Below are 56,959 nucleotides of genomic sequence, written 5' to 3' on the forward strand. Positions count from 1 at the left end.
AGCATCGGTGACCTGGTCACGGGTAGCACGGGGTCGTCCGGCTCTGATGCCGGCACGGGCAGTGAGGCCGGGTTGGAGCTGGGGCTGCAGTTCATCTTGGGCAGTGCGGCGCTTCCGTTCGCGAGTCTGGCGGGCAGTGTCGATGGTGGGAGTCTGCCGGGGGCCGGGAGCAGCGGTTCCGAGTCCAGCGGCAGCAGCGAGTCGACGGGCAGCTTGGGGGACATCCCGGGCAGCCTCACGGAACTGTTCACCGGGTCCAGCGACAGCCTCGGAGACGGAAGCCTCGACACCATCACGTCGAGCCTCGGGCAGCTGACCACCGGGTCCGGCGACAGCCTCGAGGGCAGCCTCGACCCGGGAAGCCTGGATGCCGGTAGCGCCGCGGAGATCGTCGGCCAGATCACCGCCGGTTCGAGCGACAGCCTCGAAGGCAGCCTGGACCCGGGAAGCCTCGACACCGGAAGCGCGACCGAGAGCCTGGGGCAGATCACTGCGGGCTCCAGCGGCAGTCTTGAAGGCAGCCTGGACCCGGGAAGCCTCGACCCGTCGAGCGTGAGTGGCAGCGTCAGCGAGAGCCTCGGGCAGGTGACGGCGGGTTCGTCGGCGAGCGTGGAGCAGGTGACCGGCAGTCTGCAGCCACCCGAGGCGCAAGGGGGCAGCATGTTCGAGGTCACCGGAAGCCTCGGCAACACCGTCGGTGGCGGTACGGGCGGCGGAGTCGGCCCGTTCGGCAGCATCGGCGGTGCCGGCCTCCAGCTTCCCGGCAGCTGACCGGCGGAAGACGCCAGATCAGCGACACCCCGCGGCAGCGATGCGCCGCGGGGTGTCGCTGCGTGCGCATCAGACCCTTAAATGAATCCAGGGCCGACACCGGCCGGCCCGTGATCGAACAGACGGTAACCTGCGGCTGTGACAACGAGTCGACACTCTGCGCCCGACCCACTCGCCTCGCTGGCCGAGCTCCCCGGCGTCGCAGACGCCGCGGACCGTGCGCGTGCGGCCCTTGAAGAGGCACACCGGCACAAGGCCAACCGTCGCGGCTGGCCGACATCCGCCACGGAGGCCTCGCTCCGCGCCGCCCGCAACTCGGCGGCCATCGACGGTGCATCCACCGCGTTGCCCGAAGACGGGGACATCACCGATCCGCTCCTTGCAGGTGCCCTTCGGGTGTCCGCCATGCTCGACGGGGACGCGCTCACCAACTCTCTGGGCACGTGGGAGCGGGCGCCCTTGCAAGTGATCGCCCGCCTCCACACTGTTGCGGCAGCCGGCGTCGTCGACGATTCCGACGAACTGGGACGTCCACGTGACGCGCCGGGGATCAGTGAACGCCTCGACGCGCTGGCCGAGCTCGCCACCGGCGGCACGAGTGTCGCCGCGCCGTTGCTGGCGGCCGTCGTCCACGGTGAACTGCTCACGCTTCGGCCCTTCGGAACCGCGGACGGCATCGTCGCACGCGCGGCGTCGCGGCTCACGTGCACGGCGACCGGACTTGACCCGCACAACTTGGGCGTGCCGGAGACCTACTGGCTCAAGCGGCGCAACGCATATCGGCAAGCCGCCGACGGGTACGCCGCGGGGACTGCGGAGGGCGTTGCAGGATGGATCATCACCTGCTGCGCGGCATTGGAAACGGGCGGGCACGAAGCAGTGAAAATCGCCGAAGCGCATTCAGGATAAATGACTGCCCGGTGCGGACATGAAGCGAGCGACGGCATCACCCAACTATTGAGTGCCGTCGCCCGCTAACACAGACTGCCAGTTGCCATGCGTGCATCAATGGGTTGTGTGGGTGGCCTCGGCGCATTGGTACCAGTTGCGTGGGGACCCCTACCCAAAGAGGCCAGCGTCCCAGCAAATCCGGAACAATTACGCAGGCCCACAACGCTTCTGCCTCCTGCGGCGTGCTCTGCGTGGTGAGTCTGGTTGTCCATGTTGGGAAACATCAGCCGGGAGGGCGATCCTTCTCTTCTGGGTCGACCTTGGCCTGCTGTGCTTCCGTGACTTCTTTCTACCCCCTATGTGCCGCCGTTGCAAGAGGTTCCAGAGAAGATCGTTGTGGTGGCAAAATGCACTCTCATCAGTGATAATGCATTCCTCGATCGTGTGTTGAGCTGATTGATCAAATACGTTTTCCGTCGTCGGCCGTCAGCGTTTTCGCCGCAGGAGCCTCAGGGCGACGGCCCCCGCTGTCACAGCACCCAGGCCGGCGGCGGCTCCGGCCACAACAGACGCCGACCCTTGCCGTCTGCGTCCTCTCCGGATCGCGACGGCATCGACGAACGTCAGGACCGGCCACCCCCGCTCGGCAGCGGCCTTCCGCAGCTTCCGATCCGGATTGACGGCGGTGGGGTTGCCGACGCATTCGAGCATCGGCAGGTCGGTGCTCGAATCGGAGTACGCGTGGGAACGGGACAGGTCGTATCCGTGCTGTTCGGCGAGCCGGTGGATCGCCTCCACCTTGCCAGTGCCGAAGCAATAGAAGTCGACTTCGCCGGTGTACTTCCCCTCGCTGACCTTCATGCGGGTGGCCACGCTGTGGTCGGCGCCCAGCGCGGCGGCGATCGGCGCTACGACCTCCTCGCCGGAAGCGGATACGACGACCACGTCATGGCCCGACGCCGTGTGGTAGGCGATGAGCTCGGCCGCCTCGGCGAACACGAGCGGGGTGACGATGTCGTCGAGGGTCTCGTCGACGATGGAACGGATCTGCTCGACGTCCCACCCCGCGCACATCGCCGTGATGTGCCGGCGCATGCGGTCGATCTGGTCGGCGTCGGCGCCGGAGAGCAGGAACAGGAACTGCGCGTAACTGCTCTTGAGCACGGCGCGGCGATTCAGCAGACCCTCATCGAAGAACGGGCGGCTGAACGCGAGCGTGCTCGATTTGGCGATCAGGGTCTTGTCCAGATCGAAGAAGGCGGCGACCCGCCGCGGCGGTGATGCTGCCGCTGAAGGTACAGGTTGGACGGACACACTTTCAGGATAGGGCCGATGACACGGTGAAGTCGCTCATGGAATTTCTAGCCGTCGTCGCGTCACACGGGTGTAGCATGAAATCACTCGGCCAAGCCGAGTGCATTCAGCCCAACCCCCCGGGGCTGGACGCAACGGCCCCCACCCACTCCCCCCTGGTGGGGGCCGTTCCATGTCGCGTCCCGGTTCTGCGGCGCGATCCCGTCGGAGCCCTCGTAGCCTCCGGCGTTGTCCACAGGCCCGGACTTTCCACAGGTTTTTGCATATCGCCAGGTCGCGGGATCCTCATCGGAGCCGGCAATGGGCGCGATGCGGCAACGTCGTCCTCGACGCGGAAGCAGACGGCAGGGGGCGTGATGGTGGCAGTAGCAGCGACGCACGCGGTCGGGGTGTGGGTGGCGAGCGCAGAGCTGCGAGTGGAGGTGGAGCGGGCCGTCGCGGCCTCGGGCGTGGGGCTGTCCCGGCCCGGTCCGCAGGACGGCGGCCGGGCGGCTTCGGACGAGGAGACAGGCGTGCCGCCTACAGAATGCGAGTGGGGGCGCTGCCCGATCGTGGTCCTCGACAGCGATGCGGCCGCGGCGTGTGAGAGTGCCGGGTTTCCACGTCGCCGGGCGGTGTTGGTCGTGGCAGACTCGGGCGCCGTCGATGCGCGCCTTTGGCAGCGCGCGGTGCGGATCGGGGCGGAGGACGTCCTCGAACTGCCGGCCGACGGGCACGCCTTGTTGACGGCGCTCAACCTGCACGCAGGAGACGGGCGGCCCGGCGACGGCGGCGTCATCACCGTCGTATCAGGGCACGGCGGCGCCGGCGCATCGGTCCTCGCCTCCGCGCTCGCGCTCACCGTCGAAACACCGACACTGCTGGTAGACCTCGATCCGTCCGGGCCGGGCCTGGATCTTCTGCTGGGGCTCGAACGGGACGAGGGGCTGCGCTGGCCGGAGCTGCGGGTGCAGGATGGCCGCGTCGACCCGGAAGCGTTGCACCGTGCGCTGCCTCGACGCGAATCGACGACAGTACTGTCGTCATCGCCACCGGCGGCCTCCGCGGACGTTCCGTGGGAAGCGCCGCGGGCCGGTGCCGTGCGGTCTGTGCTCCGCTCCGGGCACGACGGCGGGATGACGGTGGTCTGCGATGCTTCGCACCAGCGGTCCGAAGCCACCGAGGCGGCGATCGAGACGGCCGATCTGACAGTCCTCATCGTTGCGGCGGACGTTCCGGCCTGCGCATCGGCGGTACGGTGCTCCGCGTGGGTCCGCCGGCACACCGACGACATCGCGCTGGTGGTACGGGGTCCATCGCCCGGCGGTCTGCGCGGCGGCGACGTGGAGGCGGCGTTGGGGCTGCCGCTGCTGGCGTCCATGCGCCCGGAGCCACGGCTCGCCAAGGCGCTCGAACGCGGGGGGCTGACGTTCTCGCGCAGGTCGCCGTTGGCGGACACTGCGCGCGCGGTCCACCGCCTCCATGCGCGGCGCCCGCAGGCGGGTGCGGCATGACGGGCGAACCGTCGGCTGCCGCAGTGGTGGACGGGCCGTTGCTTGCGCGCGTGCGCGAACGTCTCGCCGGGTCGGCCGGAGTGCCGGCGCCGGCGGCGGTGGCGGCAGCTGTCCGCGCGGAGGCGCACGGAGTCATCGGTGACGCGGACATGCTGCGGGCGCTGCGCGAACTGGAGACCGAACTGGTGGGCGGCGGACCGCTCGCCCCGCTGCTCGCCGCCCCGGACGTGTCCGATGTGTTGGTCAACGCCCCAGGCGAAGTGTGGGTGGACAGGGGAGGCGGGCTGCAACGGACAGGAGTGCGGTTCGCGGACGAGGCCGCGGTGCGCAGGCTCGCCCAGCGGCTCGCGCTGGCGGCGGGCCGGCGGCTCGACGACGCGCAACCCTGGGTCGACGCACACTTGGACGCGGTCGACGGAGGTGCCCACACGGTTCGCGTGCACGCCGTGCTGTCGCCGGTGGCGCGCCACGGCACCGCTCTGTCGCTGCGGGTGCTGCGGCCTGCCGCGCAGAGCCTCGACGCGCTCGCGGCGGGCGGCTCGATAGCGCCCGAAGCCCTGCACCTGCTGCGGCGGATCGTCGGAGCGCGACTGTCCTTCCTCGTCGCGGGCGGTACCGGGTGCGGAAAGACGACGATGACGTCGGCGCTGCTCGGCGAGGTGGATCCGGCCCAGCGGATCGTGTGCGTCGAGGACGCTCCGGAGCTCGCGCCGTGTCACCCGCACGTGGTGAACCTGGTCGCGCGCCCGGCCAATGCAGAGGGTGCCGGAGCCATCACCCTGCGCGACCTGGTGCGCCAGGCGCTGCGGATGCGGCCAGACAGGATCGTCGTCGGCGAGGTGCGTGGAGCGGAGGTGCTCGACATGCTGGCCGCGCTGAACACGGGGCACGAGGGCGGTGCATGCACCGTGCACGCCAACTCCCCGCGTGAAGTGCCGGCGCGGATCGAGGCACTCGCGGCCACCGCTGGAGACGGTGCCCATGCCGGCAGCCACGGCCTGCACCGTCAGCTGTACGCGGCGGTCCAGGTGGTGCTGCATGTCCGGCGCGCGGCGGACGGCCGCCGCGAGCTGGCTGAGATCGCTGTGCTCCGGTACGACACCGGCGGCTGTGAGGTGGTGCCCGCGTGGAGCGCGGTGGGGCTGGGAGAGGGCATCGACCGGTTGCAGGAACTGCTGGGCGGGAAGGCCACATCATGAATGCCGAGCTGCACGGGGGTGCGTGAGGTGGGCGCAGGTGCTGCGGTGACGGCGCTGTTGGGCCTCGCCTTGTGGATTGTGCCGGGGACGCCGTCGCTGCTGCGGGTGCGAGAGTGGGACCGGAACGCCCGGCCCGCCGCGGGCGGCCGGCGCATCGTCGTCGCTTGTGCCGTGGGCGCCGCCGTCGTCTCGGCCGCACTATGGGGTGCGGCTTCCGCGGTGTGCGTCGTGGTGGGAACAGTCACCATCATGCATCTGCGGTCGCGTCGGGCGGCCGCGGCACGGGGCCGTGCTGCGGCCGCTGAACTGGCCTCGGCACTCGAGATCGTCGTCGCCGAGCTTCGCGTGGGCGCGCATCCCGGCCGGGCATGTGCGGTGGCCGCGCTGCATGCGCGGAAGGGTGCGGTGTCCGGGTGCCTCGCCAGAGCATCCGCGCAGGCGCAGCTCGGCGGATCGATCTCGCGCGTGCTGGCCGACCGCGCCGGGGCGACGACCGCCGCACGGCGGACCGGCCCGTCCTGGCCGGCGGGTGGTCGGAGCGCGGAGGCCTGCGGTCCGGAGTCCGACTGGCGGCGGATCGCCGCGGTGTGGGCGGTGGCGGAACGCCGCGGCATCGCGCTGGGCGGCCTCCTCGATGCGGCGCGCGCGGATCTGGCCGTGCGGGTGTCCTTTCGGCGACGCGCCGAATCCGGGCTGGCGGGCGCCCGGTCCACCGCGACGATCCTGGCGGCGTTGCCGGTGGTGGGGATCGGTTTCGGCCACCTGATGGGCGCGGCCCCGTTGACGGTGCTCACCGGGGGCGGCGCCGGGGGGCTTCTACTCGTCGCGGGTGTGCTGCTCGATTGCGCCGGGCTGGTGTGGGCGGAGTGGATCATGTCGGGGCCCGCCCAGTGAGCCCGTGGGTGCCGCTGTTGTTGTTGGGCGTGCTCGCCGCGCTCCCTGGCAATGCGGGCCGTCTGCGGGCGGTCGTGCCCCGTCCGGATCCGGCGGCCGGCGTCGCGGAGCGCGGAGTACTACGGGCGCTCGCGGCCGTGTGCGTGGCGAGGCTGCGGCGTGAGGATCTACTCGCGCTCGCCGGCGGTGTGGCGGTCGCGGCGGTGTCGGGCGGGGCCCTCGGCGTATGCGTCGGCGTGGTGCTCACCGCGACAGGAATGTGGGGCATACGGCGATGGGCGGGGCGCGCGGTCCCCGACGACCCGCTAGCGGTGGCGGCGGCTCTCGACCTGCTGGCCGCATGCTTGCAGGCTGGACTAGCGGTGCCGGACGCCGCCGTCGCCGCTGCACAGGTGTGCGACCTGGACCCGCCGCACGGCGCCGACGGGGATCGCCGCGCCGTCGCGCCCGCCCGCCCGGCCGGGGAGGCGCCGCGGTTGGGGGCCGCGCTGCGCCGGGTTGCTGACCTGCTCGCGCTGGGCGGCGACCCCAGCGGCGCGTGGGAGGTGCTCGCCGCGGAACCGGGCTTGGAACCGATGGCCAGGCTGGCGCGGCGGAGCGCGGACTCGGGCTCCTCCCTCGCAAGCGAGGCCGGGCGTCTGGCGGAGGCGTTCCGTGCGCGCGCCGCCGACGCCGCGGTGGCATCGGCGGAGAAGGCGGGCGTCGCGATCGCGGGGCCGTTGGGCGTCTGCTTCCTGCCGGCGTTCGTGTGTCTCGGCATCGCGCCGGTGATCGTCGGGCTCGCCGGCGGCATCCTCGGCGGGGGGCCGGGTGCGGGGTGAGCGTCCGGGCGACAGCGCTCGACGCGGCTGCGCGCGGACCGCGGCGCGGCTACGACTTCCGCCGGATGCGCTGCGCCGGCGGGAAACAGGGAGCAGACAACCACGGGAGGGGAGATCGATGGCAGTGACGACCGGAGTGGTGATCGACGAAATGCCCGAGGAGGGGGTTCCGCAGGGGGACCAGGTTCACGACGAGGAGGCTCAGTGCGGCTGCGTCGGCCCCGTCAGCGGCGACGAGCGCTCGGTGCGCGGGCTGGTACGCACCGCGGTGGTCAAGGCGCGCGATGTGAGCGACGAGGTGCGGCTGCGACTGATGCTCGCGGCGGCCGGGGATGACGGGATGAGTACCGTCGAATATGCGATCGGCACGATCGCCGCCGCCGCCTTCGGCGCGGTGCTCTACCAGGTGGTGACCGGCGACGACATCGTTTCCGCGCTGACCGGGATCATCGACGACGCGCTCGCCACCAGCGTGTGAGAGGCGTCGTCCGGCGGGGAGGCGCATCGACGGCGGCGCGCCTCCCCGCCCGTAGGCGGGGCCCCGATCGGCGCAGCCGGACCGGGTCCCTCGGCCCGGGCGGCGAGAGCGGAATGGCCACCGTGGAGGCCGCGATCGCGCTGGCCGCGCTCGTGCTGGTCGTCGCGGCCTGCGTGGCTGCGGTGATGACGGTGGTCACGCAGGTGCACTGCGTGGACGCGGCCCGCGAAGTGGCGCGGCTCGCCGCGCGGGAAGACGGGCGCGCGGTAGACGTGGGGCACAGGATGCTCCCCGATGCGCGGATCGACGTGACGACGTCCGAGGGGATGGTCGTCGCCGTCGTGTCCGTGGACGCGCCGGTGCTGCCGATATCGCTGTCCGCAACGTCGGCGGCCGCGGTCGAACCAGGGAGCGCCGCCGGGTGACCGGTGGGCATCGTGCGCCGGCCCCGCGGCCGGCCAGTGTGCCCGGGGATGCCGGGTCGGCCACGGTGTTCGCGGCGCTCGGCATGCTGGCCCTGCTCACGTTCGCTGTGCTGTGCGTACAGGTGGGAGGAGCCGTGGTGGCGCGGCACCGGGCGCAGGCGGCGGCCGACCTGGCCGCGCTCGCCGCGGCGGGGGCCCTGGTGGACGGCAGCGGCGCATGCGCGTCCGCCCACACGGTGGCCGAGCGCAACGGTGCCCGGGTCTCCGCGTGCACGGTAGAGGGCCGGACTGTGCTGGTGCACGCGACGGCGCCGCTGCCGCTACGCGGACTGCCGGGCCCGGGGGAGGCCGAGGCGGTGGCGCGCGGCGGCTGGAGCGTCGACCGGCCACCCGGCAAGGGTGCGCGGTGACCCGTCTGCGTCTGCGTCCGTGTTCGTGCCGGCTCCGGCGCCCACCCCTCCCGACCTATCGCTGTCCGCGGCCCAGTTCACTCAGCACGGCCCGCAGCAGCGCGACGGCCCCGGCCTTGGACAGCGGCTCGTTGCCGTTGCCGCACTTGGGCGACTGGATGCACGACGGGCAGCCGGAGGCGCACTCGCAGGCCGCGACCGCGTCGTGCGTGGCGCGCAGCCAGCGGGTCAGCTCGGCGTGCCCTCTGTCTGCGAACCCGGCACCGCCCGGGTGCCCGTCGTAGACGAACACCGTCGGCAATCCGGTGTCGGCGTGCAGCGCCGTCGACACCCCGCCGATGTCCCACCGGTCGCAGGTGGCCACGAGCGGCAGCAACCCGATCGCGGCGTGCTCGGCGGCGTGCAGAGCGCCGGGGAAGTCGGCATCCGCCAAGCCGGCGTCGGTCAGCAGCTCCGGCGTCACGGTGTACATGACCGCGCGGGTGGGGAGCACACCCGGCGGCATGTCGAGGTCCACCTGATCGAGCACCTCCCCGCTGCGCAGGGTGCGCAGGAACCCCACCACCTGGTGGGTCACCTCCACGGAAACCGAGGCCACCGTCACTGCACCGAAGGATTCCCGTGCGTGCACCTCGGTGATCTCGATGGAGGTGTCCTCGCGTGCATGGGTGGTCCAGTCCGGCTCCTCTGCATGCACCAGGGCGACTCCGTCGTCCAGGTCCAGCTCGTCGACGACGAAGGACTCGCCCTGGTGGATGTGCACGGCCCCGGGATGAATCGTCGCAGGCGCGCGCCCGGAGTCCACCGTGCCGAGCAGCCTGCCGGTCTCCGCGTCGACGATCGCGACCTCGCGCCCGCCGGATCCGCGGATGTCGACCTCGCCGTGGGGCCGGACGTCCGCGGTGGGGTACCAGCCGTCGCGGCGGCGGCGCAGCAGGCCGTCGTCGACCAGGGCCGCGACCACCCCGTCCGCCCCCAGCTCGGCGACCTCCGCCGCGGTCAGCGGCGATTCCACCGCCGCGCACAGCAACTGCGGGCCCAGCACGTACGGGTTCGCCGGGTCGGTGACGGTGGCCTCGACCGGCCGCTCGAGCAGCGCCCTGGGGTGGTGCACCAAGTAGGTGTCCAGCGGATCTCCCCGGGCCACCAGCACCACAAGGGAGCCTTGCCCGCGGCGGCCCGCCCTGCCCGCCTGCTGCCAGAACGACGCGACGGTCCCCGGGTACCCGGCCACGACGACCGCGTCGAGTCCCGCGATGTCGACTCCGAGTTCCAGCGCGTTCGTCGTCGCCACGCCGAGAAGCGCGCCGTCGGCCAGCGCGGCTTCCAGCGCACGCCTGTCGTCGGCGAGGTAACCGGCGCGGTAGGCGGCGATGCTGTCGGCGAGCTCGGGGACCGCCTCGCCGGCGAGGCCGGCGGCGGTCAGAGCGGTGATCTCGGCGCCGCGCCGCGACCGGACGAAGGTGAGCGTGCGCGCGCCCTCCACCACGAGGTCGGCCATGATGCGCGCCGCCTCCGCGCCCGCCGACCGACGGACCGGCGCCCCGTTCTCGCCGGTGACCTCCGGCAGCAGCGGCGGCTCCCACAGCGCGACGGTCCGCGGACCGCGCGGAGAGGCGTCGTCGGTGACCTCGACGACGTCGGCGCCCACCAGCCGCGACGCCGCCGCGCCCGATTGCGAGGTGGTGGCGCTGGCGAGCACGAACACCGGCGCCGCCCCGAACCGTGCGCACAGGCGCCGGAGCCTCCGCACGATGAGCGCGACATTCGATCCGAACACGCCGCGGTAGGAGTGGCACTCGTCGATGACGACGAAGCGGAGACGGCGGAAGAACCGGCTCCACTTGGCGTGCCCGCCGAGCAGGCCGAGGTGCAGCATGTCCGGGTTGGTGAACACCCACCGCGAATGCACGCGCACCCACTCGCGGACCTCGCGGGGGGTGTCGCCGTCGTACGAGGCGGGGTTGACGGACGCAACAGGGGAATCGTGAGATGCGGGTGAAGCGGCGGGTACAGCACCGGTGCCCGTCGACTCGATCTCCCTGCACAAGGCGCTCACCGCCCGCAACTGGTCGGCGCCGAGAGCCTTGGTGGGGGAGAGGTACAGCGCGGTCGCCCGCGGGTCGGTATACAGCGCGCTGAGGACGGGCAGGTGATACCCCAGCGACTTTCCCGACGCCGTTCCCGTGGACACCACCACGTGCCTGCCCGCGTACGCGTGCTCGGCCACCGCGGCCTGATGCAGCCACGGCCGCGGAATGCCGGTGGACTGCAGCGCTGCGACGACGTCGAGGTGCGCCCACTGCGGCCACGAGGCATGACGGGCCTCGCGCCCGGGGAGGTCGACCGCGTGCGTGAGCACCTCCGGCGCCGCGGCACCCGCGAGCACATGGTCGAGTAGTTCGCGCCCGAAGCTCGTCGCCGTCACCGGCCTGCTCTCCTCGTCACCGTTCCGCTCTCCTCGTCACCGCCGATCACTTCGACGCAGTGCGTCCCGGCACTGTGGGCGCGTGTTCCTGCAAGTCCGGTCGCCGCAGAATATTCCGGTTCGTTGACTATGCGATCAGCGCCTCTGTACTGCTCATTTTGAGTTATCAGTCACATTGGCAACATCAACCACATCAGTCACGCGTTCCGCGTCGTCGGGACGTCGCTTCCATGGAGGTCCCCACGAGTATCACCCGCACTCGCGGCGCCGTCGCAGGCGGCTTCGCGCTCGCCGCCGCGGCGGCGCTGGCGCTGCCCACGGTGGCTTCGGCGCCGCCGCAGAACAACAGCCCGCTCGGCAGCATCCTGGACGCGGGGTCGTCGCAGTCGGCGATGCCGGACCTGGGCTCGCTGCAGTCGTCGCTGGGCAGCGTCGTCGTGACGGCTCATGAACCTGTTCACCGGGATGTCCTGACCGGGACCGGCACGGCACCTCGGCGCGCGACGCTACTATTCGCGGGTGCAGCAGCTGTCCCTCTTCGCGGCCGAGTCCGAGGAGCCCGCCCCGACGGATCTCGCCGGGCTGCTCGCCGCGGGCGGGCACGCGGTGGCGACCGGCGCGGGCGCCCGCGTCTCCATCATCGTCGGCGCCCCGTGGCGTGCCCGCGCCGTCCTGCAGATGATGCAGCAGGCGCTGCGGGCAGGACGCCCGCCGGCCGCCGAGACCCCCGAAACAGCCGAGATCCTCGAAACGGACGAGCGGCGCCCGCTTGTGCGCACGGATCCCGCACCGGAACTGGTGCCGGTCGCCAGGGCGTGGCAGCGCGGCGCGATCAAACGCGTCCCCGACGGCTGGGTTCCCTCGGCGAGGGCGCTGCGGGCGTGGTCCCTCGCCGCAGGACGGGCAGTGGAAGGGCATTATCTCCTGGGCCTCGATCCGCACGCCGAGCAGACGCACCAGCCGCTGGCTGCGGCGCTTGCGCGCGCCGGGATCGCCGTCACGGTGATCGGCCCGCGCGGCGGCGGGCCCGCCATGCGCGTGACGGGCCGGCGCCGACTCTCGCGGCTCCGCGAGAACATCGGCGAGCCGCCGGCGGACGGACCGGCCGACGCGTGGCCGCCGGGGTGATCGGAACCGACGGTGAGACACGCCCGGGCCGGGTGTGCAAGTCTGGTGGCGGTGACGGACAGGCGCATCGGCGGTCGGCCTTGCACACGGCCGACGGTCGCTGAGTATGGTCGTGTTCCGGTAGCGGCGGCTTCGGTGCGCCGACTCGGGCGGCGCGACTCGGAAAGGGTTTGGTCAGCAGGTGGCAAGCACGAAGCAGGGCTCCGGTGCGAAGAGCGGATCGGGAGACGCGGTCACGCGCCGGCTCGTGATCGTCGAGTCCCCGGCCAAGGCCCGGACCATCGCCAACTACTTGGGTGCCGGTTACGTTGTCGAATCGTCACGCGGCCACATCCGCGATCTTCCGCGCGGCGCCGCCGACGTCCCCGCCAAGTACAAGGGGGAGAAGTGGGCGCGCCTCGGCGTCAACGTCGACCAGGACTTCGAGCCGCTCTACGTGGTGAGCCCGGACAAGAAGTCCACCGTCACCGAGCTGAAGTCTCTGCTCAAGGGCGTCGACGAGCTCTACCTCGCCACGGACGGCGACCGCGAGGGCGAGGCGATCGCGTGGCACCTGCTCGAGGCGCTCAAGCCCAAGGTGCCCGTCAAGCGCATGGTGTTCCACGAGATCACCAAGCCCGCCATCCTCGCGGCGGCCGAGAACCCTCGCGACCTGGACCAGGATCTGGTCGACGCGCAGGAGACGCGGCGGATCCTCGACCGTCTGTACGGCTACGAGGTCTCCCCGGTGCTGTGGAAGAAGGTGATGCCCAAGCTCTCCGCCGGCCGCGTGCAGTCGGTGGCCACGCGCATCATCGTCCAGCGTGAACGCGAGCGGATGGCGTTCACCGCCGCCGACTATTGGGACATCGCCGCCACGCTCGATGCGGGCGCCGATGCCGCGCCACGGTCTTTCGGCGCCAAGCTGCAGTCGATCGACGGCAAGCGGGTGGCCACGGGACGCGACTTCGGCCAGGACGGACGGCTCAAGGCGGCCAAATCCGGCGCCGTCGAGGTCACCCTGGTCGACGAGGCCCGCGCCCACGCGCTCACCGAGTCGCTGCGGGGCGCCGACCTGACCGTCTCCTCGGCGGAGGAGAAGCCCTACACCCGTCGCCCCTACGCACCGTTCATGACCTCCACCCTGCAGCAGGAGGCCGGGCGCAAGCTGCGGTTCTCGGCCGAGCGCACCATGCGCGTGGCGCAGAAGCTGTACGAGAACGGCCACATCACCTACATGCGTACCGACTCGACCACGCTCAGCGAGTCGGCGATCCGCGCCGCGCGGGAGCAGGCAGGCGAGCTGTACGGGCCGGAGTACGTGCACTCCAGCCCGCGGCAGTACACCCGCAAGGTCAAGAACGCGCAGGAGGCGCACGAGGCCATCCGCCCCGCGGGCGACCAGTTCAAGACGCCGGGAGAGCTGCACGGCCGGCTCGACGGCGACGAGTTCCGGCTCTACGAACTCATCTGGCAGCGCACGGTGGCGTCGCAGATGTCCGACGCCCGCGGCGTCACGCTGAGCCTGAAGATCGCCGGCACCGCGCGCACCGGCGAGCAGTGCGTGTTCTCCGCATCCGGGCGTACCATCACCTTCCCCGGTTTCCTCAAGGCGTACGTGGAGACAGTGGACGCTCTCGAGGGCGGCGAGGCCGACGACGCCGAGCGTCGGCTGCCGTACCTGTCGGAGGGTCAGGGGGTGACCGCCACCGAGCTCCGGCCGGACGGGCACTCCACCACGCCGCCGTCCCGATACACCGAGGCCAGCCTGGTCAAGGCGCTCGAGGACCTCGGCATCGGCCGTCCGTCCACCTACGCGTCGATCATCAAGACCATCCAGGACCGCGGGTACGTCTACAAACGGGGCAGCGCGTTGGTGCCCGCGTGGGTCGCGTTCGCGGTCATCGGGCTGCTCGAAGCGCACTTCGGGCGGCTGGTGGACTTCGACTTCACCGCGTCCATGGAGAACGAGCTGGACGAGATCGCCGCCGGAACGCAAAGCCGGATCGACTGGCTCACAGATTTCTACTTCGGCAACGCATCGGACCCGGCGGGCACGCTGTCCGGCTCGGGCGGGCTCAAGCAGCTGGTGGGCGGCAACCTCGAGGACATCGACGCGCGTGAGGTCAACTCGATCCGCGTGTTCGACGACTCGGAGGGGCGGCCGGTGTTCGTGCGCGTCGGGCGGTATGGGCCGTACCTGGAGCGCACCGTCGCCGGCGACGACGGCGAGCCGACGTCGCAGCGTGCCAACCTCACCGACTCGATCTCGCCGGACGAGCTCACCGTCGAGGTGGCCGAGAAGCTCTTCGCCACACCGCAGGAGGGGCGCGAACTCGGGGTGGATCCCGCCACCGGCCACCGCATCCTGGCCAAGGAGGGCAGGTTCGGTCCGTATGTGACGGAGGTGCTGCCCGAGCCGAAGCCGGATGCCGACGCGGCGGACGCCGGGGCTGCGGAGCCGGAGGGCACGGAGCCGGCCTCGAAGACGCCCGCCAAGACCGCGGCGAAGAAGGCGCCTGCGAAGAAGACGGCGAAGAAGACGGCGAAGAAGGCGGCAGGGCCCAAGCCTCGCACCGCATCGCTGTTCAAATCGATGGAGTTGTCGTCGATCACTCTCGACGACGCCCTCACGCTGCTGTCGCTGCCGCGCGTGGTGGGCGTCGATCCAGAATCCGGGGAGGAGATCACCAGCCAGAACGGCCGGTACGGCCCCTACATGAAGAAGGGCACCGATTCCCGGTCGTTGGCGACGGAGGACCAGATCTTCTCGATCACCCTCGACGAGGCCCTCAAGATCTACGCCGAGCCCAAGCGTCGGGGCCGGCAGGCCGCAAAGCCGCCCCTGCGCGAGCTGGGCGACGACCCGTCCACCGGCAAGGCGATGGTGATCAAGGACGGGCGGTTCGGCCCGTACGTCACGGACGGCGAAGTGAACGCGAGCCTGCGCAAGGGTGATGAGGTCGCGGAGGTCACCGTGGACCGGGCTTCCGAGCTGCTCGCGGACAGGCGCGCGAAGGCGCCGGCGAAGAAGACCGCCAAGAAGACAGCCGCCAAGAAGTCTCCTGCGAAGAAGACGGCGGCGAAGAAGACGGCGGCGAAGAAGTCTCCTGCGAAGAAGACGGCCGCCAAGAAGACCACAGCGAAGAAGACGGCGGACTGACCCCCGGGATCACGTGCGCGGGCCGGTGGCCACGGGCGGCAGCTGCTGCCAGTGGGCGAGGACGGCCGGGTCCTGCATCTCCATCCATGCGATCACGTCGGAGTACGTCGCGCAGATCGTTTCGGGGTCGTCGCAGACTTCGCGCATGAAATCGGCGGTGGCCGGGTTGAAGGCGTTGCCGTTCCAGTCGTTGAAGTGGTTGGCGATCACGAGCGGTGCGCGGTTTCCGCCCTTCGCCTGCTCGTACATGTACATGTAGGTGTCTTTGACGATCCGCCGCACTTCGGGGGCGGTATCCGGCTCGTCGCGTGCGCGGTTGAACGTGTACCAGAAGTTGTAGTCGAGGGCGGTCTGGGTCTTTCCGAGCGGCGGCGAGTAGACGTTGGGGATGGGGAACTCCCAGATGCCGTCCACTTTGTACGGCCAGGAGATGCCGGTGGTGGGCGAGGGCATGGACGAGTCCCACGTCATCCCGTGCGCCGTCCACGCGGGGATCAGCTGGTCGAGCCGGCCTTCCAGGCATTGGGTGCGGCCGCCGCGGACCTCCTCGGGGCCGAAGAGCAGCTCCTCGGGGGCGTTCTCGAGCCCATTGTTCCGCTTCCAGCCTTCCATGAGCGTGAAGAACTCATCCAGCTCGACATTCCAGTCGGCCGTGGTCCAGCGGTCGCCGTTGTATCCGCCGCCCGCGCAGAAATGGCCGACGTAGTGGGTGCCCATCTCGTGGCCGCCCAACCACGTTCTGTTGAGGTAGCGGATCTGCTCGCGGACCTCGCCGCGGGTGCCGCCGAAGGCCACGGCCGCCTGACCGGGCGCGTGTCCGGGGCCCTGGTAGTGGTAGGCGTTCTCGTCGGTGAGGAAGTACAGGCCGGTCATCAGGGCGGTGAAGCGGGCGCTTGTCGCGCGGGCGGCGTCGAGGAACATGTCCCAGTTTGGCGTGACCCCGACGCCGTCGAAGGAGAACAGCACGAACTGCGGCGGCTTCGCTCCGGGGTCGAGCCGCGTCATCGGGACATTGGTAGGGGGCGGGGCAAGAGGCGCAGTAGGGGGTGCCGGTGTCTCGGTGGGTTCCGTGGCGACCTGTCCCGGGTGCTGAAAGCCTTCGCCATCCGCGGCGTTGCTGTTTCCGGTGCTCTGCCACTGGAGGAGGCCGATCATCGCGGTCACCACGACGAAAACGGTGGCGACGGCCGCGTATTCGGTCAGACCGGGCCGCCTGCGCACGAGGGCGCGGCGAAAGCGGGCGCGTACTGCACGGCCGATCCGGCGGGGGCGGTGGTGGCGTCCCGTCATAGATGAAGCGACGCGGTGGCAGGCGGGCATGCCGGGATGGGCCGCGGGAGTTCCACCCCGCTCCGGCCGGTGGATTCGGTGCGAGTGATGGTGGGCCGCACAGTGCTTCGGAATCCACGGACAGGACGGACATGGAGTGTGTCGACGGTCACGAATCGGACTATAACAACGGCGGAGTCCCGTGGCGCACAGGCGATCCGCCGCGTGTTCTCCGCGGGCGCGCTGCGTGAGCCGGGAACCGCGCGGGGCGTGCGGTCGTCACTGCGCGGGGCGCATCAGCCGCGTGGTCGCGGTGCGCCCGCGGAGGAGCACCGCGTCGCCCGCACTCCACCGTGCCCGCTCGTCGGCCGATGCGGCATCCCATACTGTGGACGACGCCAACGTCCGCGTCGGCTCGTTCTTCGCGAGCTCCGTGAGCCGCGCGGCCTCGTTCACCGGCGTTCCGATCACGGTGTACTCCATGCGGTCCGCCCCGCCGACGTGGCCGGCCACCGCCGTGCCCGCGGACACGCCGATGCCCATTCCGGTCCGGCCCACGATGTCCGTGAGGATGGGGCGCAGTTCGCGGGCCGCGGCGAGCGCGGCCGTGCACGAGTCACCGTGGTCGATGGGCGCGCCGAACACCGCGAGCGTCGCGTCGCCCTGGAACTTGTTGACGAACGCGCCGTGCGCGTCGACGACCCTGATGACGGCGTCGAAAAAAGCGTTGAGCATCCGGACGACCTCCCTGGGGCCGGACCGGTCGGTGATCGTGGTCGACCCGACGAGGTCCACGAACAGCACGGCCACCTCGTGTTCCTCGCCGCCCAGGTCGGTGCCGCGCTCGATGGCCTGTCGCGCCACGTCCTCGCCGACGAACCTGCCGAACAACTCGCGCAGCCGGCGCCGCTCTGCGAGGCCCGCGACCATGCCGTTGAAGCCCATCTGCAGTTCGCCCAGTTCGGTCGTGTCGTATACGGTGACCTGCGCGGTGAGGTCGCCGCGCCGCACCTGCTGCATACCGTGCTGCAGCGCGCGGATCGGATCGCCGACGGCACCGGCGGCCAGCCATGTCGTGAACGCGCCCAGGACCAGGCCCGCGACGCTCAACGTGATGACGGCGGGACGGATGTCGGCGGGCCGTCCGACGTCGTCCGCCAGGCCGACGTCGGCGGCGACCATGAGTACCCCCAGGACGGGCAGTCCGGTGCCCAGCAGCCAGGCGGTGAGGATGCGCTGTCGCACGCCGGGCGTGAAGACCTGCGCGAGGATCGTGCCGTCGAGAAGCGCGGTGGTGGCCGGCCGCAGGAAGCGTTCCGCCTCGAAGTAGGTGAGCGCGGCGCCGGCGACCCCGCCGAGGAGGACGGCGAGCGTGACGACACTGCCCATGCCGGCGGAGATGTTCGCTCCCTGCCAGACGACCGGCACCCCGCACACCACCCACAGCGCGCCCACCAGCATCGCCTGTGCAATGGGGATGCGGATGACCCTGCGGCGCACACCGGGTTGCGCGGGGCGGCCGGTTGAGCCTGCACCGGGGGCGGCGCGTTGCCATCGGATCACCGGCCATGCGATCCACAGCGTGCCGGCGATCAGCAGGACCACGGACACCGTGATCACCCCGAGGAACTGGGGAAGGTGGCCGGCGGCGAAATCGTTCACGGCAGGCGACAGGGCGTACCGCATGAGCAGGTACAGGAAGACGGCACCAGCGAGGTTCGATGCCGTGGTGCCGACGATGAGCGCGGGCAGCACCGCGCGCGTGCGCGTCGACGGGGCGAGGACCATGGGGTCAACCTAACGTTCCGGCCGGCCGGACGCGGGGTGCTCGCGCAGCGCCTGATCACGCAGGCGAGTCCAAGGGCTCGTAGGCGGTGCGGGGGCGGCTGAGGCGCGTCTCGGCCCGCCGGCCCCGGAGCAGGACCGATTCCCCCGGCACCCAGCGTCGCATCTCGTCGGACGCGGCGGCGGCGACGGTGGTGGCGGACGCCAGCACCGCGCACTGCTCGTACTTGGCGAGCTCGGTGAGCCGGGCCGCCTCGTTGACCGGGTCGCCGATCACGGTGAACTCGAACCGCGCGGCCGCGCCCACGTGCCCGGCGATGGCGATGCCCGCAGAGACGCCGATGCCGAACTCCCCTTCGCCGACGACGATGTCGAGGCGTTCGCGGAGCTCGCGGGCGGCCGCGAGAGCGCCGCCCGCCGGATCGGGGTGCTCCAGCGGCGCGCCGAACACCGCGAGCGCCGCGTCGCCCTGGAACTTGTTGACGAATCCGCCGTGGTGCCCGACCGCGTCGACGATCTCGCGGAAGAACTCGTTGAGGAGCACCACGACCACCTCTGCGCCGACCGTCGCCGCGAGCCGTGTGGACCCGACCAGGTCGACGAACAGCACCGCGACGTAGCGTTCCGCCCCGCCCAGCTCGGTGCCGCGCTCGAGTGCCCGGCGTGCGACGTCCTCGCCGACGTACCGGCCGAAGAGGTCGCGCAGACGCTGACGTTCTTCGAGGCCGCGCACGAGGTCGTTGAACCCGGCCTGCAGCAGCCCGATGTCGCTGCCGTCGTACACCTCCACCGTGGCGGTCAGGTCCCCGGCCTGGACCCGGTGTTGTGCCGCGCGCAGCTGCGCGATGGGATCCCCGATGGCGCTGCCGACCAGGAAGAACGCGAGGACTCCGACGACGAGGGTGATCAGCGAGACGATGAGGACCACGTCGAGCACCCGGCCCGCGTCGGACGGCAACACGCCGAGCTTGAGGCCACCCACGGTGAGGGTGATGCCGACGACGGGAATGCCGGTGCTCACCGCCCACGCCAGCATGATGCGGTGGGACACGCCGGGGGCGTTGGTCTGCGTCATCACGCCGTAGCTGAGGGCCTCCGCGGCGAGGGGGCGCAAGATGCGCTCGGCCTGCAGATATCCGAGGGCGCTCGTGGTGACTGCACCAAGCCCGCCGGCGACGGCGATGGACAGCACGCCGCCGCCGAGCGTCGTGACGTTGATGAGCGTCAGCAGCAGCACCCCGCCGGCCCACATGCACATGTGCAGGATCGCGTGGTAGAGGGGAACCCGCATGGCCCGCCGGCGCACCTTGAGGGTGTCCTCGATGCTGTCTCGCTGCCACCGCAGGACTGGGAGCACGAGCATGATGCCGCCGATGCCGCCGACGACGAGCGCGATGGCGAGGTAGCCGAAGAACAGCGCGGCCGAGGCGGGCGTGAACGCGGATGGGGTGGTGATGGGGCTGTCCGGGATGAGAATCTTCATGCACAGGAACACCAGCAGCGCACCGACGACGTTGGCGCTGAGCATCGTCATGGCATACACCGGCCACGGCGTCCTCACCAGCCAGCGGGCCAGTCGCCATAAGCGTCGCACGCCTGTCACCGTAGTCGCAGCGTGTCGGCGAGGGAGACTAATGTCGGGCCCCATGGCGGTGAGTGCGGGGAGCGTGTTCGATCGACTGGTGGGGCAGCATCGGGCTGTGGCGACGCTGGCGTCCGCGGCGGACGCCGCGAGGAGCGCCGCATCGGGGATGACGCATTCGTGGCTGTTCACGGGTCCCCCCGGGTCGGGGAGATCCATCGCCGCGCTCGCGTTCGCGGCCGCGCTGCAGTGCACGTCGGAGGGGGTGCCCGGCTGCGGCGAATGCGCGGCGTGCCGCACCGCGCTCGCGGGCACCCATGGCGATGTGCGTCGCGTGGTGCCGGAGGGGCTGAGCATCCCCGTCAAGGAGATGCGCGCCATCGTGCAAGTGGCCAACCGACGCCCCAGCGTGGGGCGCTGGCTCATCGTGGTGGTCGAGGATGCGGACCGGCTCACCGAGGGCGCATCGAACGCCCTGCTCAAGGTGGTGGAGGAGCCGCCGGAGCGCACCGTTTTCCTACTGTGCGCGCCGTCCACCGACCAGGAGGACGTGTCAGTGACGATCCGTTCCCGTTGCCGGCACGTGGGGCTGGTGCAGCCGCCCACGGGGGCGGTGGCGCAGGTGCTCCGTGAGCGTGACGGATTGGACGAGGCGCAGGCGCTGTGGGCGGCGTCGGTGAGCGGCGGGCACGTCGGCAGGGCCCGCCGGCTGGCGCGCGACGAAGCGGCCCGGACCCGGCGGCAGCAGGCTCTGCGGCTGCCCGCGGCGGTGCTGCGTCCCGCAGGCGGCTACCTGTTGGGCAAGCAGCTGGTAGACGCGGCCGAAGCGGAGGCCAAAGACGCCAACGCGGAGCGTGACGCGCGTGAACTGGACGAGCTGCGCACGGCGTTGGGTGCAGGCGGAACGGGCAAGGGCACCGCGGGCACCATGCGCGGCACCGCCGGGCTGATCAAAGACCTGGAGAAGCAGCAGAAGACCCGGCGCACGCGGTCGCAGCGCGACGCTCTCGACCGCGCACTGATGGACGTGGTGGGCCTGTACCGGGACGCACTGGCGGTGAGCATGGGCTCGTCCGTGCCGGCGCTGCACCCCGACCTCGCCGACGACGCGCGCACCGTCGCACGCGAGGCGCCGCAGGCGGGGCTACTGCAGGCGGTCGAGTCGGTGCTCCAATGCCGCGAGGCACTGTCGGCGAACGTCAAGCCGCAGGTGGCGATGGACGCGATGGTCGCGGGCCTGGAGGCGGCCACCAGGCGCTGACGACGACGGCGGCACCCCGATTTTTGTTCCGGCCCGCTGTGCCGCTAGACTTCAATCCGCTCGGGCACCCCGGGCGGCTCGTCCGGGCGTGCCCGGAAGACGCCACCTTAGCTCAGTCGGTAGAGCGATTCACTCGTAATGAATAGGTCGCCGGTTCGATTCCGGCAGGTGGCTCCAGCGCGCGGACCCCACTCCCGGCAGGAGTGGGGTCCGGTCATTTCGGTATGGGCCGCGGGGTGCGTGTACCGGTGTTGCGCTGGGGAAACGAGCGTTCGCCCGGTGGCTTGGCGCACGCTGGGCCGGCGACTTGGCACCCAGTGCGCGGTGCTGTTAGCCTATGTATTAGCGGCGGTTCGCGCCTACCCCCCCTGGCGCACCCCGCTCTCGATTCCTTCCACCACCTCCCCCCCGGTGGAAGGAATCCCGGCCCGCCCCGCCTCCACCCCCCGGATGGCGGGGCGGGCCCCTTACTGTCTCGGTCCTCTACACGCGTGGCGATCCCGTCACTTGCCCAGGGAGCCCAACGAGCCGAACAGCGCACCCAGGTCGAAGGATCCGTTGGCCGCGCCATTGCCGCCGTCGCCAGGTGTGCCGCCGTCGCCAGGGTTCGGACTATCGGGGATGTTGACGGTCACCGTGATGGCCGCATTGGAAGCCAACGTGTCGCCGATGCCGGAGAACGCCGCGCTGATCGCGTGGTCGCCGCCGGCCGTAGGCGTCCAGTCTTCCAGCGTCGCCGCACCGTTCACGACGTCGACTGTGCCGATGACGTCGTCGCCGTCGCGGAAGGTGACGGTCCCATTGGTCGCCCCCTCGGAGGTGACGGTGGCCGTGAGGGTGGCGCTGCCGCCGAGGTCAAACGGGGCGACGGGGGCGAGCGAAGTGGTGGACGTGACGGACTCGGCCGGCTGGGGCGTCACGCTCACAGTCTGCTGTGCTCCGCTGCCGTTCACACCGTCGCGGCCGGAGAAGACGGCCTTGATCGTGTGCGAACCGTCGCTGTCGGGGATCCAGTTCACGCCCACCTTGCCGTCCTGGCCGGTGACCGGGACGGTGGCGAAGTCGATCTCGTTGTCCTTGAACGTCACGGTCCCGCCGACCCCGGGCGGCGCGACCGTGGCGGTGATGGCAGTGGCGGAACCGACCACCGCGCCGGGCGCCACGGTCAGCGAGGTCTCCGAGTCGACAGTCTGCCGCGCCACGGAGACGGTGCGCGGGTCGGAGGTGGAGCCGTCGGTGTTGAGATTGCCGAGGAACACCGCGGTGACGGACGTGTTCCCGGCGTCCGCCGGGGTCCAGCCGGTCTGCGCGACACCCGTCGCGGGGTCCACGGCGACGGGTGCGCCGATATCGACGCCGTCCGCCTTGAACTGCACGTCGCCGCCGTTCTGGGGCACCGTGCCGCCCGCGACCTTGGCGGCGATGGTGACGGGCTGTCCGGCCTTCGCGCCGTACACCGGCTGGACCTGTGTCTGTGAGGCGGCGAACTCGACGGTGACCGTCGGCCCCTTGTCCTGATAGGTCCCGGCGCCCAAGGATCCGTCGTAGTGCAGCGACGTCATCAAGTCGGAGCCCGCCCGGCAGTCGGTGCCGACTGTGTACGAGAAGGAGAAGGTCTGGCTCTTCGGGCCGAGGACAGGGCGGACAGGCCATTCGGTAGATCCGCCGTTCACGGCGGTGAAGGCAGGGTCGGTTTCGGCGCCGCCGATCGCGTTACCGTCCACCTGCGCGGACCCCGGCACGTATACGAAGCACTCGGGGTGGAGGTCCTTGACGCGGTAGATGTATTCGTCGACGCCCCCGCTCCTGGTGAACTTGGTCGAGGTGGTGATGGTGTCGCCCACGGCGGGGGCCGCGTCGCTGACCGTGCGCTGGAAGTGCGAGCTACCGTCACTCCAGCTCACACTGGACGGCTCCGCCCCTGCGGCGCCCACTCCGATCGTCGTTGCAAGCGAGGCGGCCAGGGCCCCCGCACTCACGCCGGCGGCGAGCCGCCGCACTGTCATCCTGCTCATCTGGTTCCTCCATGGCTGGTGCGCAGCCCGGAAGGCGGGCGGCGGGTCTATCCGGTCGTCCGTCATGGACGGTCGACCGAGTGATTGTCGACACAATAGCTAACACGATCGTGGGTTTCAAGCGGTTGGGCAGGTGCGGCTCCGTGGCGGTCGTGATCGCCCCCGGCCGCGCACCCGTGCGGGCACGTCGGGCAGACTGTGGGTTTGTGCGTTCGCAGGGCGCGCGGCGCACGCCGCGGTCGACAGCCGGGCGCAGCACCGCAGCACAGCCGGAAGGGAACACTCCACGATGCGCGCACTCGTCACCGGCGGGGCCGGCTTCATCGGCTCCACCCTGGTCGACAGGCTCCTCGACGACGGGCACGAGGTCACTGTCGTCGACAACCTCAGTCGCGGCCGGGCCGGCAACCTGGGCCGGGCCCGCGAGAACGAGAACTACAAGTTCGTGCACGGAGACCTCGTCACGGCGGACCTCGGCGAGATCGTCGCCGAGCGCCGGCCCGAGGTGATCTTCCACCTGGCGGCGCAGATCGACGTGCGGCAGAGCGTGCAGAACCCGGCTGCCGACGCCTCCGTCAACGTGCTGGGCACGGTACGGCTCGCCGAGGCCGCGCGCCGGGCGGAAGTCCGCAAGATCGTGTTCACCTCGTCGGGCGGCTCCATCTACGGTTCGCCGGAGACGTTCCCCGTCACCGAGTCGATTCCGGTCGATCCGCAGTCGCCCTACGCGGCCGGGAAAGTCTCCGGCGAGATTTACCTCAACACCTTCCGGAACCTCTACGGGCTGGACTGCACGCACATTGCGCCCGCCAACGTCTACGGCCCCCGCCAGGATCCGCACGGCGAGGCCGGGGTGGTGGCGATCTTCTCGCAGGCGCTTCTGCACGGGAGCGAGACGAAGATCTTCGGCGACGGCGGGAACACCCGCGATTACGTCTTCGTCGACGACGTGGTCGAGGCGTTCATGCTGGCCTCGGGTACCGCGGGCGGCGGGCAGCGCTTCAACATCGGCACCGGTGCGGAAACGTCGGACCGTGAGCTGCACAGCATGGTTGCCCGCGCCGCGGACGCCCCGGACGCCCCCGCGCTGCTGGCGGCCCGCCTCGGTGACGTCCGGCGGTCCGTTCTCGATCCGACGCTGGCCGGCCGGGTGCTCGGCTGGCAGCCGAAGGTCGACGTCGAAGAGGGCATCCGGCGGACCGTCGAGTACTTCCGCAGCTGAGATGGCCGCAACGGCAGAGCGCATCCTGGTCACGGGCGGGGCCGGGTTCATCGGCTCGGGATTCGTGCACTACACGGCGCGCACCAGGCCGGACGTGCAGGTCATCGTGCTGGACAAGCTCACCTATGCGGGCAGTCGTGCGGTGCTCGAGGGCACGGGCGCGCGCCTGGTCGTCGGCGACGTGGCCGACGCTTACACCGTCGATTCCCTGATCGGCGAGCTCGACCCGGACACGGACGCCGTGGTGCACTTCGCCGCCGAGTCGCACAACGACAACTCGCTGGACGACCCGTCCCCGTTCGTGCACACGAATCTCGTCGGCACCTTCACGCTGCTGGAGGCGGTGCGCCGCCGCGGCGTGCGGCTGCACCACGTCTCCACCGACGAGGTCTACGGCGACCTGCCGCTGGACGGCTCGGCCCGGTTCACCGAGCACACGGCCTACAACCCGTCCAGCCCGTACTCGGCGTCCAAGGCGGGCTCGGACATGCTGGTGCGGGCGTGGGTGCGCTCGTTCGGCATCACCGCGACGCTGTCCAACTGCTCCAACAACTATGGGCCGCGCCAGCACATCGAAAAGTTCATCCCCCGCCAGATCACGAACATCCTCACCGGCCGCCGCCCCAAGCTGTACGGCGCGGGCCGCAACGTGCGCGACTGGATCCACGTCGACGACCACAACGCCGCGGTGTGGCGGATCCTCGAGGCCGGCGAGAACGGCCGCACCTACCTGATCGGCGCCGACGGCGAGCGGTCCAACCTGCAGGTGCTCCAGTCGATCCTGCGCCTCATGGGCCGCGCACCCGACGAGTTCGACCACGTCGCCGACCGGCCCGGGCACGACCTGCGCTACGCCATCGACGCGGGCCCGCTGCGCAGCGAGCTGGGGTGGGAGCCGCACTATGTCGACATGGATGCGGGCCTGGCGGACACCGTCGACTGGTACCGCGACAACCGCGGCTGGTGGGACGGCGCGAAGGACGTCGTCGAGGACCGTTACGACACGCTGGGGTGGGGGTAGCGGTGCCGGGTATGACGTTCGATGCGCTCGCCGTTCCCGGCGCCTGGGTGTTCACCCCACGTCAGCACCGTGATGGGCGCGGGGTGTTTCTGGAGGCGTTCACGGCGGACGCGCTGCACGAGGCGACGGGCCGCAGGCCGGCGCTCGAGCAGACGAACTGTTCGGTCTCGCGCGCCGGGGTGCTGCGCGGCATCCACTTCTCCGATGTCCCCCCGGGCCAGGCCAAGTACATCTCCTGCGTGCGCGGCGCGATCATGGACGTGGTGGTGGACGTGCGGGCAGGATCGCCGACCTTCGGCGTCGTCGACGCAGTGCGCCTCGACGACGCGGAACGGCGGGCGGTCTTCGTCTCCGAGGGGCTGGGGCACGGGTTCGTCGCACTCACCGACGATGCGACGGTGATGTACCAATGCTCCACCGGTTACGCGCCGGGCCGCGAGCACGGCGTGCACCCGCTGAGCGTGGACGTCGACTGGGGGCCGGACCCCGACGCCCTCGTGCTCTCGGCGAAGGACTCCGCCGCGCCGACGCTGAGCGAAGCCGCCGAGCAGGGGATTCTGCCGCGCTACGATGCCGTGATGGAGTGGATCGCGCTGCAGGAGGCCCGGGGGTGAAGGGGATCATCCTCGCGGGCGGCTCCGGAACACGCCTGCATCCCATCACCCGCGGTGTCAGCAAACAGCTGGTGCCGGTGTACGACAAGCCGATGGTCTACTACCCGCTGAGCACCCTCATGCTGGCGGGCATCCGCGACATCCTCGTCATCACCACCCCGGAGGACCGGGGCCTGTTCGAGCGGCTCCTCGGCGACGGGACACAGTTCGGAGTGTCGCTCACCTACGGCGTGCAGGACCGCCCCGAGGGGCTCGCGCAGGCCTTTGTCCTGGGCGCGGAGCACATCGGGGCCGATCCGGTGGCGCTCATCCTGGGCGACAACATCTTCTACGGTCCGGGCCTGGGCACGCAACTGCGGCGGTTCAACCGCATCGACGGCGGCGCGGTGTTCGCATACCGGGTGGCCGACCCGTCCGCCTACGGCGTCGTCGAGTTCTCCGACGACGGCCGCGCTTTGTCGCTCGAGGAGAAGCCGACGGTGCCGCGGTCGCACTATGCGGTGCCGGGGCTGTACTTCTTCGACAACGACGTGGTGGAGATCGCCCGCAGCCTGTCGCCCTCGGCCCGGGGGGAGTACGAAATCACCGACATCAACCGCGCCTACCTCGAGGCCGGGCGGCTGCACGTCGAGGTGCTGCCACGCGGTACCGCCTGGCTGGACACCGGCACGGTCGACTCGCTGCTGGAGGCCGGCAATTTCGTGCGCACCATCGAACAGCGCCAGGGCCTCAAGATCGGCGCCCCCGAGGAGGTCGCGTGGCGCCAGGGCTACATCGGGGACGCGCATCTCGACGGACTCGCCCGTGCCCAGGTGAAATCCGGGTATGGGAAGTATCTTCTCGAGATGCTCGCCCGAGAGAGGCAGTAGGGGCGATTCCGGTGCCCACGCAAACCGTCATCGTGGGCCTCTTGCAGAATGCAAATGTCGCCCGCCAGCCTCGGCGGCTGCAACGGAAGAGTGCCGGCTGTCATCTGGTCGGATGACAGCCGGGTCGAGTATATTTCCGCCGCGATCCGGTGTTCTCAACATCCGCCTGGACTTTCCGTGACGCACACCATACAGTCGGCTCATGCTTTTGAACGAACGACTGGATCCCCTGGTGAGAGGTGCCGCGCGCGTCGCCGTGGCCGGGTGTGCGGCTGCCGCGTTGGCAGGAACGGCCGTCGGTGTGGCCGCGGCCGCGCCGGGGGAGAACCTTCCCGAAGACTGCCTGCAATTCTCCGCAGACGGCGAAACGTGGGGCGGCGATGAGGTCATCGACTGGGTTCCCATCGTGCCGGTTCCCGGCGGCGTCGAAAAGCATGCGGAGTTCCAGGTGCGGAACCATTGTGACACCCCCGGCAAGGTGCAGGTCTACGCCGGGAAATGGGAGGTGACGAAGGGCGCGAGCGCCGTCCTGCGCGCCGACCTCGACGGGGTGGAGGGGACGACTGTCACGCTCGGCCCGGCGAACGAAGGCGACTACGGGATCCTCGTAGGCGAGACGTCGACGCTCGTCACGGACGATGCGTTGGACGTTGCGCTCTACGTGGGCATTCCCGCCGACGAAACCGTCCAGGACTTCGACATCACCCCGGGGTGGTCGCTGGCGCTCGAGGAGACCGCGCCGGTCGACGGGGGCGACGGCGGTGACGGTGGCGCAGATTCGGCCACCGGCAGCCTCGGCTCCCTGTTCGGGTCGTTGGGGATCGACGGGGCGTTCGGGTCGTCGAGCAACAGCGGCACCGGCATCGGATTCGGGAGCAGCGACCTGCTGGGGAGCCTCGGCAGCCTGACCGGGCTGGACTCCCCGGTCGTCAACGTCGGCTCGTTGGCCTCGTAAGAACGGCCACAGCCTTTGCGATCCCGCGGCGGGTCGGGAATTCCAGCCCGCCGCGGGTTCCACAGACGCTGGTCACCGCGCTTGCACCGCGGTGACCGGGCGCCGGCCGCTGTCGTGGCCGGCACGCACGGCCACGACAGCGGCCGTACTCCACCCAGGCATCAGGGTACGCCTCGCATGCCGTGATAAAAGGAACCACAGATGCAGAAAACGACGAAGGCTGCCGCAGCGGCAGGTGCCGCTGCGCTCCTGCTCGCCGGAGGCGCGGGGACCATGGCCGTGTGGAACGACAGTGCCACGCTCGGTGGCGGTCAGGGGATCCAGACCGGTGAGCTGAGCATCACGGAGAACGCCACCGCCGACTCCGGCTGGTACTGGGGCACGTCCGCCGTCGCGGGCCAGGAGATCACCGACATCTCCACCGTCCGCCTCGCCCCCGGCGACTCGGTCACTTACAAGGGCAGCTACGACCTAGTCGTCAACGGCGACAACCTCGCGGCCAAGGTGGATGTGGACGGCGGGGCGATCGACAACGACCTGGGCGGAAAGCTGACCGTATCGCCGATCGGCCAGGGAAGCCTGACCGACATCACCGCGGACCAGACCGTCGAGGCGGGCGCCACGATCACCTTCGATCCGTCCGCGACCGCCGGGATGAACGAGACGATCAATCTGACCGGAATCACGGTCACGCTCGAGCAGACCGTTCCGGCAGCCAACCCCGCCCCGTAAGGATCGACAGTGAAATCCCCGTACAAGTGGGGTCTTGCAGGTGCGTTGGTGCTGCTGTTGGGGTTCGTCTCCATTCAGCAGACCGGCGCCCTGTGGAGCGACTCCGAGGCGTTGCCGGGCGCCGTGATCACCACCGGCACGCTGGACATCTCCGCCGGTGCCGAGGGGCAGGCGGCCTTCGACCTCTCCGATTTCGCCAAGCCGGACATGGCACCCGGGGACGCGGCGACGAAGCCGCTGAAGATCTTCAACTCGGGCGACGTGGGCATGCAATACCGGCTGGCGGACGTCGCCTTGACCGGCCAGGGCGCAGTCGGGGTCCCGCCGCTCGATCTGACGATCGTGCAGGTCGGCTCGGATGCCGACTGCACGGCTGGGGCCCCTGCGGGCGAACAGCTCTACGCCGGCGGTATGGCCGATGCGACGACCCTGTTGCGCACCCTTGCGCCGGGTGCGGACGAAGTGCTCTGCCTTACCGCCACCCTGGGGAGCGACCCGCAGACCGGACAGAGCGCCACCGCCGAGTTCACCTTCGACGCACAGCAGGTGTAGCCGTGTCCTCGACGACGACGCGCACCGGTGCGCGCCACGCCGCGCCGCGCGGTGCCGCCCGCAGGGCGGCGTCGTCCGCGGAGCCGGCGCGATCGGACAAGACGACTCTGGGCTGGTGGATGCGTGCCATCGCATCCTGGCTGCTGCTGTTCGCTGCAGTGGCGGTATTGCTGGCGTTGGTCGTGGTGCCACGGGTCACGGGATCGACGGCCTACACGGTCCTCACAGGCTCGATGCGGCCGGGACTGCCGCCGGGCACCCTCATCGTGTCGGAGCCGACGCCCCCGGCGGACCTGAAGGCGGGTGACGTCATCACCTTCCAGCCGTACTCGGGAAACCCGGAAGTGGTCACCCACCGCATCGACGGCATCTTCTACGACGCCGAGGGGCGGATGCGGATCTACACCAAGGGCGACGACAACAACGCGCGCGATTCTTGGGTGCTCCAGCCGGAACAGGTACGTGGTCGACTGCTGTATTCCGTGCCGCACCTGGGGCACCTGAACAACCTGCTCGGGCAGACCAGCCGCTCCACGCTCATCTACGTGATCGGCGGCGGGCTGTTGATCTACGCGGCCTGGACGGGCACGGCCGGCCTGCGTGACCGTGCACGACGCCGCAACAGCGACGGGGTTGCACATTTCGACCATGAACGCGCCGGACCGGCGCATACCGAGGATGAAGGACGAAGTGATGCTGCTGAGTAGGGTGATGCGCCGCCGGTCGCACGGCGCTGGCTGGACACGCACGCGGGCCGTGCTCTCGCTGGGCATGGTGCTGGGCCTCGGGGCCGTGGGCACCATGGCCTCCTGGACCGACAGCGCCAGCGCGACCACTGGATCGTTCACCGTCGCAACCTCTGACGTGCTCGAGATGAAGGTCGACGGTCAGCACCCGGCGTACGACTTCGCGGCGCTGACCGCGTCGGGCCTGATGCCGGGGGATACGACGGCCGCCGCCCTGCAGGTGCAGAACACGGGCGATCTGGACTTCCGATTCACCGCGGAGGCGTCTGCGACGGGAGACGCCGGCATCGCGGGATTCCTGGCGGTGACCGCCTACGACGGCGCTGTCTCCGGCGACACGTGCACCGGGACGCCGATCGGGACGGCGACCGGTCTGTCCGGTTCTGCGCAGCCGCTGATCACGACGGCGCAAGCGGTGGCCTTCGGCGCGATGCAGACCGTGTGCCTGCAGGTGACGCTGGCCGACGCCGTCACCAAGGCTGTCTCGGGGCAATCCGCCCGGGTGGTCGTCGAGTTCGGCGCGATCGAGGACTGATGCCGGGGACAGGCGGCGGAGGCCGGCGGGCGCGCGAGGTCGCGCTGAATCTCGGTGCGGCACTCGGCGTGCTGTGCATCGCGGCGACGGTCGCGTCGGTGGTGCTCGGTGTGACCCCGCTGGTGTTCCGATCGGGCTCGATGTCGCCCGCCATCGACACCGGGTCGCTGGCGTTGGCCCGGCAGATTCCGGCGGGCGACGTGCGTGAGGGCGACATCATCACCGTCGACGGCCCGGGCGGCACGCCGGTGACGCACCGCGTGGTGTCCGTGGACATGCGCGGGGACGGCAGCGCGCGGGTGCGACTGAAGGGTGACGCAAACACGGTGCTGGATCCGATGCCGTACGCGATCACCGAGACCAAGCGCGTGATCACCCACGTGCCCTACCTGGGCTACGCCGTGTCGTGGGCGTCAAGCACCGCGATGGTCTTCGCCGCCGGCGTGTTGGCGGGGGTGCTGCTGGCGGTGGCGTTCCGACCCGGGCGGGGGACCACGAGTAATGAATCGACGGCCGAAGATACGACCGAGGACACTTCGCGGACAGAGGAGCCCAGCAATGTTTGACAAGCTCAGGCGGGTGCGGCTGCGCCCGCTGCTGGCGGGCGGCGCAGCAGTGCTCACCGCGTTTGGCGTGGCCCAGGCGGTCGACACCAGTGCTGCTGCCACGGACGCCGTGACGGCGACCTCCGGGAACATCACGGCGGCAGGGGATCTGCTGCCAGCAGTGGCGCCGGCTGATTACGGCTGCTGGAATGACAGCTACGGCTTGGAACAGGGCGGCGCCGTGATCTGGTTCAGGCCCGTCGAGCCGTACAACTCCAACTTCACTTACCGACTGACCGTCACGCAGTTGAACGGCACGGTCGTGGAGACACGGGATCTCACTCCCGGACCGGGCGATACGCTGGATATCTGGGTGGACAAGAACATGGTCGGTGGTCATACCGGCTGGGACTACATCGTCCGGCTGTACACAGTGAATCCGGCTGGTGAGCTCTCCACGGAGTACCGCGGAACCAAGGTGCATCAGAAGTACGACAACTACACCTACTGCGATGGCGACGCATCGGGCGCGAATCTGCAATATGCCGCGCTCGCGCGCGCGCCGCAGAAATCGACCGCGACCTCGGCGCCGACCTCGACTGCGCCCGTTACGACTGCGCCCGTCACGACTGCGCCGACCTCGTCTGCGCCCGTCACGACTGCGCCGACCACTGCGGCGGAGCCCACTGCGACGAGGACCGGGACACCCTCCGCGACTGCACCCGAATCGACCACGAGGTCGCAGCCCACGACTACGACGGCGGCCACCCGAGTGATCAGTGGACCGTTCGCTCTCGGCGGGGACTCCGGCCTCGCGGCGCAGATCGTCAGTGATGGGGGGACCCGGCGGGTCGTGGTCCTCGACAGCGGCGCCGAGGTGTGCAGAACGGTGCCCGCGATACGTGCCTCCGAGAGGATCCTGGACACAGGGAACGGGACGTTGCTGATCTCCGGGGCGGGAGCCGTACGCCAGGTGGACACCGCCACCTGTGCGATCTCGTCGCATTGACCGTGCCGACGCGGTGGACATCGGTCCGGGAGTCCGTCCGATGTCCACCGTTGTCGCGGGGGGCTGTCGGCATGGCCGACCGCTGAACAGTCCCCACGGCCTTTGCGTCGCGCATTCTGTGTGTAGCCTTACCTCATGTTCCGTGTTCGTGGTGTGACCCGCGTCTTCCCGTCGCGGCCGGCGCCGGTGCACGCACTCCGCGGGGGCGATCTGGATGTGCGCAGGGGCGAGCTCACGGCGGTGTTCGGCGCGTCGGGTTGCGGCAAGACCACCCTGCTGCGTGCGCTCGCGGGTTTCGACCGTCCCGACGCGGGCACCATCCACTTGGGCGACACGCTCGTCGTCGGCCCGGGCGCCTTCGTGCGACCCGAAAACCGGAATGTGGGGATCGTGGCGCAGGAGGGGGCGCTGTTCCCGCACCTCAGCGTCGCCCAGAACGTCGCTTAGGGCCTGCCCGACGGTTTTCTGTCGGCTTTCAACCTTGTCGCACGCCGCCGCCGGCGGGCGCGCGTCGACGAGATACTTGAGCTCGTCGGTCTTCCCGGCTACGGCGACCGCCGGCCGGACGAGCTCCCCGGCGGCCAACAGCGGCGCGTCGCATTGGCGCGTGCGCTGGCCCCCGCTCCCTCGGTGATCCTGCTGGAAGAGCCGTTCTCCGCGCTCGATGCGGCGCTGCGCGTGGAGCTGTGCGAGGAGGTCCGTCACCTGCTGCGCGATGTGCAGGCCACCGCCGTGCTCGTCACGCACGACCAGCCCGAGGCGCTCTCCCTCGCCGACCACGTCGCATTGATGCGCGACGGGCGGGTGGTGCAATCCGGGACCCCGCGGACGTGTACGCGCGCCCGGTCGATCCCGCCGCGGCGGCGTTCCTCGGCGAATCGGTCGAAATCCCGTGCCGCGTGCACGGCGGGGACGGTGACCTGGTGGAGGTTGATTGCCCGCTCGGACGCCTGCGAGTGCTGTCCTCGGCGCTGTTCGACGGTCTCGGCACCGGGGCCACCGATGACCGGACGCTGGTGCTGCGCCCCGAGCAGTTGGCCATCGTCGACGACGGCACGCCCGCCACGGTGTGCGCGACGAGCTTCTTCGGACACGACGGCCTGGTACGGCTCCGCGTGGTCGACGGGACCCCGCTGCTGGTGCGACTCGAAGGCAGGGACATACCTCCGGTGGGATCCGCCGTCCACGTGCTCGCGATCACCGGCGCGGCAGAGGCCGGTGGCCGCGTGCGCGCCGCGCCCCCGCTGTTCGCGGAGCGGACCCGCTCGTCGGCGTAATCATTGCGAGTCATGGTGTAGTCGCCTGCGGATATGGTGAGCGCAGAAGAGCGAAGCGGGCACCTTACAGCGCGCTCGCGTGGCGGCAGCGATAGCCTGCCCGGTGAAAGGACCGATGACGTTGACCAAGCGGTGCGCCATGGCTTTTGCGGCCGGAATAGCAGGGATCGCGTTGTTCGCGACGGGCTGCAGTAGTGCCCAGACGTCCGACTCGGTCAGCACCGCGTCGCCGCTGCCGTCAGATGCGTACGCCCCGCTCACCGACTATCCCGATCAAGTGATCGTCTACCGCCCGGGGATGCTGGACACGAGCCTCACGGTCGATGACGTGCCCCAGTGGCCTGGGCCCGACCCATCCGAGTTCCTCGAAAACCCTCGTGCCGGCGACATCACCTCCGGTGAGAGCGGGTGGCTTTCCGGGCAAGAGGCGCACACCGTGTACGACGCGGCACTTGAGCACGACGCGCTGCTTCAAGAAGGACAAGAACCTGACGAGCTCACCGGAGCCTTATGGGCTGCCGAAGGCGACGTGCAGTGGCTTGTCGTCGAGCCCCAAGGCTGATCCCGCCAAGAAATCACGAGCGATCCGCACCCACCACGTAAACTTCATCGCGAAGAGGCGGTCCGGCGCCAGCGTTTACACCGCCTTCTGGACGCGACCGAGTTCTCGGCGCGGTGCACATGCTCGGCTACTCCACGCTCACCACCGCGATCGTCCAGAGGGCGACGGTGCTGGGCATGCCCGAGTCCGCGCGTGCCCTCGTCGTCGTCCTCGCCGGTGGCCATCGTGCTGCTGTTCGTCGACCGGCTGCTGCGCGGCCGGGCGCGTCCGTTGCGCACCGGGCGGGGCACGCCGCGTCCGCCGATGCGTTGGCGGCTCGGGCGGTCCACCTCGCTGTGGCTGCTGCTGCTGCTGTGCTTCATGGTCGCGGCCGCCGCGCTGGCGATTCCGCTGTGGGGCACGGTGTCCGGGCTGCTGCGGCATCTGGGCGGGGACGCTGGGGCGTTGGATGCGGGCAAGGAGTTGACGACGACACTGCTGCTGCAGCCGACCGGCGAGAAATCGCTGGCCACCGCGCTGCGGTCGACGACCAACGGGGAGGTGCTCGACTTCACCGCCGCCGCGCCGTGCGGCTTCGTGTTGCTGGTGATCGGGGCGGTGCCCGCGATTCTTCTGGCGCGCGCGCCGTTGCGGCGGTGAGAGAACAGTCGGCTGCGGAACCCTCCACACCAAGTAAACCTAGCCTTGCCTAATTGGTGGACTGTCCTTCAGAATAGGACGCATATCAATGTGCTTTATTCGCCGACCAGGAGGCCCGTCATGACCGTGAGCATCCCGCTCCCGCAGCGTCCCATCGAAGACCTTCCAGGGCATTGGTTGCTGGCGCGGCTGGGCAAGCGGGTCCTGCGCCCCGGGGGACGGGAGATGACGGACGCGCTCCTCACGGCGGCGAGGGTCCCGGGAGCGGACGTCGTGGAGCTGGCGCCCGGGCTGGGCAGGACGGCGGCGCTGATCCTCGAGGCCGGCCCCCGCAGCTACACCGGAGTCGACGAGGACCCGGACGCCGTGCTGTCCACGCGGGCGAACATCAGCGGCCGCGGCACCGTGCGCGAGGCGCCGGCGGCGGAGACCGGGCTCGAGGACGCCAGCGCGGACCTGGTGGTGGGCGAGGCGATGCTGACGATGCAGAGTCCGCGTGGCAAGGACGCGATCGTCGCGGAGGCGGCCCGGGTCCTCCGCACGGGCGGCCGCTATGCGGTGCACGAGCTGGCCATCGAGCCCGACACCCTCGACGACGAGCAGAAGACCGAGATCCGCAAGGCCCTGGCCCGTTCCATCAAGGTCAACGCCCGCCCGCTGACGACGCACGAGTGGACCGCGCTGTTCGAGAAGCACGGATTCCGCGTAGAAACGGTCCGGCATACGGACATGGCGCTGTTGGAGGCCAAACGCAACCTCGACGACGAGGGTGTGCGCGGCGTCCTGACGATCGTCATCAACCTGCTGCGCAACCCGGGCGCGCGCAAGCGTGTCCTGGAGATGCGGTCGGTGTTCCGGCGTTACCGCGACAACATGTCGGCGATCGCGCTCGTCGCCGTCAAGCAGTGAGCGGCCGTGCCGGTGACGGCGACGGATTCGGTGACGAAGGGTATTTCATCGCCGCCGACGGCGCGCCGGGGAAGCCGCACGCGCTGCACTGGCCGACGATCCTGGCGTCCGCGGGGGTGGCGGCCGTCGTCGCATCGCTGATCCTCAGCGTCGGGATCGTCGGAATGCGCCGTGATGAGTCCGCTGCCGTTGCGCAGCCCGCCGTAGTGCGCGTGGTCGCGGACCCGGGCGCCGGCGCGGCCGGGCCGGCCGTGGATCCGACGGAGTCCGCCCTGCCGTCGGCTCCGGTGGCGCCGCCGACCCAGGCCGTTCCGCCGGCTCCCGCCGCTGCCTCTACGGGAACGGACACCGCCGGCGGGGACGGCGCCCCGCCCTCCCCGCCGGCCGAACCGGCACACGCCACGCCGGACGCGGAACCGCGAATGCAAGCTGCCCAGCCGCAGAGCCGGGCGGCCGAACCACAGGAGCAGACCGAGGCGACCGCGTGGGCGCCGCCGTCCCCGCTGCCGCCGGACTTCACGGTGCCCGCCGCCGAGCCGACGCTCGCCGACCTCAACAACCTCGTCTACTTCATCACGGCGACCGCCGCATCCGACGAGGCCAAGGCCCGCAACATCGAGGCGGGCATGGGAGGCGTGATCGTGCCGAACACCGTCTACAACCTCGGTCTCTTCCGGGCCCCGCGCGGCTGGAGCCGGGTCACCGGACCGATGCAGCGCCAGGGCGACCGGATCACCGTGCAGCTGCACAGCTTCTCGGCGGGGATGCCGGGCGTGGACATGCCGATCGAGTTCGTCTGGCAGGAAGGCGTCTGGAAACTGGCGTCGTCGTCGCTGTGCGCGGGGGTGCGGACGGTGGGCCTGCCGATCTACTGCAATGGCTGAGCTGACCGGCGTATGCACCGGGAAGCCGCGATCGCACGCCGGAAACTCCCGGACCGACCCCATGATCAGGACCACGCCATGATCGAAGCGCACTCCCTCACCCGCACCTTCGGAGCCCGACGGCGCCCCACGGTGCCGCTTGCCGGGGTGTCGCACCTGTTCGGCGACGGCACGCTGACCTACCTGCTGGGTCTCAACGGAACCGGGAAGTCGACGTTGCTGCGGTGCCTCAGCGGGGTGCTTCGCCCCGATTCGGGAACCGCCCAAGTGGACGGGCGCGAGCTGGGCCGGACCGACGCGCCAGCGCGGCATCTGGGCATGTACTTGGACGCGGACGCCTTCCACCCCGGCCATTCGGGACGTCGGCACCTGCGCTGGCTCGCCGCGCAGACGGGGGTGCCCGCACACGCGGTGGAGGCGCTGCTGCGACGGACCGGTCTCGAGGCGGTGGCGGACCGTCCGGTGCGCGGGTATTCGCTGGGCATGCGTCAGCGCCTCGGGATCGCGTCCACCCTGGTCGGCAACCCGCGCAACGTGATTCTGGACGAGCCGATGAACGGACTGGACGTCGCGGGCGTGCTCTGGCTGCGGGGATTGCTGCGCGCGTGGGCCGACGAGGGCAGGTGCGTGATCGTGGCCTCGCACGATCTCGCCGAGGTCGAGGCCACCGCGGACACGGTCCTCATCCTCGAGGGCGGGGTGATCGTGGCGCGGGGGACGGTCGACGAGGTGCGTGGGCCGCACGCGAACCTGGAGACGGCCTTCCTCGCGCACGTTCCGCGCGCCGCCGGTGCGCTCCGCGTGCGGGGGGCGGCGTGAGCGCGGCCACCGTGCTCGCGCGCTCGGTGCGCGCCGAGGGGATTCGGTTGGGCGGTGGCCGGGGACTTCTGCTGCGCGTGGCCCTTCCGCTGGGGCTGGGCTTGCCGGTGGCCGTCACCCTCGCGGTCGCCGCGGTGTCCGAGAAGCTGCACGGCGCCGACAGCCTGCTGCAAGTACGGCAGGTGCCCACGTCGAACTCCGTCTACTGGCTCGTCTACCTGGGTGTGACGGTGTTCGCGGTGGTCGCCGCCTATGCGCAGGGCACGGCGGTCCGCGGCCCCGCTGCGGAGGTCACGCGCCACGGCGCGCCGCGGCCGTTGACGGGGATGCTCGGCCGGTGGATCCTCGTCGGCGCCGCGTCCGCCCTCGGCATGGTGATGTGCGCGTTCCTGCTGATGGTCGCGCTGCCTGCGCTTTTTCCTGCTGTATACGGGCAGATGGAGGTGGCGTCGGCCGAGGGCATCCGCCTGTTGTGGGCCCTCCCGGCCTATGCTTTCCTCGCCGTCGGGATCGGGGTCGCGGTTGGCGCGCTGGTCCCATGGCCGGCCGCGGCCGTCGCGGTACTGACTCTGTGGGCGCTGTTCATCGAGAACGCCGCCGTGATGCTGCCCGGCGGCGGCGACCTGATCGGCTGGATGCCGTTCCTCAACGGCGTCTACGCCTCGGGGCAGGAAATCGCGCTGAGCCCGTCGTGGGGGAGGGACGGCGCGCTGGCCTACGTCGCCGCGGTGACGGCCGTCCTGCTGGCGGCCGGCTGGGCCAGGTTGCGGGGCGAGCGCGCGCGGTGACCGGGCCGGTTCTGCCAGGCGGACGGCCCGATCGTGGTGCAGCGCACCCTCCCGTAGCCTGCACATGATGCAGTGCGGGCGTGCGCACAGTCTTCGCGGCGCCACCGCCGACCCCCGTTGTCCCAGGAAGGACCCCCATGACCTCTGCCGTCATCGTCGACGCCGTCCGGACCCCCATCGGCAAACGCAAGGGCGCCTACGCCGAGGTCCATCCGGTGGACCTGTCCGCGCACGTGCTGGGCGCGCTCGCCACGCGGACCGGGATCGACCCGGCCCTCGTCGACGACGTGGTGTGGGGGACAGTCATGCAGTACTCGGAGCAGGCGGGGAACGTGGCCCGCAACGCCGTGCTGGCCGCCGGGTGGCCCTCTTCGGTGCCGGGCACCACGATCACCCGCGCGTGCGGATCCAGCCAGCAGGCGCTCAGCTTCGCGGCCGCGACGGTGGCCGCCGGGCAGCAGGACTTCGTCGTGGCGGGCGGCGCGGAGTCGATGACCCGCGTGCCGATGGGCTCGAACACCGGCGGCGATCCCAACCCGCCGAGCGTGCTCGAGCGTTTCGGCGTACGGGGGTTCAACCAGGGCGTGGGCGCCGAGATGGTGGCCGAGAAGTGGGGCTTCGGCCGCGCGCAGCTGGACGAGTACTCGGTGCGCTCGCACGAACTTTCCGCGCGGGCCATCGACGCCGGGGCCTTCGATGCGCAGCTGGCGCCGCTGGCCGGCCTCGAACAGGATGAGGGAGTGCGCCGCGGCAGCACGGTCGAAGGACTGGGCAAGCTGAAGACCGTGTTCAAAGAGGACGGGGTCATCCACGCCGGCAACGCTTCCCAGATCTCCGACGGCGCCGGTGCGCTGCTCGTCGCCACCGAGGAGACGGCCCGGAAACACGGCATGCGGCCGATCGCGCGCGTGCACACGGTCGCGGTGGCCGCCGACGACCCGGTGATCATGCTCACGGCGCCCATCGCCGCCACGGCGAAGGCGCTGAAGAAGTCGGGCCTGTCCATCGGTGACATCGGCGCATTCGAGGTGAACGAGGCCTTCGCCCCGGTGCCGCTGGCGTGGCTCGCGGAGACCGGCGCGGACATGGAGAGGATGAACCCGCTCGGCGGGGCGATCGCCGTGGGACACCCGCTGGGCGGCTCCGGCGCCATCCTCATGACACGCCTGGTGAACCACATGCGTGACAACGGCATCCGCTACGGGTTGCAGACGATGTGCGAGGCCGGCGGGATGGCCAACGCGACGATCGTCGAGCTCGTGGACTGAGAGGCCGATCGCCGTGGCGGTCGTGGCATGAGTCGGGGCCGGGTGCACGCACCCGGCCCCGACTCATGCGGGTCGACTACTCGGCCGAGCCGGTGGTGAGCGAGCCGAGCATGTCCCCGGCCTTGGCGGCGAGCGAGCCCATATCCTCTGAGCCGGCGGCCCCCAGGATGCCGTCGATGGTGCCGAGCGAGCCGAGGATCGCGGCGCTGATCACGTCTCCGATGGAACCCATGTGTTTCTCTGTTCGTCCGGTCCGGCCGTGGTGCCGGATCGCCGGAATTCTATCCGTCCCGCATCAGCGAATGTGACATGAATCAAATATGAAGGAGGTTGACTCGGCATTCACGCAGGTCGGTTGCCCGGGTGAACTACCGCACATTTTTCCCATGGACGGGCGTGGCGGTCGCGGCGCGTGCGGCGCCGATGACCAGCGATCGTGGCACGGCTTGCACAGCGCCCGTAGGTTCGTTCCGGAAAGAGCTGCGACCATCCGAGCGTGCGGCAGACGGCACGCGGTGAGGAACCACTGTGCACCCCGAATCCCTGCAGATCGATGTGCTGCTGCCGTACTACGGCGACGTCGACTACATGAAGGCCGCGGCCTCGAGCGTGCTGAACCAGTCGCATTCCGCCTGGCGACTGATCGTGTTGGACGACGGATACCCCAGCGATGAACCGGCCCGCTGGTTCGGCGAGATCTCCGCCCGCGACGACCGTGTGGTCTACGAGCGCAACGCGGAGAATCTCGGTGCCAACGGCAATTACCGCAAGGCGCTGGCGATGGCCACCGCCCCCGTCGTGGTGGTGATGGGCGCGGACGACATCATGCTGCCCAACTATCTGGCGCACGCCGCCGAGGCTTTCACCGCCCACCCCGACGCGGACGTGTTCGAATGCGGCGTGCAGGTGGTGGACGAGCACGACCGGGCCATCCGGCCGCTCGGCGACGCGATCAAGGGCCGCGTTGCGCCGCGCCCGGAGTCCCGGACGGTGTACGAGGGCGAAGAGCTCGCGGTGGGCCTGATGCGGGGCAATTGGACCTATTTCCCGTCGCTGGCGTGGAAGTCGGAGACGGTGCAGCGGATCGGCTTCCGGGAAGGGCTCGACGTTGTCCAGGACCTGGCGCTGCTGTGCGATGTGGTCGCCGACGGCGGGCGGATGGTCTTCGATCCGCGCCTGGGCTTTCTGTACCGGCGGCATTCGGCGTCGGATTCGTCCGTGCGGGCGCTGGACGGCCGGCGGTTCGACGAGGAGCGCCGCTTCTATGTCGAGCAGGCCGGGCGGTTCGAGGCCCTGGGCTGGCGGCGCGCCGCCCGTGAGGCACGGGGCCACCTCACATCCCGTCTGCACGCGCTCGCGCTGGTTCCCAAGGCCGTGCGCACCAAGGAGGCCCGCGGCGGACTGGGGCCCCTGCTGCGTCACGTCGTGCGCTGATCCTTTCCTCGGCGCCACCTCACAGCCCTGTACTGCCGCGGCGCACTCCGGCGGCGGTAGGGGAATTCAACATGCCTGGCCGCCGACTCGCACCCCCGCCCCTACGACACCGGCATGGCGCGCACGTATGCTTCCCACGGTGTCGTTCGGCCGGTCGGCACCGCCCCTTGCGGGGACACGAACGGGCTCGGCCGCTTCTCCTCGGCCCGTCGGCAGACGTGACGATCGGCGCCCGCCGACGCACCCGCGCGGGGGGACCCGACGCATGGGATGAAGGGAGTCGGCTCGGCCGTGCAGACAGCCTTGCTCGCGATAGTCGGCGCCCTCCTACTTGTGGTGCCAGGGTTCCTCGTCGCGCTCACCGTGCGGCTGCGCTGGACCGTCGCTGCGGCGCTGGCGATTCCGATCACCTTCGGCATGGTGGTGGTGGGCACCATCGTCACCGGCGCATCGGGGCTGCCATGGAACTCGTGGTCGGCGCTGGTGACGCTCGTGATCTTCCTGGCGCTCGGTGCGGTGTACAGCTTCACGCTGGCCCGCCGCGCCTCCGCCGGGCATGCCCCGTCTGATGACTCCGACGGGCCCGTCCCGGCGGACGGCCCCGCCCGGCGCTCTTGGCTCGCTCCGCCCGCCGGTGTCCCGTGGGCGGGCGTGGCCGCCGCCGTCGTCGGCGTGCTGGTGGGTGCGGGCACGATCTTCGGGATCCTCTTCCGCGGACTGTCGAAGGTGCCGGACGGCATCGCGAGCCTGTCGAACGTCTGGGACGAGCAGTGGCACGCCAACGTCATCACGTTCATCGACGACACCGGCATCGCGGGGGCCACCGACCTGGGACGGCTGTTCCAGGTGGAGACCCATGCGGACTTCTACTACCCGGACGCCTGGCATGCGCTCGGCGCCCTGCTGAAGAGCCTCACCGGATCGGACATCCTGCCCGTCATCAACATCTGGACGATGACGTGCCTGGCGCTGGTGATCCCGCTGTCCGCCGCCGCCCTGGCCTGGCGGATCGTGCGCGACCGCTTCTCCCCGGGAGCCGCCGCACTGGCGGCGGGCTGCGCGGGCGCGGTGAGCGGGGTGCTCCCGTCGCTGCCCTACGTGGAGTTCCTCACCACCGCCAACCCCAACGCCGTGGGCGCGGCGATGGCGGGAATGACCGTCGTGCTGGTGATGTCCGTCACCGGGGCGCCGCGCCGGATCCCGCTGGCGGCGCTCGGCCTGATCGGCATCGCGGGCGTGCACCCGTCGGGGGCGGTGTTCTCCGCGCTGCTGCTGGGCTTGTGGTGGGTGTTCGAGGCGCTGTGGCGGCCCCGTCGCGGCCGGCTCCGCGACCTGGCGGCGCTCGCGGGCGTCGCGGTGCTCACCGTCGCGGTGATGCTGCCGCAGATCCGGGGCGTTCTCGGTGAGCAGACGTCGATCGAGTCCTACGATTTCAGCCTCGACCTCTCGCGGTGGACCGCGGTGCACGACGCCTTCACCCTGACCAACCAATGGACCGCCCCGTTCCCCGCCCCGTGGGTGCTGCTGGCGTTCGCCGTCCTGGCGTGCGTGGTGCTACTGGCCCGTTTCAGCGTGTGGATGACGGTGGTGTGGGCGCTGATGCTGTTGGTCGTGTGCGACGCCATCGAGGCGGTCGGCGGCACGGCGACGGACCTGCTCCGAGTGTTCTCGAACGCCTTCTACACCGATCCGCGCCGACTGCAGTACGCGGTGGCCCTCATCGTGGTGGCGCTCGGCGGCGCGGGGATCGCGCTCGCCGTGTGGGGCGTGTATTCGGCGCTGCGCCGGTGGGTCCCGGCCCGGCGCGGACTGGCGGCGGTGGTGCTGGTGCTGCTCACCATCGCGGTCCCGGTGACGTCGGGCGCCGTGGTCTCCACCTACGCCGACCGGATGGGGGCCATGGCCGTGGGCGACCGCTTCGGCCGGATGATCTCTCCGGACGACCGGGCGGCCATGCAGTACCTGGCGACACTGCCCGACGCGCGGACGACGACGATCTTCGTCGACCCGGACCAGGGCATGGGGTGGATGTATGCGCTCGAGGGGCTGCACCCGCTATTCACCCACTTCGCCTTCCCCGATCCGGTCGGGCCGCGCACGTGGGCTCTGTGGGACCGGCTCAACACCGCCGGGATCAACCCGCGGGTGGACGCCGCGCTGCAGCAGCTCGACATCAAGTACGTCGTGATGAGCCCGCCCGTGTACTGGCCGTTCCAGACGGTGCCCCGCGGCCTGCTCGACCTGGACCGCACCCCCGGGCTCAAACGGATCTACGACAACGGTGAGACGAAGATCTACGAGGTGCGCGGCTGGGAGCCGCCGAAGCCCGGCGAGACCCGGTACGGCTGGGCCCCGTTCGCCGACCGCTCCGGCGCCGAGAACTGGGACGCGCCGGCCGAGGTCCTGCCGCCGGGATTCTGACGCGCCGGGCCCGTGCTGCCGTGCCTGCGCTGACGCGTCGGGCCCGGTCAGCGCGCGACGGTCAGCGCGCGCTCTTGTGGAACAGCCCCCGGTAGGCCCGGCGCAGCAGCGGCGCGGGCAGCAGGCGGAAGGCCGTGCGTGCGGCGAGGTTGACCCGCGACTCGACCGGCCCGGCGAGCCCGTAGGCGCGCAGGTTGCGCTGCATCGTCCGCTCGGCCGCGAAGATGCCGGGTGCGCGCCTGCGGCCCAGCATCGCGTCCCCTGCGCGGAAGAGCACCAGCGGCTCGGAGAGATTGCGCATGCGGGCACCGGCGGCCAGCATGCGGGCGAACAGGTCGTAGTCCTCCATGTAGGGGACGTGCCGGTAGCCGCCGACGCTCCGGGCGAGATCGCGTCGATACAGCACCGTCGGATGATTGAGGGGGCTGTTGCGGCGGGCGTAACGCGCCAGTGCCCGGGGCGGACCGGGCAGGCTGCGCAGTCCCACCACGTGGTCGGCCTCCTCGCCCGCGGGCCCGCCGTCGAACTCGAATACCGCCGAGCCCACGCAGTCGAGCGGGAGGCCGTCGCGCTCGGCCTGCGCGATCGCCTCCACCTGCACCGCGAAGCGCGCGGGGAGGTTGACGTCGTCGGCGTCGGCCTTGGCGATCCACCCGAACCGCGCCGCCTCCAGCCCGGCCTGGTTGCCCGCGGCGGCCCCGCGGTTTTCCGGGAGGACGATCCGGCGCAGTGCGGGCTCGCGGTCGGCGAAAGCGTCGAGCACCTCGTGGTGGCCGGGGTGCAGCGGGCCGTCCTCGACGACGATCACCTCGGCCGCCGGATAGGTCTGCGCGTACACGCTCTCGAGCGCACGGTGGAAGTGCGCCGGGTCGGCGCCGGTGTACACCGGCATGACGACGGAGAGCTCGATGGGGGTTCCCGTCATCCTGCGCGCGTGGGTCCGTCGGCCGAGTCCATCGCGGTGGCGTCCTCGCCGGCCGACCCGGCACCGGGGCTTTCCGCACTCCCGGCGGCGGACGCCCGCACGGCCGGCTCGATGGCGGCCTCCTGAATGCGGATTTCCGCGCCTTGCAGCGCGATTGCCCGGACGAGGCGCGTATAGCGCAGTTCCTGCTCGCGGAAGCGCAGGTAGGTGCCCACCGTGGTGAACCCGAACGTCACCACCAGGGCGTAGAGCATGAGGTCGGTGCCGCGGTCCACCCCCATCGCCTGCGCCACCTCAGTGAGGTCGTTCGGGCGGACCACCGTGTAGATCCCGAAGAGGCAGAACGCGAGGAACAGCAGCTTGAACAGCGCCGACGAGCGGGAGCTGCCGCGGGAGCGCAAGTAGTAGATGAAGAAGACGAGTACCGCGACGATGAGAACGATCTGGATGATCACTGCAGTTCACCGCCTGATCCTGCTGCGCAGCAGCCCGTCGAAGAGGATATTGACGCCGTTGAGGAGCGATTGCCCCTTGGCCATGGAGTATTCGGTGTAGAGGATCGTCACAGGCTGCTCCGAGACGCGCCAGTCGTGCTCGTCGATCAGCTGCACGAACTCGGAGGCGTGGCTCATGCCGTTCATCGTGATGTCGAGCTGGTCGGCGACGGTCTTGTCGAACACCCGCAGCCCGTTGTGCGCGTCCGTGAGGCCGAGGCGGCGGGTGCGGGGGCTCAGTGCCACCACCGTACGCAGCACGAACCGCTTGATCAGCGGGACGCTCGACGAGTCCTGCCCGCCGAAGCGGGTGCCGACGACGATGTCCACCGGCTCCGAGCGCAGCCGGCCCACCATGGTCTCGACGTCCTCGGTGCGGTGCTGGCCGTCGGCGTCGAAAGTGACGAAGTACCGGGCGCCGGGACGGCTGCGCGCGAACTCGACGCCGGTCTGGATGGCGGCGCCCTGCCCCAGGTTGACGGGGTGGCGCACCAGGTGGACGCCGGCGGCGAGGATCTCGTCGGCGGAGCCGTCGCGGCTGCCGTCGTCGACGCACACCACGTTGGGGAAGGTCCGGTTGGCGGACTCGGCGACCTCGCGGATCACCGGCGCCTCGTTGTATACGGGGACCACGAGCCAGACATCGGACATGTCCTGCACGGGTGGCCTCTTTCGCGACGATTGCTCGGGTGTCGTGGGGAATACTAGCGGGGGAGTGTGTCCGAAATGTAATCCGGCGCGCGTAACGGAGCGTGGCGGACCGCAGAGAGCGCCGCGGACAGGTGCACGGCGATGCCGACGAGCGGCCCGACCACCAGCGCGGTCACAGTGGCGGTGGTGATGTCCCACGGCAGCGTGAGGATGACGATCGCGGTGCCGGTGGCCGCCCACCAGCCGGCGGCGTACGCGCGGTGCTGGTCCGACGCGAGGGTGGCGCACCCGGTGAGCATGAGCGCCGCAGTGGTGACCGCGCCGCCGACGAGCGCGGCGAGGGGCCTGCCCGCCATGTCGAAGCCCTCGCCGACGAGCCGGATCAGGGGCGGGCCGATCCACCACGCGAGCACGGCGCCCACCGCGCCCACCGCCGCGACGGCGCTGAGCGGCAAGGCGAGCGCGCGCAGCAGGGTCGACCTGCGTTCGACGAAGTAGACGATGATGGCGCTCTGGAACGACGTCAGCGGAACCAGCAGCGGCGCGCGCGTCACGGTGACGGCGAACAGCAGCGAACCCGCGGCGTCGCCCAGTTCGGAGGATTCCGCGCCGGCCAGGAGCACAGGGAACCCGACTATGAGCACGGACGTCGCGGCAGAGGCGGCCATGGCCTGAAGGGTCCTGCGCAGAAAGCTCCGGGGCGCCTCGTGCACCCGGCGGGCGAGGGTGGTGCGTCCGGACGAGGCGGTCAGCAGCAGCAGCCAGGACACCGCGCCCGCCACCGTCGCGAAGACGAAGGCGACGATCCCGTAGCCCGCCGCGACCGCCCACACCGCGACGATGAGGCGCAGCGCCGCGTCGGCGGCCATCCCGCAGGCGTACAGCAACCATCGGCCCCGGCCCGCCGCGAGGCCCCATAGCGCGGCTTGCACCGCGACGGTCCACACGGACACGGCCAGGACGCCGATGCCGAGCACCTCGTGACCCTGGAGTACGCGTGACGCCCAGAGCGGGGACGTGACCACGATGAGCAGCGCCATGACCAGGCCGACGCCGGCGGCGAGCAGCGCGGGGCTCGTGGAACGGCCGGTCGCGGGGCCGCCGTCCGGTGCGGTACCCGCGCGGGTCGCCTCCTCCGCACTCACCGAGCGGGTGGATTCCTGCATGAGCCCGTTGGCGATCCCGACGAAGGTGAAGAACAGTGCCCAGTAGACGGTGAAATCGGCGTAGCCGGCCGCGCCGAGTTGCCGTCCGGCCAGCAGCATGACCACGTATCCGGCGGCCGCGGCGAAGACCGTGGCCGCGAGCACGGCACCCATGCCGTGCCGGGACAGGGTGCTGGTCGCGATGGCGGGGGTGCCGGGATCGGTGACGGGGGCATCGCCGCCCACAGGGTCGCCGTCTTCCGTGGCGCCGTCGGCGGAGTGGGGGGTGGGCACCGCCGCATTGTGCCAGGCCGCGCGTCGAGCCGCCCGGCCGCACGCCGCTGCGTCGGCGACCGCCGACTGCGAGCCGGGTGCGGCGCCTGCTACCGGCGAGTAGGGTGATTCCGGCGACGTCGGCGGGACGACGGCTCAGGCGATGAGGACGGTGCAGGAACCATGGCAGAGGACACGCGGACGCAGGATTCCGGCGCGGATCGGGAGGGGCGGTACGGCCCGTACGAATCGATGACCGTCGAACGCGCCGGGCACGTGGCCGAGGTGACGCTGACCGGCCCCGGCCGCGGCAACGCGATGGGCCCGGCATTCTGGGCGGAATGCCCGCGTGTGTTCGCTGTGCTCGACGCGGACCCGGAAGTCCGCGCCGTCGTGCTCACCGGCGCGGGTAAGCACTTCACCTACGGCTTGGACCTGCCTGCGGTCGCGCCCTCGCTCGGTCCGGTGCTCGCGCCCGGCGCGCAGGCGAAGGAGCGCACCGAGTTCCACGACCTGATCCTGGCCATGCAGGAGGCCGCGAGCGCGGTGGAGCGGTGCCGCAAGCCCGTCGTCGCCGCCGTCGCCGGCTGGTGCATCGGCGGCGGTGTGGACGTGATCACCGCGGCCGATTTCCGCTACGCGTCGGCCGATGCCCGGTTCTCCATCCGCGAGGTCAAGGTGGGGATGGTGGCGGACATGGGCACCCTCGCACGCATCGCTGGGATCGTCGGTGAGGGCCATACCCGCGAGCTGGCCTTGACGGGCCGCGACATCGATGCGGCGCGTGCCGAGCGGATCGGCCTGGTCAACGACGTCTACGAGGACCGGGACGCGCTTTTGGCCGCGGCGCGTGCGGCGGCACAGGAGATCGCGGCCAATCCGCCGCTGGTGGTGCACGGCATCAAATCGGTTCTCGGTCACACCCGCAGCGCCCGGATCGACGCTAGTCTGCGGTACGTTGCCGCATGGAACGCGGCGTTCCTCCCGTCGAAGGACCTCGGTGAGGCCATGGCAGCGGTCTTCGAGAAGCGCACGCCGGAGTTCACGGGGCACTGACCGAAGCTTCGCGAGGCGGCGGGTTGCGCGCACGGCGTGGCCCGGCGGAAACTTGTATCCTGCACATTCATCGCGCGGAGCGGCCATCGTCGCCGGTGCGTGCGAGCGCCGTCCGGGGAGGATGCGTGTCACCAGATCAGCGTTCCGACGCCCACGGCGCGATGGGTACGGAAGACATTCCCAGCTGCACCGATGAGCTCGGCAACCAGCTCGCCCGGCTGCACCGGATGCGCGAGCGGACGATGACGCAGGTGGGCCGTTTCGGGGCCGACGGGCTGGAGTTGGCGGCCTACCGGTGCGTGTTCGCCGTTCTGCAGCACGGGCCGATGCGGTCCGGCGAGCTGGCGGAGACGATGCTCTCGGATCCATCGACGGTGAGCAGGCACGTGGCGCAACTGGTGGAGCGGGGGCACCTGGAGCGGCAGCCGGACCGCGACGACCGGCGCGCCAGCCTGATCGCGGTCACCGAGTCCGGCCGGCGCGCCGCCGAACGGATGCGGCTGCGGCGCAACCAGCGGCTGGGTGCGGTCGTGGGCGCATGGCCCGAGTCCGAGAGGGTGGAGCTCGCCCGACTGCTGGGCAAGCTTCTCGACGGCTACGAGCTACGCCGCGACGAGATCGTCGCGAGCGATTCCGGTGCCGGACCGCGGCCGGAGAACGGCCCGCGCAGATGACGGACACCACGCGCGACGCCTCCGAGTCGCCCGCCGGGCTCGACCATAAGGCGATCCTCATCATCCTCAGCGGTCTGATGCTGGGGATGTTTCTCGCGGCCCTGGATCAGACGATCGTGTCCACCGCGATCCGCACCATCGCCGACGACCTGGACGGCTACGCTCTGCAGGCGTGGGTGACCACGGCCTACCTCATCACAGCAACGCTGGCGACGCCGTTGTACGGCAAGATCTCCGACATCGTCGGACGCAAACCTCTGTTCATGAGCGCCATCGTGATCTTCGTCGTCGGATCGGCGCTGTGCTCGTCCGCCACGTCGATGTACATGCTCGCGGGGTTCCGCGCGTTGCAGGGGATCGGCGCGGGCGGTCTCATGTCGTTGGCGCTGGCGATCCTCGGGGACATTCTCGCGCCGCGCGAGCGCGCGAAGTATCAGGCTTACTTCCTCGCCGTGTTCGGCACGTCGAGCGTGCTGGGGCCGGTGCTCGGCGGTCTGTTCGCCGACCATGCGAGCATCCTCGGCGTCACCGGCTGGCGGTGGGTGTTCCTGGTCAACGTGCCGGTCGGCCTTGTCGCGTTGGTCGTGGTCTTCCGCAATCTCCGGCTGCCGCGCGTGCGCCGGGACACGCGCGTCGACTGGTGGGGTGCGCTCGTGCTGGCGGTGGGCCTGGTGCCGCTGCTGATCGTCGCCGAACAGGGACGCGAATGGGGATGGGGCAGCGCGACCGCTCTGCTCTGTTACGCGATCGGCGCGGTCGGGGTGATCGCGTTCGTGTTCGTGGAGATCGCCATGGGCGACGCGGCGCTGATCCCCATGCGCTTCTTCCGCAACAGCAACTTCACCCTGGGGGTGGTGATCTCGTTCGTCGTGGGCATGGCGATGTTCGGCGGGATCATGCTGCTTCCGCAGTACCTGCAGGTGGCGAAGGGGTCGACGCCGATGGTGGCCGGTCTGCAGATGCTGCCCCTGGTTTTGGGCATGATGACGGGATCGGTGGTGTCCGGTCAACTGATCTCCCGTACCGGGCACTACCGCATCTACCCGATCATCGGATCCACCATGCTCATGGCCGGCATGTTCCTGTTGCACTTCGTGCACGCGGACACGTCGTTCCCGGTGGTCATGGGATTCATGGCGATCGTCGGATTCGGACTGGGCAACATGATGCAGCCGCTCACGCTCGCCATCCAGAACGCGCTGCCCGCGCGCGACATGGGGGTGTCGACCGCGGCGGCCACGTTCTTCCGGCAGATCGGCGGCACCCTGGGCGTGGCGATCTTCCTGTCGATCCTGTTCGCGCAGATGACGCCGAACATCACCGCACGCCTGGAGACGGCGGCCCACGATCCGCAGTACATCGCCGCGGTCCAGCAGGCGGCGACCGGCGGCGACCAAGTGGACAAGACCTTCGCCCAGGGTCTGCTCGATCATGATTCGGCCGCGGCCGGCAAGGTGCTCGAGGACAGCTCGCTGATCCAGCAGCTCGACCCCGCCCTGGCCGCGCCGCTGGCGGAGGGGTTCTCCGACGCGATGGGTCAGGTGTTCCTGGTCACCACCGGCTTCGCGGCGCTGGCCTGGGTGCTGGTGCTGTTCTGGAAGGAGGTGCCGCTGCGCGCCGCGGGCGGCATCGCAGCGGCACGGGACGAGGAGTAGGCCGCCGTCGCCGGAAACACACAGCGCACGCCCCGTCCGCATCCCCCAGGGGGTGTGGACGGAGGCGGGCGCGGGGCCATCCGTACGAGCGTCGGCGGCCGGCTCTCAGCGCCGGACCCGGACCCCGTCAGTGCCCGCCCTGCTCCTTCTGACGCTTGAACGAGCGCTCGACTTCGGCCTCCGCCTCGGCACGGCCCACCCAGTCGGCGGCCTCGACGTGCTTGCCGGGCTCCAGGTCCTTGTAGTGGACGAAGAAGTGCTTGATGGCTTCCAGCTCGTGCGCGGGCACGTCGGCCAGGTCCTGGATGTGGTCCCAACGGTGATCGCCCGCGGGCACGCACAGAACCTTGGCGTCACCGCCTGCCTCGTCGACCATGTTGAACATCGCGACCGGTCGGGCCTCGACGATTACGCCGGGGAACACCGACTGCGGCAGCAGCACCAGCGCGTCGAGCGGATCGCCGTCCTCGCCCAGCGAATCCTCGATGAAGCCGTAGTCGGCCGGGTACACGGTGGATGTGTACAGGTAGCGGTCCAGTCGGACGCGGCCGGACTCGTGGTCCACCTCGTACTTGTTGCGCTGCCCCTTGGGGATCTCGATGGTGACGTCGAACTCCACGCGTCCTCGCTTTGAGTTGATGATGGCTGGTGGTGGGTGATCGCCGGGCGCCTCTGATGCCGCAAGCGACCACTGCCCGCCGGGCACGGCGTCGACCAGGCGCGCGGCGGAGGCAACCCGGCAAGGATAGCGCCCCTGCGGTTACTGTGGACGTCGACCTGGGGGCGCCAGGCTGTGCGGAGCGCCGTGCAGGCGCCTCCGACGACGCAGAAGCCACCCCCCGCCGCACCCGAGGAGAACGACGATCAGCTCGATGCTCAAGCGTGTCGTCCCCGGCCGCGGCGCCGCCGGCCACCTGCACCGGAGGCGCCGGCGGCTGCGGATCGCGGCCGGCGTGCTCGCAACGCTGCTGGTGGTGGTCGCCGGCGTGCTGGCCTGGCGGGCGGTCGACGACGGATCCGCGGTGGCGACCGCGCAGCCGGCTCCCGCGTTGATCACGCCGTCGCCGCAGATCGTGCCCGTCCCGCCCGACGCTCCCGTGCCCACTGCGGCCGGCCTCGACGCTGCGCTGGCGGGCGCGCTGGCCGATCCTGCGCTGGGCGATCTCACCGGCCAGATCAGCGACGCGGCGACCGGCCGGGTGCTGTGGGCGAAGGATGCTCAGCGCCCGCGGACCCCCGCCTCGGTGACGAAGCTGCTCACCTCCGCGGCGGCGCTGCTGGCGATCCCGCGCGACCATCGGATCACCACCACCGTCGTGCAGGGCGCGGACGGACGCGTCGTCCTGGTGGGCGGCGGCGATCCCACTCTCACCGCACAGCCCGCGGGGACGGAGGGGTACTACCGCGGCGCCGCGCACATCGCGCAGCTCGCCGAGCAGATCCGCGCCTCGGGGACGGCGGTGACGGGGGTGGACGTCGACGTGGACCTCTACCCGGGGCCGACGCTGGCCCAGGGGTGGTTCGACGCCGACATCGCGGGCGGCAACATCATCCCGATGCGGCCGATCGCGCTGGACGGCGGCCGCCTGGACATCCGCAACCCCGACTCGCCGCGGTCGGACACGCCCGCGCTGGACGCGGGGCGGGCGCTGGCCGCCGCGTTGGGCGTGAACGCGGACGACGTGCACCTGGCGTCGGCGCCGCCACAGGCGCAGCAGCTCGCGAGCGTACAGTCGGCGCCGATGGTCGAGCTGATCCGCCAGCTGCTGGTCCACTCCGACAACGTGCTGGCCGACGCGGTGGGGCGGCAGGTGGCGCTGGCCACCGGGCGCCCCGCGGACTTCGACGGCACCGCCGCCGCGGTCGAATCGGTGCTGCGCGGTGCCGGCTTCGACCTGACCGGCGTGGAGCTGCACGACTCGTCCGGGATGTCTGTGGACAACAGGATCCCCGCGCGGCTGCTCGACCAGCTGCTCTCCGCCGCCGCCGGCCCCGGGCATCCGGAGCTGCGGCCGCTGCTGGATTCGTTGCCCGTCGCCGCCGGCACCGGCACGCTGGCGGACAGGTACGAGACCAATGCGCAAGCCGGTGCGGGATGGGTGCGGGCGAAAACGGGCACACTGTCGGGAGTGAGCACGCTAGCCGGTGTGGTCACCGATGTCGACGGCCGGGTGCTGGCGTTCGCGCTGATGTCCGGCGGCACGGCACCGGCAGACGCCCGTCCTGCGCTCGACGCGATCACGGCACAGCTGAGGGGGTGCGGATGTCAGGGCTGAATCCCGAGGCGGGGCACGCGGCCGGCGGAGCGGATGAGGAGGCCGGCGGCCCCGGCGAGGACAGGCAGGGCTTCCCGGGAGACGACGTCGACTGGGCGTTCGCAGGCAGCATCGCCGCGCGTCTGGCGCCGCCCGGACCCACGATGACCGGCTATACCCGCGACCAGGTGTACGCGGAACTCGCCCGGGCGTCGGCCTCCGCGGAACCGCACGTGCGGGACGTCACGGGCCTTGCCGACGGGCTTCCGGTGCCGCCGGCCAGCGTCGTGGACAGGGCCGGATGGGCGCGGGCCGCAACCGCGTCGATGGGGGTGCTCACAGGGCCTGCCACGGGGGCGCCCGGCCCGGAAGCAGAGGCCGGCGGGGCCGGTTCCGGGTCCGGACTGGCGGGCAAGGCGGGCGGGCTGCAGGCGGGCGCGGTGTTCGCGTTCCTTTCCACTGCGATCCTCGGCCAATACGACCCGTTCACCGATGACGGCACGCTTCTGCTGGTGGCGCCGAACGTCGTCGCCGTCGAGCGTGCGCTCAAGGTGCGGCCCGCGGACTTCCGCCTCTGGGTGTGCCTGCACGAGGTGACGCACCGCGTGCAGTTCTCGTCGTCCCCGTGGCTTACCGGATACATGCGCGAGTCGGTCGACCTGTTGGCCACGGAGGCCGACGAGCCGCTCACCGACGTCCTGGGCCGGGTGGCGGAGCAGTTGCGCAAGCGTCGCCGTGGCGAGGAGACACAGGACGAGAAGGGCATGATCGGGCTGGTCTCCGCGGCGGCGTCGGAGCCTCAGCGTCAGGCCATCGACCGCATGCTCATGCTCGGCACCCTCCTGGAGGGGCACGCCGACCACGTCATGGACTCGGTGGGGCCGGAGGTGGTGCCGACGGTGGCCCGCATCCGCGCGGCATTCGACCACCGCCGCGAGCACAATCCCAGCGTGGTCCAGCGGGTCATGCGTGCGCTGCTGGGCGTCGACGCCAAGATGGCGCAGTATGTGCGCGGCAAGGCGTTCGTCGACGCGGTGGTGGAGCGCGTGGGCATGGAGCAGTTCAACACCGTGTGGACGGGGCCGGAGACGCTGCCGCTCAAGGACGAGATCGAGGAGCCGCAGCGGTGGATCGCGCGCGTGCTGGGCTGACGGGCGAGCCGGCACTGCTGCAGATCCGCCGGGCGGTCCGCCGCTGGCTGCCCGCGCACGCGCCGAGCGGCCGCGTGTGCGTCGCGCTGTCGGGCGGAGCCGACTCCCTGGCGCTCGCGGCGGCGGCGGTGCCGGAGTGCGCCGCGCGCGGCGGGGATGTGACCGCGTTGATCGTCGACCATCGGTTGCAGGAGGGGTCCGGGGCCGTGGCGGAGCGCGCGGCCGGCCAAGCGCGCGCTCTGGGGTGCGCGGAGGCGCGCATCGTGGAGGTGGAAGTCGCCGGGCGTGGGGGAATGGAGGCCGCGGCGCGTGCGGCACGGTACGAGGCGCTGGGCGCGGCGTGCGGAGACCGGCCGGTGCTGCTCGCCCACACTCTCGATGACCAGGCCGAGACGGTACTGCTGGGGCTCGGCCGCGGCTCCGGAGCGGGTTCGATCCGCGGCATGCGCGCCTGGTCGGAGCCATGGGGGCGTCCCCTGCTGGACGTGCGGCGGGCGGTGACGCGGTCGGCCTGCGCGGAGTCCGGCATCGCGCCGCACGACGACCCGCACAACAGCGATCCGCGCTTCACCCGCGTGCGCCTGCGGCACGAGGTGCTGCCGCTGCTCGAGGACGTGCTCGGCGGCGGCGCCGCGGAATCCCTGGCCCGCACGGCCGCGCAGCTCAGTGAGGACGACGAAGTGCTGAAGCGGCTGGCCGACGCGCTGCTGGCACGGTCCGCTGCGCGCGGGGACGGCGCCGGTGGTGGGCTGGACGCGCGGGTGCTCGCGTCCGAGGCGGCCGCGGTTCGGCGACGTGCCCTGCGGAGCTGGCTGCTCGGAGAGGGCGCCACCGGACTGACCGATGCTCGGCTGCGCCGGATCGACGCGCTCGTCGGCGACTGGCATGGGCAGGGCGGGGTGGCCGTCGGCGGCGGTGGCCCCGGAGTGCGTGTCGTGGCAATGCGGCAGCATGACAGGCTGACGGTGATGCGCGAGGCGGGTGCGCCGGCAGGCGCGCACCCGAGATGAAGTGGAGTGGAATCGTGTCCGACGGTGACGGCAACAACGGCCTGGTGAGCGGAATCGACGGCGGGGCGCAGGGGGCAGGCGGGTTGTACAGCGGCGACATCGCCTCGGTGCTCATCACCGAGCAGCAAATCCGCGACAAGACCGCCGAGCTCGCCGCCGCCGTCGCGGCGCGCTACCCGGAGGCGGGCGGCGGAGACCCGGACCGTGATCTGCTCCTCATCGGCGTGCTCAAGGGCGCGATGATGTTCCTCACCGACTTCGCCAGAAACATCCAGGTGCCCACCCAGATGGAGTTCATGGCGGTGAGCTCGTACGGTTCGGCAACGTCGTCGTCGGGGGTCGTACGCATCCTCAAGGACCTCGATCGCGACATCGCCGGGCGCGACGTGCTCATCGTCGAGGACATCATCGACTCGGGTCTCACGCTGTCGTGGCTCCAGCGCAACCTCGCCACCCGGAACCCCCGGTCGCTGGAGGTGTGCGCATTGCTGCGCAAGCCCGACGCGGTCCGCTCCGACCTGGAAGTGCGCGACGTGGGCTTCGACATCCCCGACGAGTTCGTGGTGGGCTACGGACTCGACTACGCGGAGCGCTACCGCGATCTGCCGTACGTCGGGTTGCTCGAACCGAAGGTGTACGCGGGCTGAGCGCCGGCTGCGGGCCGGTCTGGGGCCTGCGAGCGGGTATGCGGTTCGAGCTTTGAACCCCGTGCCGCGAGCCGGTCTGCAGTGTGCGGCCTGTTCGCGGGGGCGAATCGGGAAGATCCGCTCGCGCTTTGCGGAATGGCTCGCGGACTATCGGGTGGTCGGCTCGCGGGTGGCGGTTCGGCTCGTGCGCCAGCGGTTGACCCGCCTGCGGACTGCCGGCCGGCTCGCGCACTTCAGGCCCACTCGCGAACCACAGCTTGGCCGGAAGCCGCCACCCGACCCGCCACCACCCGACCCGCCACCCCGGAACCCGTGACGGCCGCCCGCGAACGCGCGCCCGACGCCCGCCGAGCCGATAGCCTCCGAGGTATGAGCGGTGACGATATGAGTCCAGGCGGTACGAGCCCGGATGACGCGAGCCCGGACAGCCCGAGCCCAGACGACGCGCACGACCCCGCGGCGGCCGGCGACCCGGGCGAGACCGCGGTGCAGATAGCGGCGCGCGTGGGCTCGGGCGTCTGCCCGCCGGACGCGGCCGTGGCCCGGACGCTGCGCCGCATCGACGCGCGCGACCATGAGCTGGGCGCCTTTCGCCGCGTACGCGCGGAGGAGGCACTCCGGGAGGCGCGTGGCCTGGCGGACCGCGCCGATCTGGCCCGGCTCCCGCTCGCGGGCGTCCCCGTCGCCGTCAAGGATGTTCTGGCGGTGACGGGCGAGTCGGTGCGCTTCGGTTCGGCGGCCACGTCTGCGGCGCCGGAGGCTGCTGATCACGCGCTCGTCGCTCGCCTGCGCGCCGCGGGCGCCGTGATCGTGGGTCTGACCGCTGTGCCGGAGCTGTGCATCTTCCCCACCACGGATTCGTCGTTCGGGATCACCCGCAATCCTTGGGACCGTTCTCGTACGCCGGGGGGTTCGTCCGGTGGTTCCGGGGCCGCGGTGAGCGCGGGCATGGTGCCGGTGGCGCACGGCACCGACGGCTTGGGCTCGATCCGCATCCCGTCGGCCGATTGCGGGCTGTTCGGCATCAAACCGGGCCGCCATCTGCTTCCGGGAGACGGCGGCGCGGACTCCTGGTACGGCATGTCGGAGTCGGGGCCGATGGCCACGACGGTCGCCGATGCCGCACTCATGCTGTCGGTGCTCGCCGGGGATCCGGGACTTGCGCACCCGGAGCCCGCGGCCGGATTGCGGATCGGCGTCTCGGCGGGGACGCCGAGCCCGGTGACGCGCCTGGCCTCGTCTCTGGCGGACGCCCTGGAACAGGTTGCGGACACCCTGCTGCGCGCCGGGCACCAGGTGGCGCGGGCGCGGGTGCCGTACCCCCGCAATCCGCTGGGGCTGCTCGCACGCTGGACGCGCGGTCCTGCCGGGCAGGCCCGGACGCTGGACCGGCGCATGCTGGCGCCGCGGACCCGCACGCACACGGCGATCGGCGACGCGGTCGAGCGGTGGGGACTGGTCAAGGATTCGTACGCGCAGCGCATCGAGCAGGACATGCGCGCGCTGTTCGCGGACTTCGACATCGTCGCCACACCGACCCTCCTCCGCACAGCGCCGGCCGCCGCCCGCTGGTCGGACCGGCGTTGGCTGCCCAACGCGGTGTCGAGCATCCGGTACGCCTCGTATCCGGGCATCTGGAACGTGCTCGGATGGCCGGCCGCCAGCGTGCCGGCGGGTGTGCACCCGGGGGACGGGATGCCGATCGGCGTCCAGCTCGCCGGTCCGCCCGGAAGCGAGGCGACGATCCTGGCGCTCGCGGCCGAGATCGAGTCGCTGAGGCCGTGGCCGCGCACCGCCCCGGACTACGCCGGCGGCGTGCGCCACTGATCCTGCGCGCCGGGAACCGCGGGGGAGGCGCGTACGTTGTCATTGCAATGGGATGGCGCCCGTGGCCGGAGGCCTGTGGGACGTCGGTG

53 protein-coding genes, 1 tRNA gene and 2 pseudogenes are annotated in these 56,959 nt (G+C 71.0%); 44 read left to right on the plus strand and 12 right to left on the minus strand.

What is annotated here, in order from left to right:
- Both JJ683_RS05725 and JJ683_RS05730 read left to right on the plus strand, forming a co-directional pair.
- Nucleotides 1-771, plus strand: a pseudogene (locus JJ683_RS05725) (hypothetical protein); the annotation flags it as partial.
- 138 nt (nt 772-909) lie between these two features.
- A complete protein-coding gene (locus JJ683_RS05730; RefSeq protein ID WP_200172088.1) occupies nt 910-1,680 on the plus strand; it encodes a Fic family protein in 771 nt (256 codons plus the stop codon).
- A 468-nt stretch (nt 1,681-2,148) separates the two neighbouring features.
- Here JJ683_RS05730 and JJ683_RS05735 read toward each other — a convergent pair whose 3' ends face one another.
- Nucleotides 2,149-2,976: an HAD family hydrolase gene (locus tag JJ683_RS05735; protein ID WP_200172090.1), complete on the minus strand. Its 828-nt coding sequence runs from the start codon at nt 2,974-2,976 to the stop codon at nt 2,149-2,151.
- A 356-nt stretch (nt 2,977-3,332) separates the two neighbouring features.
- Here JJ683_RS05735 and ssd point away from each other — a divergent pair, with 356 nt between their 5' ends.
- The 7 genes from ssd to JJ683_RS05770 all read left to right on the plus strand — a co-directional run bounded on the left by ssd (nt 3,333) and on the right by JJ683_RS05770 (nt 8,696).
- On the plus strand, nt 3,333-4,469 hold the full coding sequence (gene ssd / locus JJ683_RS05740) for a septum site-determining protein Ssd (RefSeq protein ID WP_200172092.1): 1,137 nt from the start codon (nt 3,333-3,335) through the stop codon (nt 4,467-4,469).
- Complete coding sequence (locus JJ683_RS05745; RefSeq protein ID WP_200172094.1) at nt 4,466-5,668, plus strand: TadA family conjugal transfer-associated ATPase; 1,203 nt, start codon at nt 4,466-4,468, stop codon at nt 5,666-5,668. Before ssd ends, JJ683_RS05745 begins: the two co-directional genes overlap by 4 nt.
- 27 nt (nt 5,669-5,695) lie before the next feature.
- Nucleotides 5,696-6,562 (plus strand): type II secretion system F family protein, encoded by an 867-nt coding sequence (locus tag JJ683_RS05750; protein WP_200172097.1) that lies wholly within the window; start codon nt 5,696-5,698, stop codon nt 6,560-6,562.
- 257 nt (nt 6,563-6,819) lie between these two features.
- Nucleotides 6,820-7,383 carry a type II secretion system F family protein gene (locus tag JJ683_RS05755; protein WP_200172216.1) on the plus strand — a complete coding sequence of 188 codons (564 nt, stop codon included), beginning with the start codon at nt 6,820-6,822 and terminating at the stop codon, nt 7,381-7,383.
- A 313-nt stretch (nt 7,384-7,696) separates the two neighbouring features.
- A complete protein-coding gene (locus JJ683_RS05760; protein ID WP_200172217.1) occupies nt 7,697-7,861 on the plus strand; it encodes a DUF4244 domain-containing protein in 165 nt (54 codons plus the stop codon).
- Between the two features lie 113 nt (nt 7,862-7,974).
- Nucleotides 7,975-8,286 carry a TadE family type IV pilus minor pilin gene (locus tag JJ683_RS05765; RefSeq protein WP_200172099.1) on the plus strand — a complete coding sequence of 104 codons (312 nt, stop codon included), beginning with the start codon at nt 7,975-7,977 and terminating at the stop codon, nt 8,284-8,286.
- Nucleotides 8,283-8,696, plus strand: coding sequence for an Rv3654c family TadE-like protein (locus tag JJ683_RS05770; protein WP_307810708.1), 414 nt, complete (start codon nt 8,283-8,285; stop codon nt 8,694-8,696). Before JJ683_RS05765 ends, JJ683_RS05770 begins: the two co-directional genes overlap by 4 nt.
- 55 nt (nt 8,697-8,751) lie before the next feature.
- Here the strand turns inward: JJ683_RS05770 and sftH are convergent, their stop codons facing one another.
- On the minus strand, nt 8,752-11,124 hold the full coding sequence (gene sftH, locus JJ683_RS05775) for a DEAD/DEAH box helicase (protein WP_200172101.1): 2,373 nt from the start codon (nt 11,122-11,124) through the stop codon (nt 8,752-8,754).
- Nucleotides 11,125-11,643: 519 nt separating this feature from the next.
- Between sftH and JJ683_RS05780 the strand changes: the two genes are divergently transcribed.
- Both JJ683_RS05780 and topA read left to right on the plus strand, forming a co-directional pair.
- Entirely contained in the window at nt 11,644-12,252 is a 609-nt protein-coding gene (locus tag JJ683_RS05780) for a hypothetical protein (protein WP_200172103.1), read from the plus strand.
- Between the two features lie 181 nt (nt 12,253-12,433).
- Entirely contained in the window at nt 12,434-15,394 is a 2,961-nt protein-coding gene (gene topA / locus JJ683_RS05785; RefSeq protein ID WP_307810709.1) for a type I DNA topoisomerase, read from the plus strand.
- A 9-nt stretch (nt 15,395-15,403) separates the two neighbouring features.
- Here topA and JJ683_RS05790 read toward each other — a convergent pair whose 3' ends face one another.
- Complete coding sequence (locus JJ683_RS05790) at nt 15,404-16,399, minus strand: polysaccharide deacetylase family protein (protein ID WP_307810710.1); 996 nt, start codon at nt 16,397-16,399, stop codon at nt 15,404-15,406.
- A gap of 81 nt (nt 16,400-16,480) precedes the next feature.
- Between JJ683_RS05790 and JJ683_RS05795 the strand changes: the two genes are divergently transcribed.
- Nucleotides 16,481-16,690 carry a hypothetical protein gene (locus JJ683_RS05795; protein WP_200172256.1) on the plus strand — a complete coding sequence of 70 codons (210 nt, stop codon included), beginning with the start codon at nt 16,481-16,483 and terminating at the stop codon, nt 16,688-16,690.
- Nucleotides 16,691-16,942: 252 nt separating this feature from the next.
- Here the strand turns inward: JJ683_RS05795 and JJ683_RS05800 are convergent, their stop codons facing one another.
- Both JJ683_RS05800 and JJ683_RS05805 read right to left on the minus strand, forming a co-directional pair.
- A complete protein-coding gene (locus JJ683_RS05800) occupies nt 16,943-18,451 on the minus strand; it encodes an adenylate/guanylate cyclase domain-containing protein (protein WP_200172105.1) in 1,509 nt (502 codons plus the stop codon).
- 55 nt (nt 18,452-18,506) lie between these two features.
- Entirely contained in the window at nt 18,507-20,096 is a 1,590-nt protein-coding gene (locus JJ683_RS05805) for an adenylate/guanylate cyclase domain-containing protein (RefSeq protein ID WP_200172107.1), read from the minus strand.
- Between JJ683_RS05805 and JJ683_RS05810 the strand changes: the two genes are divergently transcribed.
- Nucleotides 20,095-21,291: a DNA polymerase III subunit delta' gene (locus tag JJ683_RS05810; protein WP_200172109.1), complete on the plus strand. Its 1,197-nt coding sequence runs from the start codon at nt 20,095-20,097 to the stop codon at nt 21,289-21,291. The two genes, JJ683_RS05805 and JJ683_RS05810, sit on opposite strands and share 2 nt — an antisense overlap.
- A gap of 101 nt (nt 21,292-21,392) precedes the next feature.
- Nucleotides 21,393-21,468: transfer RNA gene (locus JJ683_RS05815), tRNA-Thr, on the plus strand.
- A 326-nt stretch (nt 21,469-21,794) separates the two neighbouring features.
- Here the strand turns inward: JJ683_RS05815 and JJ683_RS05820 are convergent.
- Nucleotides 21,795-23,306, minus strand: a complete 1,512-nt coding sequence (locus JJ683_RS05820; RefSeq protein WP_200172111.1) for an Ig-like domain-containing protein — start codon at nt 23,304-23,306, stop codon at nt 21,795-21,797.
- Between the two features lie 289 nt (nt 23,307-23,595).
- Here JJ683_RS05820 and JJ683_RS05825 point away from each other — a divergent pair, with 289 nt between their 5' ends.
- From JJ683_RS05825 to JJ683_RS05925, 20 genes and pseudogenes are all read left to right on the plus strand, one after another.
- Nucleotides 23,596-24,528 carry a GDP-mannose 4,6-dehydratase gene (locus tag JJ683_RS05825; protein WP_200172113.1) on the plus strand — a complete coding sequence of 311 codons (933 nt, stop codon included), beginning with the start codon at nt 23,596-23,598 and terminating at the stop codon, nt 24,526-24,528.
- Between the two features lies 1 nt (nt 24,529).
- Nucleotides 24,530-25,549 (plus strand): dTDP-glucose 4,6-dehydratase, encoded by a 1,020-nt coding sequence (gene rfbB / locus JJ683_RS05830; protein WP_200172115.1) that lies wholly within the window; start codon nt 24,530-24,532, stop codon nt 25,547-25,549.
- Nucleotides 25,550-25,560: 11 nt separating this feature from the next.
- Entirely contained in the window at nt 25,561-26,163 is a 603-nt protein-coding gene (locus tag JJ683_RS05835) for a dTDP-4-dehydrorhamnose 3,5-epimerase family protein (RefSeq protein ID WP_200172117.1), read from the plus strand.
- On the plus strand, nt 26,160-27,032 hold the full coding sequence (gene rfbA / locus JJ683_RS05840; RefSeq protein ID WP_200172119.1) for a glucose-1-phosphate thymidylyltransferase RfbA: 873 nt from the start codon (nt 26,160-26,162) through the stop codon (nt 27,030-27,032). The genes JJ683_RS05835 and rfbA overlap by 4 nt, the downstream gene beginning before the upstream one ends.
- Before the next feature lie 202 nt (nt 27,033-27,234).
- Entirely contained in the window at nt 27,235-27,987 is a 753-nt protein-coding gene (locus JJ683_RS05845; protein WP_200172121.1) for a hypothetical protein, read from the plus strand.
- 201 nt (nt 27,988-28,188) lie between these two features.
- Nucleotides 28,189-28,719: an alternate-type signal peptide domain-containing protein gene (locus tag JJ683_RS05850; RefSeq protein ID WP_200172123.1), complete on the plus strand. Its 531-nt coding sequence runs from the start codon at nt 28,189-28,191 to the stop codon at nt 28,717-28,719.
- A 9-nt stretch (nt 28,720-28,728) separates the two neighbouring features.
- A complete protein-coding gene (locus tag JJ683_RS05855; RefSeq protein WP_200172125.1) occupies nt 28,729-29,271 on the plus strand; it encodes a hypothetical protein in 543 nt (180 codons plus the stop codon).
- Between the two features lie 2 nt (nt 29,272-29,273).
- Complete coding sequence (locus tag JJ683_RS05860; protein WP_307810713.1) at nt 29,274-29,978, plus strand: signal peptidase I; 705 nt, start codon at nt 29,274-29,276, stop codon at nt 29,976-29,978.
- Nucleotides 29,965-30,552, plus strand: a complete 588-nt coding sequence (locus JJ683_RS05865; protein ID WP_242474446.1) for a SipW-dependent-type signal peptide-containing protein — start codon at nt 29,965-29,967, stop codon at nt 30,550-30,552. Before JJ683_RS05860 ends, JJ683_RS05865 begins: the two co-directional genes overlap by 14 nt.
- Nucleotides 30,552-31,118, plus strand: a complete 567-nt coding sequence (locus tag JJ683_RS05870; RefSeq protein ID WP_200172130.1) for a signal peptidase I — start codon at nt 30,552-30,554, stop codon at nt 31,116-31,118. The genes JJ683_RS05865 and JJ683_RS05870 overlap by 1 nt, the downstream gene beginning before the upstream one ends.
- Complete coding sequence (locus JJ683_RS05875) at nt 31,111-32,106, plus strand: hypothetical protein (RefSeq protein ID WP_200172132.1); 996 nt, start codon at nt 31,111-31,113, stop codon at nt 32,104-32,106. Before JJ683_RS05870 ends, JJ683_RS05875 begins: the two co-directional genes overlap by 8 nt.
- Before the next feature lie 135 nt (nt 32,107-32,241).
- A pseudogene (locus tag JJ683_RS05880) lies at nt 32,242-32,700 on the plus strand (ATP-binding cassette domain-containing protein); the annotation flags it as partial.
- 236 nt (nt 32,701-32,936) lie between these two features.
- Nucleotides 32,937-33,383: a TOBE domain-containing protein gene (locus JJ683_RS19615; protein WP_200172140.1), complete on the plus strand. Its 447-nt coding sequence runs from the start codon at nt 32,937-32,939 to the stop codon at nt 33,381-33,383.
- 115 nt (nt 33,384-33,498) lie between these two features.
- Nucleotides 33,499-33,945 carry a hypothetical protein gene (locus tag JJ683_RS05895; protein WP_200172141.1) on the plus strand — a complete coding sequence of 149 codons (447 nt, stop codon included), beginning with the start codon at nt 33,499-33,501 and terminating at the stop codon, nt 33,943-33,945.
- Between the two features lie 192 nt (nt 33,946-34,137).
- Nucleotides 34,138-34,584: a hypothetical protein gene (locus JJ683_RS05900; RefSeq protein WP_200172142.1), complete on the plus strand. Its 447-nt coding sequence runs from the start codon at nt 34,138-34,140 to the stop codon at nt 34,582-34,584.
- Between the two features lie 120 nt (nt 34,585-34,704).
- Nucleotides 34,705-35,493, plus strand: coding sequence for a class I SAM-dependent methyltransferase (locus JJ683_RS05905; RefSeq protein ID WP_200172143.1), 789 nt, complete (start codon nt 34,705-34,707; stop codon nt 35,491-35,493).
- Nucleotides 35,490-36,377 carry an MTB12 C-terminal domain-containing protein gene (locus JJ683_RS19620; RefSeq protein WP_307810714.1) on the plus strand — a complete coding sequence of 296 codons (888 nt, stop codon included), beginning with the start codon at nt 35,490-35,492 and terminating at the stop codon, nt 36,375-36,377. The genes JJ683_RS05905 and JJ683_RS19620 overlap by 4 nt, the downstream gene beginning before the upstream one ends.
- A gap of 78 nt (nt 36,378-36,455) precedes the next feature.
- Nucleotides 36,456-37,196, plus strand: coding sequence for an ABC transporter ATP-binding protein (locus JJ683_RS05915; protein WP_200172145.1), 741 nt, complete (start codon nt 36,456-36,458; stop codon nt 37,194-37,196).
- Nucleotides 37,193-37,984 (plus strand): hypothetical protein, encoded by a 792-nt coding sequence (locus JJ683_RS05920; RefSeq protein WP_307810715.1) that lies wholly within the window; start codon nt 37,193-37,195, stop codon nt 37,982-37,984. Before JJ683_RS05915 ends, JJ683_RS05920 begins: the two co-directional genes overlap by 4 nt.
- A gap of 137 nt (nt 37,985-38,121) precedes the next feature.
- Nucleotides 38,122-39,252: a thiolase family protein gene (locus JJ683_RS05925; RefSeq protein WP_200172147.1), complete on the plus strand. Its 1,131-nt coding sequence runs from the start codon at nt 38,122-38,124 to the stop codon at nt 39,250-39,252.
- A 76-nt stretch (nt 39,253-39,328) separates the two neighbouring features.
- Here JJ683_RS05925 and JJ683_RS05930 read toward each other — a convergent pair whose 3' ends face one another.
- Complete coding sequence (locus JJ683_RS05930) at nt 39,329-39,484, minus strand: hypothetical protein (protein ID WP_200172148.1); 156 nt, start codon at nt 39,482-39,484, stop codon at nt 39,329-39,331.
- 296 nt (nt 39,485-39,780) lie between these two features.
- Here JJ683_RS05930 and JJ683_RS05935 point away from each other — a divergent pair, with 296 nt between their 5' ends.
- Together JJ683_RS05935 and JJ683_RS05940 are read left to right on the plus strand one after the other, a co-directional pair.
- Nucleotides 39,781-40,686 carry a glycosyltransferase family 2 protein gene (locus JJ683_RS05935; RefSeq protein ID WP_307810716.1) on the plus strand — a complete coding sequence of 302 codons (906 nt, stop codon included), beginning with the start codon at nt 39,781-39,783 and terminating at the stop codon, nt 40,684-40,686.
- A 291-nt stretch (nt 40,687-40,977) separates the two neighbouring features.
- Nucleotides 40,978-43,107, plus strand: a complete 2,130-nt coding sequence (locus JJ683_RS05940; protein WP_200172149.1) for a DUF6541 family protein — start codon at nt 40,978-40,980, stop codon at nt 43,105-43,107.
- A gap of 61 nt (nt 43,108-43,168) precedes the next feature.
- Here JJ683_RS05940 and JJ683_RS05945 read toward each other — a convergent pair whose 3' ends face one another.
- The 4 genes from JJ683_RS05945 to JJ683_RS05960 are packed head-to-tail and all read right to left on the minus strand — an operon-like array spanning nt 43,169 to nt 46,616.
- A complete protein-coding gene (locus JJ683_RS05945) occupies nt 43,169-44,032 on the minus strand; it encodes a glycosyltransferase (RefSeq protein ID WP_200172150.1) in 864 nt (287 codons plus the stop codon).
- Complete coding sequence (locus tag JJ683_RS18945; protein WP_200172151.1) at nt 44,029-44,487, minus strand: DUF2304 domain-containing protein; 459 nt, start codon at nt 44,485-44,487, stop codon at nt 44,029-44,031. The genes JJ683_RS05945 and JJ683_RS18945 overlap by 4 nt, the downstream gene beginning before the upstream one ends.
- A gap of 6 nt (nt 44,488-44,493) precedes the next feature.
- On the minus strand, nt 44,494-45,177 hold the full coding sequence (gene ppgS, locus JJ683_RS05955) for a polyprenyl-phospho-N-acetylgalactosaminyl synthase PpgS (RefSeq protein WP_200172152.1): 684 nt from the start codon (nt 45,175-45,177) through the stop codon (nt 44,494-44,496).
- Between the two features lie 53 nt (nt 45,178-45,230).
- A complete protein-coding gene (locus JJ683_RS05960) occupies nt 45,231-46,616 on the minus strand; it encodes an MATE family efflux transporter (protein WP_200172153.1) in 1,386 nt (461 codons plus the stop codon).
- 231 nt (nt 46,617-46,847) lie between these two features.
- On the opposite strand from JJ683_RS05960, the gene JJ683_RS05965 reads away from it, so the two are divergent.
- The 3 genes from JJ683_RS05965 to JJ683_RS05975 all read left to right on the plus strand — a co-directional run bounded on the left by JJ683_RS05965 (nt 46,848) and on the right by JJ683_RS05975 (nt 49,980).
- Nucleotides 46,848-47,651, plus strand: coding sequence for a crotonase/enoyl-CoA hydratase family protein (locus JJ683_RS05965; RefSeq protein WP_372435250.1), 804 nt, complete (start codon nt 46,848-46,850; stop codon nt 47,649-47,651).
- 125 nt (nt 47,652-47,776) lie between these two features.
- Nucleotides 47,777-48,325 (plus strand): MarR family winged helix-turn-helix transcriptional regulator, encoded by a 549-nt coding sequence (locus JJ683_RS05970; RefSeq protein ID WP_307810717.1) that lies wholly within the window; start codon nt 47,777-47,779, stop codon nt 48,323-48,325.
- Nucleotides 48,322-49,980, plus strand: a complete 1,659-nt coding sequence (locus JJ683_RS05975) for an MDR family MFS transporter (RefSeq protein WP_200172156.1) — start codon at nt 48,322-48,324, stop codon at nt 49,978-49,980. Before JJ683_RS05970 ends, JJ683_RS05975 begins: the two co-directional genes overlap by 4 nt.
- A 127-nt stretch (nt 49,981-50,107) precedes the next feature.
- On the opposite strand, the gene JJ683_RS05980 is transcribed toward JJ683_RS05975, so the two are convergent.
- A complete protein-coding gene (locus JJ683_RS05980; RefSeq protein ID WP_200172158.1) occupies nt 50,108-50,599 on the minus strand; it encodes an inorganic diphosphatase in 492 nt (163 codons plus the stop codon).
- Nucleotides 50,600-50,852: 253 nt separating this feature from the next.
- On the opposite strand from JJ683_RS05980, the gene dacB reads away from it, so the two are divergent.
- The 5 genes from dacB to JJ683_RS06005 all read left to right on the plus strand — a co-directional run bounded on the left by dacB (nt 50,853) and on the right by JJ683_RS06005 (nt 56,870).
- Nucleotides 50,853-52,256, plus strand: a complete 1,404-nt coding sequence (gene dacB, locus JJ683_RS05985) for a D-alanyl-D-alanine carboxypeptidase/D-alanyl-D-alanine endopeptidase (RefSeq protein ID WP_200172160.1) — start codon at nt 50,853-50,855, stop codon at nt 52,254-52,256.
- The gene (locus tag JJ683_RS05990) at nt 52,244-53,386 is read left to right on the plus strand and encodes an Rv3626c family coenzyme F420 biosynthesis-associated protein (protein WP_200172162.1); all 1,143 of its coding nucleotides are present in this window, start codon (nt 52,244-52,246) and stop codon (nt 53,384-53,386) included. The genes dacB and JJ683_RS05990 overlap by 13 nt, the downstream gene beginning before the upstream one ends.
- Entirely contained in the window at nt 53,362-54,396 is a 1,035-nt protein-coding gene (gene tilS / locus JJ683_RS05995) for a tRNA lysidine(34) synthetase TilS (RefSeq protein ID WP_307810718.1), read from the plus strand. Before JJ683_RS05990 ends, tilS begins: the two co-directional genes overlap by 25 nt.
- Nucleotides 54,397-54,479: 83 nt before the next feature.
- Entirely contained in the window at nt 54,480-55,043 is a 564-nt protein-coding gene (gene hpt / locus JJ683_RS06000) for a hypoxanthine phosphoribosyltransferase (RefSeq protein ID WP_200172238.1), read from the plus strand.
- A 369-nt stretch (nt 55,044-55,412) separates the two neighbouring features.
- Nucleotides 55,413-56,870, plus strand: a complete 1,458-nt coding sequence (locus JJ683_RS06005; protein WP_242474447.1) for an amidase — start codon at nt 55,413-55,415, stop codon at nt 56,868-56,870.
- Nucleotides 56,871-56,959: the final 89 nt, after the last annotated feature.

Origin of the sequence: Tomitella cavernea (genome assembly GCF_016599145.1) — a bacterium.
GTDB lineage: Bacteria > Actinomycetota > Actinomycetes > Mycobacteriales > Mycobacteriaceae > Tomitella > Tomitella cavernae.

What these genes read in the sequence shown, in the direction of transcription:
- ssd (WP_200172092.1), top strand. Translation starts at nt 3,333, where the DNA reads ATGGTGGCAGTAGCAGCGACGCACGCGGTCGGGGTGTGGGTGGCGAGC.
- JJ683_RS05745 (WP_200172094.1), top strand. Translation starts at nt 4,466, where the DNA reads ATGACGGGCGAACCGTCGGCTGCCGCAGTGGTGGACGGGCCGTTGCTT.
- JJ683_RS05755 (WP_200172216.1), top strand. Translation starts at nt 6,820, where the DNA reads ATGTGGGGCATACGGCGATGGGCGGGGCGCGCGGTCCCCGACGACCCG.
- JJ683_RS05760 (WP_200172217.1), top strand. Translation starts at nt 7,697, where the DNA reads ATGCTCGCGGCGGCCGGGGATGACGGGATGAGTACCGTCGAATATGCG.
- JJ683_RS05765 (WP_200172099.1), top strand. Translation starts at nt 7,975, where the DNA reads ATGGCCACCGTGGAGGCCGCGATCGCGCTGGCCGCGCTCGTGCTGGTC.
- JJ683_RS05790 (WP_307810710.1), bottom strand. Translation starts at nt 16,399, where the DNA reads ATGACGCGGCTCGACCCCGGAGCGAAGCCGCCGCAGTTCGTGCTGTTC.
- JJ683_RS05800 (WP_200172105.1), bottom strand. Translation starts at nt 18,451, where the DNA reads ATGGTCCTCGCCCCGTCGACGCGCACGCGCGCGGTGCTGCCCGCGCTC.
- JJ683_RS05810 (WP_200172109.1), top strand. Translation starts at nt 20,095, where the DNA reads ATGGCGGTGAGTGCGGGGAGCGTGTTCGATCGACTGGTGGGGCAGCAT.
- JJ683_RS05805 (WP_200172107.1), bottom strand. Translation starts at nt 20,096, where the DNA reads ATGGGGCCCGACATTAGTCTCCCTCGCCGACACGCTGCGACTACGGTG.
- JJ683_RS05820 (WP_200172111.1), bottom strand. Translation starts at nt 23,306, where the DNA reads ATGAGCAGGATGACAGTGCGGCGGCTCGCCGCCGGCGTGAGTGCGGGG.
- JJ683_RS05825 (WP_200172113.1), top strand. Translation starts at nt 23,596, where the DNA reads ATGCGCGCACTCGTCACCGGCGGGGCCGGCTTCATCGGCTCCACCCTG.
- rfbB (WP_200172115.1), top strand. Translation starts at nt 24,530, where the DNA reads ATGGCCGCAACGGCAGAGCGCATCCTGGTCACGGGCGGGGCCGGGTTC.
- JJ683_RS05835 (WP_200172117.1), top strand. Translation starts at nt 25,561, where the DNA reads ATGACGTTCGATGCGCTCGCCGTTCCCGGCGCCTGGGTGTTCACCCCA.
- JJ683_RS05845 (WP_200172121.1), top strand. Translation starts at nt 27,235, where the DNA reads ATGCTTTTGAACGAACGACTGGATCCCCTGGTGAGAGGTGCCGCGCGC.
- JJ683_RS05850 (WP_200172123.1), top strand. Translation starts at nt 28,189, where the DNA reads ATGCAGAAAACGACGAAGGCTGCCGCAGCGGCAGGTGCCGCTGCGCTC.
- JJ683_RS05865 (WP_242474446.1), top strand. Translation starts at nt 29,965, where the DNA reads ATGCTGCTGAGTAGGGTGATGCGCCGCCGGTCGCACGGCGCTGGCTGG.
- JJ683_RS05870 (WP_200172130.1), top strand. Translation starts at nt 30,552, where the DNA reads ATGCCGGGGACAGGCGGCGGAGGCCGGCGGGCGCGCGAGGTCGCGCTG.
- JJ683_RS05875 (WP_200172132.1), top strand. Translation starts at nt 31,111, where the DNA reads ATGTTTGACAAGCTCAGGCGGGTGCGGCTGCGCCCGCTGCTGGCGGGC.
- JJ683_RS05895 (WP_200172141.1), top strand. Translation starts at nt 33,499, where the DNA reads ATGACGTTGACCAAGCGGTGCGCCATGGCTTTTGCGGCCGGAATAGCA.
- JJ683_RS05905 (WP_200172143.1), top strand. Translation starts at nt 34,705, where the DNA reads ATGACCGTGAGCATCCCGCTCCCGCAGCGTCCCATCGAAGACCTTCCA.
- JJ683_RS05915 (WP_200172145.1), top strand. Translation starts at nt 36,456, where the DNA reads ATGATCGAAGCGCACTCCCTCACCCGCACCTTCGGAGCCCGACGGCGC.
- JJ683_RS05925 (WP_200172147.1), top strand. Translation starts at nt 38,122, where the DNA reads ATGACCTCTGCCGTCATCGTCGACGCCGTCCGGACCCCCATCGGCAAA.
- JJ683_RS05930 (WP_200172148.1), bottom strand. Translation starts at nt 39,484, where the DNA reads ATGGGTTCCATCGGAGACGTGATCAGCGCCGCGATCCTCGGCTCGCTC.
- JJ683_RS05945 (WP_200172150.1), bottom strand. Translation starts at nt 44,032, where the DNA reads ATGACGGGAACCCCCATCGAGCTCTCCGTCGTCATGCCGGTGTACACC.
- ppgS (WP_200172152.1), bottom strand. Translation starts at nt 45,177, where the DNA reads ATGTCCGATGTCTGGCTCGTGGTCCCCGTATACAACGAGGCGCCGGTG.
- JJ683_RS05965 (WP_372435250.1), top strand. Translation starts at nt 46,848, where the DNA reads ATGACCGTCGAACGCGCCGGGCACGTGGCCGAGGTGACGCTGACCGGC.
- JJ683_RS05975 (WP_200172156.1), top strand. Translation starts at nt 48,322, where the DNA reads ATGACGGACACCACGCGCGACGCCTCCGAGTCGCCCGCCGGGCTCGAC.
- dacB (WP_200172160.1), top strand. Translation starts at nt 50,853, where the DNA reads ATGCTCAAGCGTGTCGTCCCCGGCCGCGGCGCCGCCGGCCACCTGCAC.
- JJ683_RS05990 (WP_200172162.1), top strand. Translation starts at nt 52,244, where the DNA reads ATGTCAGGGCTGAATCCCGAGGCGGGGCACGCGGCCGGCGGAGCGGAT.
- JJ683_RS06005 (WP_242474447.1), top strand. Translation starts at nt 55,413, where the DNA reads ATGAGCGGTGACGATATGAGTCCAGGCGGTACGAGCCCGGATGACGCG.